Genomic DNA, 57113 nt, shown 5'->3' on the forward strand with positions numbered 1-57113 from the left:
ATGGGCCCGCTCCGCAGACGACGTCCTCTGGCGCCGCTCCAAGCTCGGCCTCCGCCTCACCCCAGACCAAACCGCCCGCGTCCAAAACGCGATGACCCACATCATCCCGGCACGGGAGCCTGTCGCTTGAGTTTGCAACTGAACACCATCAGCCTGAAACACGGCCAGGACATCATCATCGACGATGTCTCGCTGACCTTCGAGCGCGGGACGATGAACGTTCTGCTGGGCCCGACGCTTGCCGGCAAGACCACGCTGATGCGGCTGATGGCGGGCCTCGACCGCCCGACCACCGGCTCCGTGCTGATCGACGGGCGTGACGTGACGCACATGCCGGTGCGTCAGCGCAACGTCGCTATGGTCTACCAGCAATTCGTCAACTACCCGTCCCTCACGGTCTACGAGAACATCGCCTCCCCCTTGCGCGTCGCCGGGCTGCCGAAGGCCGAACTCGAAACCCGTGTGCGGGAGGCCGCGCGCGTGCTGCGGCTGGACCCCTTCCTCAACCGCCTGCCAGCACAGCTCTCCGGCGGCCAGCAGCAGCGCGTCGCCCTGGCGCGGGCGCTCGTCAAACACGCCGAACTCGTGCTGCTCGACGAGCCGCTCGCCAATCTCGACTACAAGCTGCGCGAAGAGCTGCGCGAGGAACTGCCGAAGCTTTTCGCCGCCACCGGCACCATCCTGGTCTATGCGACGACCGAGCCGACCGAAGCGCTTCTGCTCGGCGGCACCACCGCGACGCTGTGGCAGGGCCGGGTGACACAGGTGGGGCCGACCCCGCTCGTCTACCGCCGCCCCGCCAATATCGACGCGGCGCGCGTCTTCTCCGACCCGCCGCTGAACGAACTGACGGTCACGCGCGAGGCGAGCCAGGTGCGTCTGCCGGACGGGCGTATGATCCCAGCCGAGACGCTGCTTCCTGATCTTGCCGATGGCATCTACCGGATCGGCTTCCGGGTGGAGGATGCGACGATCGCGCCCGTCTCCGGCGCCCCCCTCGCCTTCCCGGGAACCGTCGCGGTCACCGAAATCAGCGGCTCCGAAAGCTTCGTGCATCTCACCCTCGGCTTCGCGACCTGGGTGAGCCTCGTCCTCGGCGTGCACGAATGGCAGCCGGGCCAAGCCGCCGAAATTCGCATCGATCCCGCCCATATCTTCGTCTTCGACGAGCATGGCGGGCTCGTGCGCGCCCCTGGCCGCGACGTCGCGGCAGCCCTGGTCTGAGGAGCGCAGCAATGGCCAGCATCACCCTCGACCATATCGCCCATGCCTATCCCGCGCCGCCGGGTGCGCCGAAGCATTACGCGCTCAAGCCGATCAAGCACGTCTGGAAGCAGGGGCGCGCCTACGCCCTCCTCGGCCCCTCCGGCTGCGGCAAGACCACCTTGCTCAACATCATCTCGGGGCTCGTCATCCCCTCCGAAGGCCGCCTGCTCTTCGATGATCGGGACGTGACGCGTCTGCCTACGGAAAAGCGCAACATCGCCCAGGTCTTCCAGTTCCCGGTGATCTACGACACCATGACCGTGGCGGAGAACCTGGCCTTTCCGCTGAAGAACCGCGGGATGGAACGTGGCGCCATCAACCGCCGAGTGGAGGAGATCGCGCATCTCCTCGACCTGACGCCCGACCTGCGGCGGCGGGCGCGCGGCCTGACCGCCGATGCCAAGCAGAAGATCTCCCTTGGCCGCGGCCTCGTGCGGTCGGACGTTTCCGCCGTGCTCTTCGACGAACCGCTGACGGTGATCGATCCCGCGCTGAAATGGGAGCTGCGCTCGAAGCTCAAATCCGTCCATCAGGCGCTCGACCTGCTGATGATCTATGTGACGCATGATCAGGTCGAGGCGCTGACCTTCGCGGACGAAGTCGTCGTCATGAAGGATGGTGCGGTGTTGCAGATCGGCACGCCGGCCGAACTCTTCGAGCGCCCGGCGCATAGCTTCGTGGGCTATTTCATCGGCTCACCCGGCATGAACTTTCTGCCGGCGACGATCGACGGCGCGACCGCCCATGTGGACGGCGCAGGCTTCGCGCTGGACGCGCGCTACGCGACGCCACCCGCCGGCGCCAAGGTCGAACTCGGCTTCCGCCCGGATTACGCGACCATCGCCCGCACGGGCGCCGTTCCGGTCCGCATCGACCGGATCGAGGATCTCGGCCGCCGCCGCCTCGCCCGTTTCACCCTTGCCGGCCGCGAAGCGGTCGCGACCCTCGCCGCCGATGCCGATCTGGCTGCGGGTGACAACGCGGCGCTGACCATCGCGCCAGGCCACGCCCATGTCTTCGTTGACGACTTCCGCACCGAAAGTGCCTCCGCATGATGGACAAACCCTGGAACAACCGGGCCTGGCTCTTCGTCGTGCCGGTTCTGGTGATCGTGCTCTTCTCGTCGCTGCTGCCGATGATGACGGTCGTCAACTACTCGGTGCAGGATACGATGGGGCAGAACAACTTCTTCTGGAACGGCGCCGCCTGGTTTCAGAATCTGCTCGATCCGACGACCGACATGGGCGGGCGCTTCGCCAATGCCCTGGTGCGCAACCTGATCTTCTCGATCGTCATCCTCTGCCTGGAAGTGCCGCTCGGCATCATCGTGGCACTCTGCATTCCGAAGCACGGCTGGCGCGTGGGTGCGGCGCTCGTCGCGATCGCCCTGCCGCTGCTCATCCCCTGGACCGTCGTCGGCACGATCTGGCAGATTTTCGCCCGCCAGGACATCGGCCTGTTCGGTGCAGCACTGAACGCCATCGGTCTGCACTACAACGATACGCAGGACCCGACCTCGGCCTGGGCCACCATCGTCATCATGGACGTCTGGCATTGGACGGGCATGATCGCACTGCTCTCCTATGCCGGGCTGAAGGCGATCCCCGATGCCTTCTATCAAGCGGCGCGGATCGATGGGGCGAGCCGCTGGTCGATCTTCCGCAACATCGAATTGCCGAAGCTGCAGAAGGTTCTGGTCATCGCCGTGCTGCTGCGTTTCATGGAAAGCTTCATGATCTACACGGAACCCTCCGTCGTCACCGGCGGCGGCCCGGGTGAAGCGACGAGCTTCCTGTCGCTCGATTTGGTGAAGATCGCGCTCGGCCAGGTCGATCTCGGCAATGCCGCCGCCATGTCCATCGTCTACTATCTCATTACGCTCACGATCTGCTATGCCTTCTTCACGATCATGACGCAGCTCGACCAGCGGAAGGGCAGCTGATGCGTATCCAGACCCGCAGCCTCGTCATCACCCTCTATCTCGTGCTCCTGTTCCTGCCGATCTACTGGCTGGTCAACATGAGCTTCAAGACCAATGCCGAGATCACCGGCCATCTGAGCTTCTGGCCGCATCACCCGACGCTCGGCAACTACGCCCACATCTTTCGTGATCCGGTATGGTACAACGGCTTCCTGCATTCGCTCACCTACGTGATCCTGAACACGATCATTTCGGTGACCCTCGCCTTGCCGGCCGCCTACGCCTTCAGCCGCTATCGCTTCATCGGCGACAAGCACCTCTTCTTCTGGCTGCTGTCGAACCTGATGGCGCCCCCTGCCGTCTTCGCCATGCCGTTCTTCAATCTCTATTACTCGATCGGTCTCTTCGACACGGTCTGGGCGGTCGCCCTCGCCCACTGCCTGTTCAACGTGCCGCTCGCGGTGTGGATCCTGGAAGGTTTCATCTCCGGCGTGCCGCGCGAGATCGACGAGACGGCGGCGCTGGACGGCTATTCCTTCCCGCGCTTCTTCGCCAAGATCTTCCTGCCGCTCATCGCCAACGGCATCGGTGTCGCCGCCTTCTTCTGCTTCATGTTCTCCTGGGTGGAGCAGCTGCTGGCGACCACGTTGACGACGATCCACGCCAAACCCATCGTCGCGGTGATGACGCAGGTTTATTCGGCTGCCGGCATGGATTGGGGCTTGCTCTCCGCCGTCGGCGTGCTGACGATGATCCCTGGCGCCATCGTCATCTGGTTCGTGCGCAACCACATCGCCAAGGGCTTCGCCCTCGGGCGGGTATGATCAAGGGAGACACGCATCATGCTCGCATGGATGGCTTGGACCTGGGCGACGGCCGGCTTCTTCGGCGCGATCCTGGTTTGCCTCATCATTCTCACTCTGCTCGCGGTGTTCCGGCCGGAGACGCCGCGGCGCGGCATCCTCGGTTTCCCGACAACGCGGGGAGACCGCTTCTTCGTATCGCTCATCGGTAGTGCGATCATCTTCGTGCTCTGGATTCGCCTCGCAGGCACGGACAATCTCTACTACCCGACGGGGGTCTCGCTGCTCTACGGGGTCGCGATGTTCCGCTACGCCTGACGCAACATAGGCCGGGACCGCCCGCATGATGGCATGCGGGGACCGGCCACTGGGGAGACGACAAGAATGAAAAGAAGAGACGTCCTCAAGAGCGGAGCTGCGGTCGCCGCAAGCGCCGCCATTCTGACCCATGCCGATCCCTCGCATGCCCAGCAGATGGATGCGGCGAAGAAATGGGTGGACGCCGAGTTCCAGCCCTCCACGCTCTCCAAGGACGAGCAGATGGCGGAGATGGAATGGTTCATCAACGCCGCGAAGCCCTTCAAGGGCATGCAGGTCAACACCGTTTCCGAAATCCTCAACATCCACGAATATGAGTCGAAGGTGCTGACCAAGGCCTTCGGCGAAATCACCGGCATCAAGGTCAACCACGACCTGATGGACGAAGGCCTGCTGGTCGACAAGATCGAAGTCGAGATGCAGTCCGGCCATCCGATCTACGATTTCTGGATGAACGATTCGGACTTCATCGGAACGCATCCGCGCTACCACGACATCGTCGACGGCTCGCTGACCGACTTCATGGCGAACAACGGCAAGGACGTGACCAACCCCGGTCTCGACCTGAAGGACTTCATCGGTCTCTCCTTCGGCACCTTCACCGACGGCAAGCTGTATCAGCTGCCCGACCAGCAGTTCGCGAACCTCTATTGGTTCCGGTATGACTGGTTCAAGCGCGAAGACCTGAAGAACCAGTTCAAGGCCAAGTATGGCTATGAACTCGGCGTGCCCGTGAACTGGTCGGCCTATGAAGACATCGCCAATTTCTTCACCAACGACGTGAAGACCATCGATGGCGTGCGCGTCTATGGCCACATGGATTACGGCAAGAAGGACCCGTCGCTCGGCTGGCGCTTCACCGATGCCTGGCTCTCCATGGCCGGCGCCGGCGACCGCGGCCTGCCGAACGGCCTGCCGGTGGACGAATGGGGTATCCGCAACGAAGGCGGGCGCCCGCGCGGCTCCTCCATCACCCGCGGTGGTGACGCGAACGGCCCGGCCGCCGTCTACGCGCTGACCAAATACGTCGAGTGGCTGAAGAAATACGCACCCCCGGAAGCGGCCGGCATGGACTTCCTGGAAGCAGGCCCAGTGCCGGGCCAGGGCCATATCGCGCAGCAGATCTTCTGGTACACCACCTTCTCCGCCACCATGAACCAGCCCGGCTCGCCGATGATGAATGCGGACGGCACGCCGAAATGGCGCATGGCGCCCTCCCCGCACGGACCGTACTGGAAAGAGGGCATGAAGCTCGGCTACCAGGATTGCGGCTGCTGGACGATGCTGAAATACGCGCCGATGGAGAAGATCAAGGCCGGCTGGCTCTATGCCCAGTTCTGCGTCTCCAAGACCGTCAGCCTCAAGAAGTCCCTGCTCACCCAGCACCTCATCCGTGAGAGCGACATCCAGAGCCAGGCGATGACCGATGCGGCGCCGAAGATGGGCGGCCTCGTCGAGTTCTATCGCAGCCCGGCCCGCAAGGAATGGACGCCGACCGGCGTGAACGTGCCGGACTACGGCAAGATGGCGCAGGTCTGGTGGCAGAACGTCTCCAACGCCATCGCGGGTTCGGTGACCCCGCAGCAGGCGATGGACGGGCTGGCGCGCGACCAGGATGCGATCATGACCCGCATCCAGCGTTCGGGCGTGCAAGGCGATCTCGGGCCGCTGATGAACAAGCCGCAGTCCGCGGAATACTGGTATCAGCAGGCCGAAAAGAACGGCACGCTGGCGCCGCAGCGTAAGCTCGCCAACGAGAAGCCGCCGGGACAGACGGTGGATTACGACGAGCTGATCAAGAGCTGGCAGGCACCTGCCACGAACAAGACCTGAGTGACGACCGGCCGGGGGGCGTTTCGCCCCCCGGTGCCTTTCGGAAGGATTGAGCGACCATGTCCGGCCATGTCCTGGTGATCGACCAAGGCACCACCTCCACCCGCGCCATCGTCTTCGATGCCGCCATGCGCCCCGTGGCGAGCGCGCAGGAGGAGTTCCCGCAGATCTTCCCGCATCCCGGCTGGGTGGAGCACAATCCCGAAACTCTGTGGGCGACGACGCTCGGCACCGCGCGCCAGGCGTTGGCGGAAGCCGGGATCGGCGCCACCGAAATTGCGGGCCTCGGCATCGCCAACCAGCGCGAGACGGCGTTGATCTGGGAACGCGAGACGGGCCGGCCCATCGCGAACGCCATCGTCTGGCAGGACCGGCGCACCGCCGATCTCTGCGAGCGGCTGGAGAGCGACGGCCACGGCCCGCTGATCGCGGAGCGCACTGGCCTGCGGCTCGATTCCTACTTTTCCGCTACCAAGATCGTCTGGCTGCTGGACCACGTGCCCGGCGCGCGGGCTGCCGCCGAAGCCGGGAAGCTCGCTTTCGGGACGGTGGATACCTTCCTGCTGTGGCGCCTGACCGACGGCCGGGTGCATGCGACCGATGCGACCAATGCCGCCCGCACCCTCCTGTGTGATATCCGCAGCGGCGAGTGGGACGAGGACTTGCTGCGGATCTTCGACATCCCCCGCAGCCTGCTGCCCGAGATTCGCGACTGCGCCGGAGATTTCGGCGCGACGCGGGCCGATCTCCTCGGTGGCGCCATTCCCATTCGCGGCATCGCCGGCGACCAGCAGGCGGCGCTGATCGGCCAGGGCTGCTTTACCCCCGGGACGGTGAAGGCGACCTATGGCACCGGCGGCTTCGTGCTGCTCAACATCGGCGATACGCCGAAACAATCCAGCCACCGGCTGCTGACGACCATCGCCTGGCAGCGCGGCGGCGTGCGGCGCTACGCCCTCGAGGGCTCCATCTTCTCCGCCGGCGCCAGCGTGCAATGGCTGCGCGACGGGCTCGGCCTGGTCGAGAATTCGGCCGAGACCGGCCGGCTCGCCGAAGCCTCGGACCCGGCGCAGCCGGTCTATCTCGTGCCTGCCTTCACCGGCCTCGGCGCGCCCTATTGGACGGCGCATGCCCGCGCCCTCGTCTGCGGCATCACCCGCGGCACGACGAAGAAGGAGCTGGCGCGCGCTGTTCTGGAGAGCGTCGGCTACCAGACGCGGGATCTGCTGCAGGCGATGCTCGCCGATTACGGCGAGCCGATCCAGGACCTCGTCGTGCGCGTCGATGGCGGCATGTCGGCCAGTGACTGGACCATGCAGTTCCTGGCGGACATGCTGGGCGAACAGGTCGAACGGCCGGCCTTCCACGAGACGACGGCCATGGGAGCGGCCTATCTCGCCGGGCTCGATGCCGGCCTCTACCCCGAGCCCGAGGAGTTCGCGCGCCTCTGGTCCCGCGACCGGGTGTTCACGCCGCAGCTCGACGAGGTGCGGCGGGCAGAAAAATACGCGGGCTGGCAGCACGCCGTGCGGCTGGCGACCACGCCCGAGGACTGAGCCGCCCGTGACGATCACCTTCCGCTGCGACCCGGCGCTGCTGGACAGCCTGCCGCGGCCGGTGCCGGCGCGGCAGGCTCTGCCCGACTGGCTGCGGGCCATGCCGCGGGAGGCATTCTCGGAGATGCATGGCGAGGCGCTGCGCACGGTGAAGCACTGCCCGCCCTTCGTGGATGCGATGAGCGCCGGCTTCGTCATCCCGCTGCCCTGCGATCTCATGGTCGCGGACGGCCGCATCACCTGGAATTGGACGCTACCGCCGTTGGCCGCGCGGCATCATCCGCGCGCGCCCATCAGCTTCCACAGCCCAGCCCAGGTCGAGGGCACGCCGCTGTGGTCGGCGGATCAGGTGGTCGTGAAGTTCAACAGCTTCTGGACGGTCGAACTGCCGGAGGGTTGGTCTCTTTTCGCGACCCATCCCGCCAATAGGCTGGACCTGCCCTTCCGCCTGCTGTCCGGGCTGGTCGATGCCGATCGGTTTCGCGACGTTCCGATCCTCTTCCCGGCGCTCTGGGTCGATCCGGATTTCAGCGGCGTGCTGCCGCGGGGCACGCCGGTCGCGCAATGCCTGGCTCTGCCGCGCGCCCAGCCTGACCTCGCCTATGCCGGCTTCACGGCCGAGGAGGCCGCGCGCTACGACGCGACGGCTGAGCGGCTGCTGGCGGAGACGGGTGTGTACAGGAAAGACTTCCGGGCGCCGCGCTCAGGCGGCGCGCGCCGTGAGGACGGCGGCGAGGTCTGACGGCCGGAGCCAGAGGGCCCCTGCGGGCGCCGAAACGAGAGCCTGGGCGATGCGCGCCAAGCTCTCGGGCTTGAGGCGGAAGGCTGCGGCATAGGCGTCCAGCGCCGCCTCGATCTCTCCCGCCTCCTGCAAGGCGACCCCCTGGTTGAAAGCCGCCTCGTGAAACTCCGGCCGCAGGGCGCTGGCCTGGGCGAAGGCCGACGCCGCCTGCTGCGCCCGGCCAGCATCCTGCAGCGTGAGGCCGAGGCTGTACCAGGCCGGCGCGAAGCCGACATCGGCGGCCAGCGCCGCGCGGAAGGCGAGCTCCGCCTCCCCCCTCGCACCCAGGGCCGCAAGCCCTTGGCCGGCGCGATGCAGCACGGCGGCCGGCCCCTGGCCCCGCCCCGCCCGGCGCAGCGCCATCAACGCCGCTGGCTGCTGCCCCTGCGCACGCAAGGCTTCACCAAGCGCGAGCCAGCCGGGGGCATAGGTAGGATGCGCCTCGAGCTGCGGCAGGAGCGCGGCGGCGCGCGCATCTCCGCCGGACAGCAGTTTCACGGCCTCATGAAACAAAAAGGCTGGGCTCTCGGGCGCGGTCGCTTGATCAGCCCCCATGCGCGGCACTCATCCTCGTGGCCGAATTATGATGACAACGCAATTCAATAGTCAAGTATCCGTGACGACACGTTCACATCGGGCGGTTCCAGCCAATCTGCCGGTCAGCCGGAACGCGCTGACGCGCAGGAGGGACGATGTTCATGTGCCACCTCTCGCACCATCCCCACAAGCGAAGCCTGCCATCCCGCCCCTCGCCCGCCGGCGACGCGCCATTCCACTCTGCCTGACACCATGCCTTCCCATCAACGACGATCCTCGCCGCGTGGGCGCTTTTCCCTGGGCCTGCACAGCATCTGCCTCTCTGCGCTGCTGCTGCTGCCGGGCTGCTCCTTCCATCGCGGCTTCTTCGCCCCGGGCGGGATCATTGCCCGCATGGAGCGGCACGAGTTCGTCATCGTCGGCATCGTCCTGCTCTTCGTCATCGCGCCGGTTCTGATCCTCACCCCTCTCATTGCCTGGCATTACCGCCTGTCGAATACGAAAAGCGCTTTCCGGCCAAACTGGGGGTTTTCCTGGATTCTCGAAGTCCTGATCTGGGTGCCGCCGACGCTGATCGTCATCGGCCTCTCCTTCATCCTGTGGCACAACACCGCGCGGCTCGACCCCTACCGGCCAGTGCCAGGCAGCGGCACGCCCATCGCGGTAGACGTCGTCGCGCTCGATTGGAAATGGCTGTTCATCTATCCCGAGCAGCAGATTGCGACGGTGAATACACTGGTTCTGCCTGTGGGGCGGCCCGTGCATTTCGCGCTGACGAGCGGCACGGTGATGCAGTCTCTGTTGATGCCGCAGCTCGCCGGACAGATCTACGCCATGGCTGGGATGCGGACAGAGCTGAACTTCCGTATCGATGCACCGGCGACGTATTGGGGCGAGAACACCCAGTTCAACGGCGAAGGCTTCCCGAACGAGAAATTTCCCATCTCGGCGGTGACGCCGGAGGATTTCGCGCGCTGGGTGCGGGAGACGCAGAAAAATCCGGACGAGTTGGACGATGCCGCCTACCAGCAGCTGTCCCGCCAATCGACGTTGGACCGGCCGAAAAGCTTCGGGTCCGTTGCCGCCGGCATCTTTCAGCGCATCGTTCACCAGCAGATCACGCCAGGCTACGTACAGCAGCATCAGGAAGACACTCCCCATGCATGACCACTCCATGCTCTGGCATGTTTTCCTCGGGCGCTTTGAATGGGACTCGCTGCCCTTCGTTGAGGCTTGGCACCACCCGACGGTGAGTGAGATCATCGCCGCTTTCGCCGGCGCCATGGTGATCGTCGGCGCCATCGCGGCGTTCGGTCTCATCACCTATCTGCGCGCCTGGCGCGTGCTTTGGACCGAGTGGTTCACCAGCCTCGATCACAAGAAGATCGGCATCATGTATGTGTGCCTCGCCATCATCATGATCGCGCGCGCCTTGATCGAGGCAGGACTGATGCGCCTGCAACAGGCGGTGGCCATCAACAATCCGGGGCTCCTTTCGCCGGATCATTTCTCCCAGCTCTTCACGACGCATGGCACGATCATGGTCTTCTTCGTGGCGATGCCGCTGCTGACGGGGCTGATCAACTTCGCCATGCCGTTGCAGATCGGTGCCCGGGACGTCGCCTTCCCCTTCATGAACAACGTCAGCCTCAGCCTCACCATCGGCGGCGCCATCCTGATGATGGTCTCTCTCGTCATCGGAAAGTTTTCCACCGGCGGCTGGAGTGGCTACCCGCCCTATACCGAGCTGACCTTCAATGCCGGCGTCGGACCCGACTACTGGATCTGGGCGCTGACGATGAGTTCGCTTGGCTCGATGATGACCGGCATCAACTTCGCCGTTACGATCTACAAGTTTCGGGCGCCCGGCATGCGGTGGATGAAGATGCCGCTCTTCTCCTGGACCGCCTTCTGCACCTCCATCATGATGATCTTCGCCATGACGCCGCTGACCCTGGCGACCCTGCTGCTCGCCGGGGACCGCTATCTGGGGATGCATTTCTTCACCAATGACGGCGGCGGCGACATGATGAACTTCGTCAACCTCTTCTGGCTCTTCGGCCATCCTGAGGTCTATATCCTCATCCTGCCCGCCTTCGGCGTCTATTCCGAGGTCGTCTCCACCTTCTCTTCAAAGGAACTCTACAGCTACGTCGGCCTCGTGCTCGCGACCATCGTGATCGCCGTGCTCTCCTTCACTGTCTGGCTGCACCACTTCTTCACCATGGGCCAGGACGCGCCCATCAACGCCTTCTTCGGCATCGCCACCATGGCGATCGGCATCCCGACGGGGGTAAAAATCTACAACTGGATCTGGACGATGTTCTGGGGCGAGGTACGTTTTACGGCGCCGATGCTCTTTTCCATCGCCTTCATGGTGACCTTCGTCATCGGTGGGGCCACGGGTATTCTGCTGGCGACGCCGCCGATCGACTACATGGTGCACAACACGCTCTTCCTCGTCGCGCATTTCCACAACATGCTCATCCCCGGCACGCTCTACGGCATGATTGCCGGGTGCCAATACTGGTTTCCCAAGGCCTTTGGTTTCCGGCTGGAGGAACGGTGGGGGCGCATCTCCGTCTTCTGCTGGTTCGTAGGCTTCTACCTCGCCTTCATGCCGCTCTACGCGATGGGCCTGTCCGGCGTCGCACGGCGCACGGCGGAGCTCTACGACCCGTCTCTGCGGCCTTGGGTGATCATCGCGCTGGTCGGCGCGGGTTTCGTGGGCGCCGGGCTTGCTGCCCTCTTCATTCAGGTCTGGGTCAGCGTGCGGCATCGCCACCGACTGCGCGTGCCGGTGGGCGACCCTTGGGACGGGCGCAACCTGGAATGGTCGGTCTCCGCCCCGCCGCCGGAATACAACTTCGCGACCATCCCGCATGTCAGCCGGCCGGATGCCTTCCACTGGCAGAAGGAGAACAACGGTGCCTATCACCCGGCGAACCACTATCGCGACATCACCCTGCCCAAGAACAGCGCTTGCGGACCCATTCTCGGGCTTGCCACCACCCTCTCCTTCTTTGGCCTCGTCTGGCACATCTGGTGGATGGCGGGCGTCTTCTTCCTGGTCGCGGTCGTCGCCGGCCTCGCACGCAGTTTCATGCGCAACCTGCACAAGGTGATCCCGGCGGCGGAAGTCGAGAAAGAGCATCGCCACTGGCTGGCGCAAGCGGCTGCCGCGCGCGCCGTTCCCCGCGCCCTCGAACAGTCGCCGCAGAACGAGGGGCTCGCGCAATGTCAGGGGTAAGCGAGCCGGAACTCACCCATGCCGGGCTCAACCTCGCGCACGAACCTGCGGAAGAGCGGGCGCAGATCAACAGCGACATCTTCGGCTTCTGGGTGTTCCTGATGACGGACGCGCTGCTCTTCGCCCTGCTCTTCGCGATCTACGGCACGATGCAGGGCCGCACCGCCGGCGGCCCCAGCCCTGCCGATGATTTCAAGTTCCATTCTGCCCTCTGGGAGACGGCGGCGCTGCTCACCAGCAGCATGACCTACGGCCTCGTCTCGATCGCGCTGAAACACCATGCCCGACGGCTCTGGATTGCCCTCTTCCTTGCCGTCACCTTCTGCCTGGGCGCCTATTTCCTGGGTATGGAAATTCATGACTTCATGGATACGGCCGAGCATGGCGCAACCCCGGAGTCCAGCGGCTGGGTCTCGGCCTATTTCGTGCTCGTCGGCATGCACGGCTTCCATGTCACCTGCGGCCTCATCTGGATCCTTCTGATGGGCGCGCAGATGTCGATCTTCGGGCTGGACCGCAGGCTCAAGGTCAATCTCGTGCGGCTCGGCCTGTTCTGGCATTTTCTCGACGTCGTCTGGGTCGTCATCTTCTCGGTCGTCTATCTGCAAGGATTGCTGCGATGAGCGGCGCGTCCGAAATCCGACGTGATCTCGCAACCTACGTGACCGGCTATCTGCTCGCCCTCATCCTGACGGGCTGCGCCTTCGCGACGGTCTACTTCCATCCGGTATCGAAGGCGGGGCAGTTCACCATCGTGCTCGTGCTCGCCTTCGTCCAGATCCTGGTCCATATGCGCTGCTTCCTGCACATCAGCCTCAAGCGCTCCGCGCGATCCGATCTTCAGCTCATCCTCTTCTCCACCCTCATCATCGCCCTGATGGTGGGCGGCACCCTCATCATCCTGTTCAACCTGCAGGCGCGCATGATGTAGCCTGCGGGCGCCATCGCGGGCGCCCCGATCTCAGGGGACGCCATGTCTAAACCGATTGAAGACTACGCCATGATCGGCGATGGCGAGACGATCGCGCTCGTCGATCGCACCGGCTCCATCGACTGGCTGTGCCTTCCACGTTTCGACAGTGATGCCTGCTTCGCGGCCCTTCTGGGCGAGGCGCAGCACGGCTGTTGGCGCCTCGCGCCCGCAGACGCGGTGCAGGAGACGAAGCGGCGCTATTGCGGTGACACCTTAGTGCTGGAGAGCGAGTACCGCACGGAAACCGGCCTGGTCTCCGTCTTGGATTTCATGCCGATCCGCCGTGGCAAGAACGCGGCCGTCATCCGCATCGTGAGCGGCCTCGAGGGCGCCGTCCCGATGGTGTCCGACCTCGCCCTCCGCTTCGACTATGGCACTCTCTCCCCCTGGTTCAACGCGGAGAAGGACGGCACGCTGATCGGCCGCGTCGGGCCCGATCTCGTCGCCCTTCGTGCCGGGGTGCCGCTGCGGCACGAGGAGGACAGGATTCTGGCGCAGTTCACGGTGAAGAGCGGTGACCGGCTCGCCTTCACCCTGCAGCATGACGGATCGACCGCGGCGCTGCCGGAGCCTCTCGACCCCGAGCGGCTACTGGGGGAGACGAAGGAATGGTGGCTGGCCTGGATCGGCCGCTTCACCCGGCAGACGGAGTGGCCGAGCCTCATCAAGCGCTCGCTGATCACGCTGAAGGCGCTGACCTATTTCCCCACGGGTGGCATCGTCGCGGCGGGCACGGCAGGACTGCCGGAGAAGCCGGGCGGTGGCATGAATTGGGACTACCGCTATTGCTGGCTGCGGGATTCCACCTTCACCCTCACCGCACTGCTCAATGCCGGCTACACGGAGGAAGCGCGCGCCTGGCTGCATTGGCTGCTGCGTGCCGTTGCCGGCAATCCGGACCGCATCCGCATCGCCTATCGCGTCGACGGCGGGCGCCACCTGCAGGAATGGGAGGCAGACTGGCTGCCCGGATGGGACGGTGCGACCCCTGTGCGCATCGGCAACGGCGCCGCGCGCCAGCGCCAGCTCGACATCTTCGGCGAGGTCATCGACTCCACGCATCTGGCAGAGCGCGCCGGGCTTGACCGCAGCCCCTGGGAGGTGGAAGTCGAACGCAGGCTTGTTCTGCACGTGGCGGAGACGTGGCGAGCGCCCGACCAGGGTTTGTGGGAAAGCCGCGGCTTTCCGCGCCACTACGTCTATTCCAAGGCGATGGCCTGGGTAGCGGTGGACCGCTTTCTGAAGATGGTTGCGGTGCGTTCCGACATCACGGCCGAGTTGCGCGTGCAACTGACCTGCCTGCGGGACGAGATGCATGCGGAAATCTGCGCCAAGGGCTGGTCGGAAAAGCGCGGCAGCTTCGTCTCCCACTACACCAGCCGGCGGCTGGACGGCAGCCTGCTGCTGCTGCCGCTGATCGGCTTCCTGCCGATCGACGATCCGCGCATCACCGCGACCATCGCTGCCTGCGAGTCCGAGTTGATGGAGGGCGGCTTCGTGCGGCGCCACAAGGCGCCCGCCTTCGGCACCGAGGAAGGCAGCTTCATCGCCTGTTCCTGCTGGCTCGCCAACTGCATGGTGATGCAGGGCCGGCACGAGGAAGCCCGCGCCCTCCTCGGCCGCATCGCCGGCATCGCCAACGACGTCGGCCTGCTGTCGGAGGAATATCACGTACGGCAGGGCCGATTGCTCGGCAACCTGCCGCAGGCGCTGTCGCACCTCGCCTTCGTCAATGCGGCGCTCTGCCTCTCTGGCCCCGTCCTGCAGCGGGGTGGCGGCTGAGGCATGAAACCTGCTTCGATGGGGGCAACGCGCGAACCGTTACGCGCGGGACCCCTGACCGAGGCAGCGACCGATGGATCTGACCGCCCTTCCCTTCGACGCCCATGAGATGCTGGCGCGCCTGAGGCCCTGGATTCTGTGCGAAAGCCCCACGCATGACGTGGCGGCCGTCAACCGCATGATGGACCTCGCGGCCTGGGAGGTCGCCGCCTCCGGTGCTGCGATCGAGCGAATCCCCGGGCGTATGGGTTTTGGCGATTGCCTGCGCGCCCGCTTTCCGCACCCCAAGGCCGGTGGGCCGGGCGTGCTCGTCATGGCGCATCTCGACACCGTTCATCCCATTGGCACGCTCGCCGACCTGCCCTTCCGCGAGAAAGACGGCCGCTGCTGGGGCCCGGGCATCTGGGACATGAAGGGCGGCACCTTCGCGGCGCTGGAGGCGATCCGCACCCTCGCCACTCTGGGGCTCGAAAGCCCCCTGCCTGTCACCCTGCTGCTGACCAGTGACGAAGAGGTGGGCAGCCCCTCCACCCGCGATCTGATCGAGGCAGAGGCGCGCCGCCACCGCTACGTCTTGGTGCCGGAGCCGGCAACGCCGGACCGCGGCGTCATCACCGGCCGCTACGCGATCGCGCGCTTCCGTCTGCTGGCCGAAGGCCGGCCCAGCCATGCCGGCGCCGCGCTCTCCGAAGGGCGCTCCGCGATTCGGGAAATGGCGAAGCAGATCGTGGCGATCGAGGAGATGACCACGCCTGACTGCACTTTCAGCGTCGGCATCGTGCACGGCGGGCAATGGGTGAACTGCGTCGCCACCACCTGCACCGGCGAAGCGCTGAGCATGGCCAAGCGCCAGGCCGATCTCGATGCCGGCGTCGCCCGCATGCTGGCGCTGCAGCCGACGACGCCGGAGACGCGCTTCACCGTCACGCGCAGCGTCACCCGACCCGTCTGGGAGCCCAATGGCGCCTGCCTCGGGCTCTACGAGACGGCACGGCAGATCGCCGGGCACCTCGGGCTCGACCTGCCTCATCACAGCGCAGGCGGCGGCTCGGATGCCAATTTTACCGGCGCACTAGGTATCGCAAGCCTGGATGGGCTCGGCCTCGTCGGCGGCTTCGGCCACACGCTGAACGAGCAGATCGAGATTGCGAGCCTCGCCGAGCGGGCGCGCCTGATGGCCGGCCTCCTGCTGGAACTTCGCTAAAAGACACGGATTGAGCGTCGAAACGTTTTGGCCCATGATTTGCATGGCACCCATGCGTCAACAGCGCCATTGAGGATCAGGTCATGAAACGTGCCTTCGGTTTCCTTCTCGCCGCCGCGACGGCTCTCTCCGGCCTCGCGCCGGCAGCCCGCGCCGCGGACCCCGGCGTCCTGCACATCTACAACTGGACGGACTACACATCGCCGGACCTGCTGAAGAAGTTCACCAAGGAAACCGGGATCAAGGTGACGCTCGACACCTATGATTCGAACGAGACGCTGCTGGCCAAGCTGAAGGCCGGTGCCACCGGGTATGACCTCGTCATCGTCTCGAACGACTTCGTGAAGATCTTCGTCGATCAGCATCTGATCCAGAAGATCGACGCGGCCTCGATGCCGAATTTCCACTACCTTGAGCCGCGCTGGCAGAAGCGCGATTGGGACCCGACCGCAGACTACACCGTGCCCTGGCAGTGGGGCACCACTTCCTTCATCTACGACACGGCCGTCTATTCCGGCCCGGTGGACAGCTTCGAAACCCTGTTCAAACCTCCTGCGGTCTTCAAAGGCAAAGTCGGCATGCTCGGCTCGCCGAGCGAGGTGATCAACCTCGCGCTCGTCTACGAAGGCGCCAAACCTTGCGATTCCGATCCGAAGTACATGAAAGAGACGGTGGAGTTGCTGAAGGCGCAGAAGCCCTTCGTCAAAGTCTACAATTCCGACGCGATCGACGACCGCATGATCTCCGGCGAGACGACCATGAGCATGGAGTGGTCGGGCGGCGCCGCGCGTGTGCGCGCCCGCAAGCCCACGGTCCGCTACGTCTATGCCAAGGAAGGCGGCATCGGATGGATGGACAACCTCGCCGTGCCCGTCGGCGCGCAGGACGTGGAGAACGCCAAGAAGTTCATGAACTTCATGATGGACCCTGAGAACGCCGCGCTCGAAACCCAGTTCGCCCAGTATCAGAACGCGGTGCCGGAATCGGCGAAGTTCCTGCCCGACAGCATCACCAAGGCGCCGGAGTTCAATCCGCCAGCCGATTACAAGATCTACTTCTCACCCGGCTGCGACGTGCAGGCGACCAAGAGCTTCGACCGCATCTGGACCATCCTGCGCCAGTAAGCGCGGGCTACTTCTTCGGCGTGGAGGCGGCGGGTTCCGTCGTCTCCATCTGCTCCGCCTCGCTCGTCTGCGGCGGCACGGGCGGTGCATGGAAGGCCGAGGAGGCATCGTAGTTTGGACCGGTCACCGGCTGCATCGTGGGCTCGGGCTGGCGCAGGCACCCGCGGAAGATCGGGTTGCAGACACCATCGTTGCCGATCGTCAGGTCATCCGCGCCGGTGTAGTGCACTTCGCTCACCTTGTTGTTCACCACGCGGACGTCCGCGGTGCAGCCATTTCCGCTGCCGCCGAGCGCGACCCCGCCGAGGTTGAGCGGCAGGCTGAGCGTGAAGCCGTTTCCGTTTGCCGGCGTGTAGGTATAGGTGTCAACGTGCGCGGCGGAATTGATCTTAGTTGATTTGACAGGTGGGCCGGCGCAGGCCAGCAAGTCTGCCGAACTCATGCCGATCATGCTGATCTGCGCTTCATGCGCTTGGCGGGATGCGCCATAGCCGCATCCGGCAAGGGAGAGGGTCGCAAGCATGAGGGCGGTCCGGCGCATGTCACCTCCGTCGATGGTTCTGCTCCCTCACTTGCTCATGATCACCGCGGGCGGAACCCATGGAATCGCTCTGGAGGCCTCTTCGCGCCTCAAATACCCGTGAAGCTGCTTGCGAATGTCTTCGCTCTGTAACCGGCAAAGGCGCAGAACCGTTGGACAAAACGGGGAGGTTCTGTACCAAACGGCACCGATCATCGCTCGCGCTGCCGTGAGAGATTCGGTGGCCGGCCGAGCCCGGAGTCTGAGCATGAGTCTTTCCCAGGCCGCCGCCCTCTTCTGTCTGGTGGCAACGGTCATCAACCTGGCGGGCCTCGCCATCGCGGGGCTTCGCCTGCGCCGCCCGCGCGGCGTGCTGCCTGCGCCTGCGGAAGCGCCCCGGGTCACCATCATCCGGCCGCTCTGCCGCATCAACAACTTCGAGCGCGAGACCCTCGCCTCCACCTTCCTGCTCGACTATCCCGATTACGAGATTCTCTTCTGCGTCGAAGATGCGGACGACCCGGTGGTCGGCCTCGTCCACGGTCTGATGGCGGCGCATCCGCATGTCCGCGCCGAACTGCTCATCGGCGCCAATCGCCGCACCGCCAATCCGAAGCTCAACAACTGCCTCAAGGCCTGGGACGTGGTGCGCACCCCTTGGGTGATCATGGCCGACAGCAACGTGCTGATGCCGCGGGACTACGTGCAGCGCATGCAGGCCGCGTGGCGCGCCGATAGCGGCCTCGTCTGCTCCATGCCCCAGGGCAGCCGGCCCGCGAACTTCTGGGCCGAATTGGAATGCGCCTTCCTCAACACCTTCCAGGCGCGGTGGCAGTATGTCGGGGAAAGCCTCGGCCAGGGCTTCGCCCAGGGCAAGAGCATGCTGATGCGGCGGGACCTCGTGGAAGCCGGCGGCGGCTTGCTGCGGGCACTTGGGGCGGAGCTCGCGGAAGACGCCGCCTTCACCAAGCTGGTGCGCGGCGCCGGGCTGCACGTTCACCTGGTGGACATGCCCTTCGAACAGCCGCTCGGCCAGCGCCGGCTCAGCGAAGTCTGGTCCCGTCAGGCACGATGGGCGATGCTGCGCCGCCTCACCTTCCCCATCATGTTCATCCCGGAACTGCTGACCGGCGCCTTCTTCCCGATCGTCGCGGGCGTCTATGCCGCCTGGGAGGCCGACCTCAACGTCGCCATGGTCGCGGTGGGCCTGGCCGCGCTCTGGTTCGGCGCCGAACTTGCCCTTGCGCGCCGTTGCGGGTGGCACGTCTCCTCCCGCCTGCTGCTGGCCTGCGCCCTGCGCGATTGCCTACTGCCCGGGCTCTGGCTGGTCGCATGGCTGCGCCAAGACTATGTATGGCGCGGCAATGCGGTGAAGGTGCAGCCAGTGATGGCCGAGGAGTTGGATTGAAGAGGATTACGACCGGGCTGGCCTTGCTGGCCGCCTCTCTGACCTGCGCCGCGCCGGCGCTGGCCCAGACCAAGATCGGCAGCGTTGATACGACCTTCCGCATTCTGGGCGCCAACGATCGGGTGGTGGTCGACCGCTACGACGACCCCGACGTCCCCAACGTCTCCTGCTACGTCTCCCACGCGGCGACAGGCGGCGTGTCCGGCAGCCTCGGCCTGGCGGAAGACCCGTCCCGCTTCTCCATCGCCTGCCGGGCAACCGGCCCCGTTTCCTGGTCCGACAAGCTGCCGGACAAGCAGCGCGTCTTCTCGCGCGGCCTTTCGGTCTTCTTCAAGAACCTCGAGGTCTACCGGATGCTGGACCGCGAGAAGAAGGTCATCCTCTACGTGGTGATCAGCACCCGCATCAAGGAAGGCAGCCCCTTCAACTCGATCAGCGCTGTCGCGACCGACGTCGCACCTTGACGGCCCACGCCCTGTTCAATTGGGCAGGGCGCGCGGATGCAGCGCGGGCAGGCAGCGGCCGTCAGCCGAAAAGAGATAGGCGAGTTCGCCGCGCAGGCCGAGTTGCATCTCCGAGGCACGGCCAAGCTCCCCATGGCCATGCGTCTTCACGTGCAGGGCCGTGCCGTCCGGCAGACGCACATGGGCCAGAACCTCTCCGCCCAAATGCTCCACCATCTCGGCGCGCGCCGGCAGGAAGGCCTCGCCCGGGCCGCCCACCGCCTCGCCGATGCCGATGTGTTCGGGCCGAAGGCCGAGGCTCACCGCCTGGCCCGCCGCAAGCCCCTCCGCGGCGACAGGCACGGCAAGCGTGCCACCGCCCGGCAAGGCCACCGTCACCCCCTCTGGCCCCACCGCCTGCACGGTGGTCTCCAGCACGTTCATCTTGGGCGAGCCGATGAAGCGCGCGACGAAGAGATTGCGCGGCTGGCGATAAAGTTCGAGCGGCGCGCCGATCTGCTCCACCTCGCCGCGGTTGAGGACGGCGATGCGGTCCGCCATCGTCATCGCCTCCACCTGATCATGCGTCACGTAGATCATCGTGGCGCCGAGCCGATCGTGCAGGCCCACGAGTTCGACGCGCATCTGCACGCGCAGCTCGGCATCGAGGTTGGACAGGGGCTCGTCGAAGAGAAAGGCCTTCGGCTGCTTGACGATGGAGCGTCCGATCGCGACGCGCTGGCGCTGACCGCCGGAGAGCGCGCGCGGCCGCCGGTCGAGCAGATGGTCGATCTGCAGAATGGCCGCCGCCTCGGCGACACGTTTCGCGATCTCCTCCTTCGGCATCTTGGCGACGGTCAGGCCGAAGGCGATGTTCTCGCGCACCGTCATGTGCGGATAGAGCGCGTAGGACTGGAAGACCATGGAGACCCCGCGCCGCGCCGGCGGCCAGCGGGTGACGTCTTCGTCCCCGATCAGGATGCGCCCCGCAGTCGGCTTTTCGAGCCCGGCGATGCTGCGCAGCAGCGTCGTCTTGCCGCAGCCCGAGGGGCCGACGAAGACCATGAATTCCCCGTGGCGGATCTGCATCGAGATGTCGCGCAGAACCTGGGTCTCGGCGAAGCTCTTGTGCAGACGTTCGATGCCGACTTCGGCCATTCCATCCCCTCCCGAGGCGCCTTACCGAAACGGTCCGGTTGACACCTTTCCTGCTGCTCCCTTACAGGATTGTGTTATGGATAACAAATAGCGGCCTGCCGGCGTGGCGTGAAAAATTCCGCGTCTTGCCGTCACCGCCACAACAACCAGCCGGACGCGATCAACGCGCCGGATCACACGAGGGAGGACTGCGCGTGAAAGGCTTGTCTCTGAGTCTCGCGGCCGCGGCGGCGCTGTGCGTCGGCGCCGGACACGCCCATGCTTGGTCGCTCAAGGATGCGTCGGAGCCCTACAAGGGCACGACGATCACGGTCGTCGGCCTCGACCGGCCGAGCTACAAGATTGCACAGCAGCTGACGCCCGAATTCGAGAAGGAGACGGGCATCCATGTCCACTGGAACATCTTCCCCTACGAAGACACGCTGAAGGAGGAGACGCTCAACTTCATCTCCAACAGCCAGCAGTTCGATGCGATCCTGGCCGACGTCGTCTGGCCGGTGAACTTCGCCGATCCGGGCTGGGTGGTGCCGCTGAGCAAGTTCACCGACAACGAAAAGCTCGCCGATCCCGATCTCGACATGAAGGATTTCTTCCCCGTCTGGCTCGCGAGCTTCACGGTGGACAACAAGCTCTACGGCCTGCCCTTCGATTCCTATGCCGGCCTGCTCTACTACAACAAGTCCATGCTGAAGGAGGCCGGCTTCGACAAGCCGCCCGCGACCTGGGACGAGCTTGCCAACACCTACCTGCCGAAGCTCACCGACAAGTCCAAGGGCACCTACGGCTACGCGCTGCAATCGGCCCGCGGCGAGACGCAGACGGCCGATGCCTTCGCGCGCTTCCTGTGGCCCTGGGGCGGGCGTTTCATCGACTATGACAACAAGGCGATTTCGGTGAACGCGCCGAACTCGGTTGCCGGCATCACCTTCCGTCAGAGCCTGCTGAAATACATGCCGGATGGCATCGTCTCCGACGATCACAGCCAGGTCGTGCAGCTCTTCGCGCAGAAGAAGGTCGCGATGATCACCGAATGGTCGGCCTTCTACCCGACGCTCGCCGCCTCCAACCTCGGCGACGATCTCGGCATCGCGCCCGAGCCCAAGGGACCCAAGGGCGGCTACTCCGCCTTCGGCGGCTTCGCCTACATGGTGAGTGCACAGGTCAACAAGAAGCATCAGGACGCCACCTATCTCTTCATCCAGTGGCTGACCTCGAAGGCGATGGCGAAGCCGCTGATCGAAGGCGGCGCCGTGGTCGCCCGGCAGAGCGCGGACGAAGATACGACGATCCAGGCCAAGTTCCCGAACCTCGCGCCGATGGTGGAGACCTGGCAGACCTCGACGGTGCCCGACTGGCGCCCGCAGCTCGGCTGCTATCCGCGCTTCTCGGATATCGTGTCCGACTGGGGTTCACGGATCGAACTCGGCCAGGTGGCGATCCAGGCAGGGCTCGACAGCATGGAGAAGGACCTCACCGGCTACATGAAGTCCTCTAACTGCTGGGGCAAGATCAACAACCCGGAAGCCGCGATGGCGCAGTATAAGTAACCATGACGGCGCGCGGAGGCTTGGTATGAGCGATCACCTGCACGACCGCGCGCCGCCCATGGCGGCGGCCACGCCCAGCCTGCGGGAGAAGATGGAGCCCTGGTTCTTCATTCTCCCCTCCGTCGTGCTGCTGCTCGCGATCGGCCTCTATCCGGTCTTCTACACGCTCGTCGCTTCCTTCCAGTCCTGGGTGATGGGCATGGGCCCGCCGAGCTTCGGCGGGCTTCAGAACTATGCCCATGCCTTCACCTCCAGCGACTTCGGCCATTCCGTGCTGCGCACGCTGGTGCTGATCGTCATCACCCTGCCGATCGAACTCGTCCTCGGCATGATGATCGCCCTCGCCCTGGACAGCCCGAACTTCGCGGCGCTGCGCCGGCTATTACAGATTTGCCTCGTCATCCCGATCGCCATCACGCCCTCCGTGGTCGGGCTGCTGACCCAGCTGATGTTCAACCAGCAGCTCGGCATCATCAATCACCTGCTGGGCCTCATCGGCATTCCAGCCCTCGATTGGCTGGGCCGCCCGCTCTCCGCCTATACCACCGTGCTCATCGTGCAGATTTGGGAATGGACGCCCTTCGTCGCCCTCGTGCTCTCGGCCGCCTTGTCCACCGTGCCGCAGGACATCGACGAGGCGGCGGTGCTGGAGACGGAGCGCTGGTGGCCACGCTTCCGCGCGATCCAACTGCCCTTCATGTGGCCTGGCATCACCGCCGCCCTCGTCTTCCAGACCGCCTTCGCGATCAAGGAATTCGACATGATCTATACGATCGAGAAAGGCGGCCCCGGCACGGCGACGGAAACCGCCGTCATGCAGATCGAGCGCATGGCCTTCCGCGGCTTCGATGTCGGGCTGGCCGCGGCGGAATCGATCCTGATGCTGGTGCTTTCGATCCTGCTCGCCCGCATCTACATCCGCGTCTTCTATCGGGAGATGGACTGATGGCCGGCCTTCGTGCGCCCCTGCTGCGCGGCCTGCAGGCGCTGGCCCTCATCGTCACGCTGCTGCTCATCCTCTTTCCGCTCTATTGGATGGTGACGGCCTCGCTGAAGACGGAGAACGACCTCTTCGCCATGCCGCCGCATTGGCTCTTCAAGCCCACCCTCACGGCCTATGCGGATGCCATCGAGAACACGGAGATTCTCGGCAATCTCGTCAATTCGGTGCTGGTCACGGCGGCGGCCGTGGCGCTCGGCCTCATCGTCGGCGCGCCCGCGGCGTACGGCATCGCGCGCTACCGCTTCCGCGGCCGGCGCGACGTATGGTTCTGGTACGTGACGAACTGGATGCTGGTGCCGGTGGTGGTGCTCATCCCCTTCTACCTCACCGCCTCCTGGCTCGGCCTGATCAACAACCCGGTGGTGCTGATCCTGGTCTATCAGGTCTTCATCGTGCCTCTGGTGGTCTGGCTTCTCGTCGACCAGTTCAGCGCCGTGCCGGTGGCGCTGGAGGAGGCCGCGCAGCTCGACGGGCTCAGCCGCGTGAAGATCTTCCTCAAGATCTCCCTGCCGCTGGTCAAACCCGGCATCGCCGTCGCCGCCATCCTCTCAGGCATATTCGCCTGGAACGACATGCTCTATGCCTTCATCCTGACACCCTCGCCGGACGCCCGCACAGCGCCGACGGTGGTGTTGAATTACCTCGGCGGCTACGTCATTCCCTGGCCGCAGGTCATGGCGGCCTCCACCATGGTCTGCGCCCCGGTCATCATCGGCGGCATCATCGTGCACAAATACATCGCCCGCGGGCTGACGATGGGCGCGGTGAAATAGCCCTCAGGCGTTGCCGAAGCGCCCCGCCGCGGCGATGAAGTCCTCGACGCCCTGCGGCCGAGTGGCGAAAGAGGTGACGAGGCGGATCACGGCCTGGTCGCCCCCCACGCGGCCAGTCCAGCGGTAGAAGCCGAAGCCCTCTGCCTCCAGCGCGGCCACCATGCCTTCCGGCATCACGGCGAAGACTTCGTTCGCCTGCACGGGATGGAGCATGGAGACGCCGGGCAGCGCACCCAGCCCTTCCGCCAGCCGCGCGGCCTGCCCATTGGCGTGGCGCGCATGACGTAGCCACAGATCATCCTCGAGATAGGCGACGAGTTGCGCACTCATGAAGCGCTGCTTCGACCAGAGATGCGCAGCCCGCTTCCGCCGCTCGGCGAAGCCCCAGGCGCGCGCGGGCTCGAAGAAGATCACCGCTTCCGCCGCCATCGCACCGTTCTTGGTGGCACCGAAGGAGAGCGCGGTGACACCGGCCTTCCAGGTCATCTCCGCCGGCGTGCAGCCGAGATGGACCAGGGCATTGGCGAAGCGCGCGCCATCCATATGGAGCGCAATGCCGTGCGCGTGCGCGGCCGCGCCCAGGGCGCGCAGCTCCTCCACCGAATAGACCGCGCCCCACTCGGTCGATTGCGTGATGCTGACGGCCTGGGGCTGCATGAAATGCACCCCGAGGGATCGCGCATGGGCGATGGGCTCGGCGATCTGAGCTGCCTGCAGCCGCCCATCCTCGGTGGGAAGACCGACGAGCTTGGCGCCACCCGTGAAAAATTCCGGCGCACCGCATTCATCGGTGTTGATGTGCGCAACCTCGGCGCAGAGCACGCTGCCGTAGGGTGGCACCAGGGTACTGAGGGCGAGCGCATTCGCGGCCGTGCCGGTCGCCACCGGAAAGACCACGAGATCGGTCTCGAAGATCGCCGCCAGCCGGTCCGTCAGCCGGGTGGTCCAGGGATCGGCGCCATAGGAGGAGACGTTCCCGGTATTGGCCGCCGCCATCGCCGCCATGATCTCGGGCGCGATCGGCGCCACGTTGTCACTGCAGAAGTTCCAAAGGCTCTTGGTGTCGGCGGCCACGGCAGATTCTCCTTCTCAACGGAGCCACCTTTGCCATGGGTGGAGACATTTCCCAAATGCGCATGACCGCAGAGCCGGACTGTGGCATTCTCGACCAAACGTTCCAAGGAACCATAAATATGAAACAACCGGTACGCATCGGCCTTGTCGGCTCGGGCTTCATGGGCCGGACCCATGCGCTCGGCTTCCGCGCGGTGGGCGGTGTCTTCGATCTGCCGCTGGAGCCGCGGCTCGAACTGCTCGCGGACGTCAACCAGGCCGCCGCCGAAACGGCCGCTGCCCGCTTCGGCTTTGCCCGCGCGACTGGTGACTGGCAGACGCTCGTCGCCGATCCCGCAGTAGACGTCGTCGACATCACCGCGCCCAACCTGCTGCATGCGCCGATCGCCTTGGCCGCCCTGGCCCGCGGCAAGCCGGTCTATTGCGAAAAACCCCTGGCCCCGACGGCGGAGGAGGCCTGCCAGATGGTACAGGCCGCGGAGGCAGCCGGCGTGGTGACGCAGGTGGGCTTCAACTACATCTGCAACCCCATGCTGGCGCTGGCGCGCGAGATGATCGAGGCCGGTGAACTGGGACAGATCTGGGGGTTCCGCGGCATCCATGCCGAGGATTTCATGATCGACCGGCGCACGCCTTGGAGCTGGCGACTCGATCCGGCCGGCGGCGCCGGCGCCATCGCCGATATCGGCAGCCACATCATCGGCATGGCGCGCTTCCTGCTCGGCCCCATCGACAGCCTCTGCGCCGATGTGGAGACGGTGATCGGCACGCGCCCCCTGCCCGGCCAGCCGCAGACCACACGGGCGGTGGAGGTGGATGACCAGGCAAGGCTGCTGGTGCGCTTCGCGCGCGGCTGCCGCGGCACGATCGAGACGAGCTGGCTGTCCTCTGGCCGGCAGATGCAGCTGGAGTTCGAGGTCATCGGCGAAAAGGGCGCGCTGGTCTTCAGCCAGGAGCGTTTCAACGAGCTGCGCTACTACAAGGTGGAAGCGGACCGCAGCCGCAACGGCTTCCGCACCATCCTCGCCGGGCCCGAGCATCCGCCCTATGGCGCTTTCTGCGTGGCCGGCGGCCACCAGATCGGCTTCAACGACCTCAAGGTCATCGAAATCCGCAATTTCCTGGCGGCGCTGGCTGGCGGGCCGAAGCCCTTCGCCGATTTCCGCGAAGCCTATGAGGTGCAGCGGGTGATCGACGCAGCGCTGCTCTCCGGCCGCGAGGCACGCTGGGTCAGGTTGTAGTCACAAAAATACCCCGGGCGTCACCGCCCGGGGCTTGTCGTCTCAGGCCGCGCCTTACTTCGTGGCGGCAGTCGGGTCCCAGCCCTTGTAGCTGGCGATGTTGTCGATGGTGATCAGCTCAGGCTTCAGCAGCACGACCTTGGAGGGCGGCGCCTTGCCGTTGGCGACGTCCACCGCATAGGCATAGGCCTGCGCTGCCATGCCGTACGGATCCTGCGCCGCCGTCGCCTTGATCAGCCCGTCCTTGTTCTTGATCTCGGGCACGATGTCCGGCGCGCCGTCCACCGAGGTGATGAAGAAGTCTTTACGGTTCTGCGACTTCGCTGCCAGCTCGAAGCCGATGGCGGTCGGGTCGTTGATGGTGAAGACGGCGTCGATCTTCGGATAGCGGGTCAGCATGCTCTGGCCGACCGCGAAGCCGCCGTCACGCGAGGCCTGGCCGTTCTGGTTGTCGGACAGGATCTTGATGCCCGGATTGGCCTTCAGAACTTCCTCGCAACCCTTCACGCGATCGATGACCGAGGAGACCTGCGGGCCGTTGACGATGACGACGTCGCCCGACTTGTTCGGCAGGTGATCGACGATGTACTGGCAGGCTTCCTTGCCGGCCATCACGTTGTCGGTCATCACGGTCACGTCCGCCCCGGTCGCCGCCACGTCGAAGGCGCCGATGGCGATGCCGGCGTTGTGCGCCTTCATCAGCGCGGGCGCGATCGCAACGGGGTCGGCCGCATTGATCATGATGACCTGCGCACCCGCCGCGATGAAGTTGTCGATCTGGGTGAACTGCTTGTTCAGGTCATAGTCGGAGGAGACCGCGGTGAGCTTCGCGGAGGGGGTGATTTCCTTCGCCTTCGCTTCGATACCCTTGTCGGTGGCGACGAAATAGGGGTTGCCGAGCGAGCCCACGGTGATCCCGACCGTGGTGATGTCCTTCGCCATGGCGGCGGTGGACAGGCCCGCCGCGACGACGGCGCCGAGCGCCACCGCGGACACTCCGTAACGTGCAAACTTCATTGTCGTTCCTCGTATGATTTGAAGCTTTGAGTCTTCAGCGGCCAGCGCCACCACCCTCATGCGACGACCATCGATCGCCGCATGAGCATTCCTTTGCCGCCCTGGCGATCAGGTACGGCCCTTATGGTCCAGGCGATACCGATCGAGCGCTACCGCACCGATGATCACCAGGCCCTTAACGATGAACTGCCAGATGTCGGACACCCCCGAGAGCACCAGGCCGTTGCTGAGGATCGCGATCATCAGCGCGCCGATCAACGTGCCCCAGATGGAGCCGATACCGCCGGTGAAGCTGGTGCCACCCAGGATGACGGCCGCGATCGCATCGAGTTCGTAGCTCTGGCCAAGCTGCAGACCGTTCGCGGCATAGAGGCGGGCAGCCGACATGACGCCGCCGAGGCCCGCGAGGAAGCCCGAAGTGGCATAGACGAAGAGCAGAATGCGTCCGACCTTGATGCCGGTCAGCCGCGCCGCGTCCGGATTGCCGCCGACCGCATAGATGCGCGTGCCGAGCACAGTGCGGCGCAGGATGAACCAGGAGAGCAGCACCACGATCATGGCGATGATCACGAGCCAGGACACGCCGAAGAGCGTGGCATTGCCGATGAAGGCAAAGGGCAGGCTCGGGTTGAAGATCGTCGTATCGCCACCCATCAGGCGCGCCATGCCGCGCACGGCGGTGAGCGAGCCGAGCGTCACGATGAAGGGCGGCAGCCGGATGACGGAGATCAGTAGACCGTTGAGCATGCCGAAGAGCAGGCCGATGCCGAGGCCCGCGGCGATGCCCAGCATGCCAAGGTCGGGAATCTTCGAGACGATCAGGGCGCCCATGGCGGAGGCCGCGAGGATCGAGCCCACCGACAAGTCGATGCCGGCGGTCAGGATGACGAAGGTCATGCCGGCGGCGAGGACGGTATTGATTGCCGCCTGCTGCAGGACGATCGAGGCATTGGTCAGGCTGAAGAAACGTTCGTTCTCCAGACCGAAGCCGATGCAGAGCAGGATGAGCACCGGCAGCATGCCGGCATATTGCAGCATGGCGCGCACGCGCTGCTGATGCGTCATCGTCGCCTTCGTGCCGGCGCCGGGCCCAGTCGCGACCTCAGCCATGGAACATCCTCGCAGTTTGCATCAATTCGACCACAAGCCGGTATCCTGCCCGAGAGCCCAAGGCAAGGCGATTTGAAACTTTTTTGTTCATCACAATGGTCATATCGAAATTATCGGCACGGTGGAGACAGATTCCCATTTCAAAATTACCCGCTGCCACGTCTCATGCGGGCGTCAGGCGGCCTTCGCGGCCGAGACGTCCGTCACCAGCTCCATGATCGCCTCTTGCGTGATCGGCGCGTCCGGCTGGCTCGTCACCTCGCCCACCAGATGCCCGTCCCGCATCACCACGACGCGATCGGACACGCCGATCACCTCGGGCAACTCGCTGGAGATGACGACGATGGCGGCGCCGGATCGCGCGAGCTGGTCGATGATCCGATAGATTTCGGATTTGGCGCCGATGTCGACGCCGCGCGTCGGCTCGTCCAGGATCAGCACGCGCGGATTGGTCTCCAACAGGCGGGACAGCAGCACCTTCTGCTGGTTGCCGCCCGACAGGCTGCCGACGTTGATCTCGGCATTCGGCGCGCGCACGCCGAGCTTCTTGATCGCCTCTGCCGCACGCCGCCGCGCGGCGCCAAGATCGAGGATGCCGCCAATCTTCGCATCGCGCTCGATGACGTTGATGTTGACGTTGCCGTTGATGCTCATGTCGAGGAACAGGCCGAGGATCTTGCGGTCCTCGGTGAGGTAGACGATGCCGGCGTCGATCGCCTGGCCGGGATTGGCGATGTGCTTTTCCTCGCCATTGACGAAGACCTGGCCGCGCTTCTTGGGATCCGCGCCATAGATGAGCCGGGCGAGCTCGGTGCGGCCGGAGCCGACGAGGCCGGCAATGCCCAGCACCTCACCCTCCGCCACCTGGAACGAACAGCCGTGCACGCGGTCGCCGTCATCCATGTCGCGCACGTCGAGCGCGATGCGGCGGCCCTCGACCGGTGCGCGATGCTCCTTCTTGTAGAAGGACGAGGAATCGCGCCCGACCATCATGCGCACGAGGGTCTGCGGGTTGAGTTCGTCCCGCATCAGGGTACCGACCATGGTGCCATCCCGCAGCACGCTCACGCGGTCGGACAGGTCGTACACCTCGGCCATGCGGTGGCTGATGTAGATGATGGCGATGCCTTCATTCCGCAGCGTGCGGATGATGGTGAAGAGCTTCTCTGCCTCACGCGCCGAAAGCGCCGTCGTCGGCTCGTCCATCACCAGGATATGCGGATGCCCTGCGAGCGCCCGGGCGATTTCCACGAGCTGGCGTTCGGCGATGGAGAGGCTCGCCACCTTGTCCGAAGGGCTGAACGGCGCGGCCAGGCGCTCCAGAAAGGGCGCTGCCGCCGCGTTCATCGCACCGCGGTCGATCATGCCGTGCCGCCGCATCTCCTCGCCGAGGAACATGTTCTCGGCAACCGTCAGATTCGGCGCGAGGGCCAGCTCCTGGTAGATCACCGCGATGCCGCTGCGGCGGCCGGCCAGCGGATTGCCGATCTGCAACGGCTTGCCGTCGATGCGGATCTCGCCCCCGGCGTCGGCGTGATAGGCGCCGGAGAGAATCTTCATGAGGGTGGACTTACCGGCGCCGTTTTCGCCCATGAGGGCATGGATTTCGCCGGCATAGGCGGTGAGCGACACGTCCTTCAGCGCCTGCACCGTGCCGAAGGTCTTGCTGATGCCGCGCATCTCAAGCGCAACCTGGCTCTTCGTGGCGAGGTGCTTGACGTCGGCGGTCGCCTTCGGCACATTTGTCGCAGGATCGCTCATAAATTCCTCCGCATCAGCGCATTTCGCTGATTAATGGTCGGCGGTCTGGTGAGGCAGGCATAGGCGGGTGTCAAGCCCGCCCTTGGGCGAGCGGAGCGTAGAGGCGGCGGCGGTTCGCTGCTAGCGCCCTGACCGCTGTGCCGCCGCGGGATCCTCCTCCGAAAACGCAGAACTCGAATCCGTGTGCGCCGCGGCAGAGCCTGGCGCGCCGCATGCGAAGCGGGGCGGCGGCATCGGCCGCCACCCCGCTTCAGACGATCAGCCGAGGGTCGGCATGATGAAGTCGGCGCCCGCGCGGATGCCTGTGGGCCAACGCGAGGTGACGGCCTTGTAGCGGGTGAAGAAGCGAATGCCTTCCGGCCCATGCATGTGATGATCCCCGAAGAGCGAGCGCTTCCAGCCGCCGAAGCTGTGGAAGGCCATCGGCACCGGGATCGGCACATTGATGCCGATCATGCCGGCCTGCACGCGGTGCGCGAAGGTGCGGGCGGAATCGCCGTCACGCGTGAAGATTGCCGTGCCGTTGCCGAACTCATGCTTGTTGACAAGGTCGATCGCGGTTTCGAAGTCATCCGCGCGCACCACGGATAGTACAGGGCCGAAGATCTCTTCCTTGTAGATCTTCATGTCCGGCTTCACCTCGTCGAACAGCGTGCCGCCGATGAAGTAGCCGTTCTCATAGCCCTGCAGCTTGAGTCCACGACCGTCGACGACGAGCTTGGCGCCTTCGGCGACGCCGGCATCGACGTAGCCCGAGACCTTTTCGAGATGCATCTTGGTGACGAGCGGGCCCATCTCGTTCGTATTGTCGGTGCCCGGCCCGATCTTCAGCGCGCGCACGCGGGGTGCCAGCGCATCGATCAGCTTGTCGCCCACGCCACCCACGGCCACCGCGACGGAGATCGCCATGCAGCGCTCACCGGCCGAGCCATAGGCCGCGCCCATCAGCGCATCCACCGTCTTGTCCAGATCGCAATCCGGCATGACGATGGCGTGGTTCTTGGCGCCGCCCAGCGCCTGCACGCGCTTTCCGTGCTTGATGCCGGTCGTGTAGATGTATTCGGCGATCGGCGTGGACCCCACGAAGCTCACGGCATGAATGCCGGGATGTTCGAGAATTGCGTCCACCACTTCCTTGTCCCCGTGCACCACACCGAAGACGCCATCCGGCAGGCCAGCCTGCTTGAGCAGATCGGCGATGAAGAGCGAGGCCGAGGGGTCACGCTCTGAGGGTTTGAGGATGAAGCAATTGCCGCAGGCGAGCGCCGTCGGCAGCATCCACAGCGGCACCATGGCGGGGAAGTTGAAGGGCGTGATGCCGGCGCAAACGCCGAGCGGCTGGCGCATGGAATAGGCGTCGATGTCGCGCCCCACCTGCTCGGTGAAATCACCCTTCAGCAGTTCCGGCACGCCGGTCGCGAATTCGATGACTTCCATGCCGCGCGTCACTTCGCCCAGCGCATCCGACAGCACCTTGCCGTGTTCGGAGGTGATGATGGCGGCCAACTCCTTGGCCTTCTGGTCGATGAGATCGCGGAAGCGGAACATTACGCGAGCGCGGGCCAGCGGCGGCGTCGCGGCCCATTTCGGGAAGGCTGCTTCCGCCGCCTTCACCGCCGTATCGACATCCTTCGGCGTGCCGAGCACGACCTGGCGGGCGACGGAGCCATCGGCCGGCTGATAGACATTTGCCGTCCGCGTGGAAGTGCCGGAAGTGCGTTCACCCCCGATGTAATGCTGAACGAGATCCATCATCGTCTCCGCGCCCGTTGTGGGCCGTTACCAGGTGAGAAAGGCGTGATCGGGGGACATGGTGAAGCGCCACTGCCGCACCGGTCCCGCCATCACGTTGAGATAGAAAAGATCGAAGCCGTGCGGTGCGCCGACCGGGTGATAGCCGCGCGGCACCAGCACCACGTCTCCATCACCCACCGCCATGGTCTCATCCAGAGACCGGTCGTCGGTATAGACACGCTGGAGCGCGAAGCCGGAGCCGCGCTTGAGCCGGTGGTAATAGGTCTCTTCGAGATAGGTCTCACGCGGCGGGTCATCCACGTCGTGCTTGTGCGGGGGATAGCTAGACCAGTTGCCCCCGGGCGTCACCACTTCCACCACCAGCAGGCTCTCGGCCACCGCGGTATCCGGCAGGATGTTGCGCACGTAGCGGGTATTGGTGCCCTTGCCGCGCACCTCCTCCCCCACCTCCTGCGGGCCGATGATGCGGGCCGGCAAGCGGCCTTCGGCAGGGGAAGCGCAGACCGCGACCTCCGCCTCCGTCTCGGCCTCCACCGTCCAATCCGACCGCGCGGGGATATAGACCGACCACGGCAGGCCATCGAAGACCGACTCCCGCTCGCCAAGCAGGCCGAAATCCTGGTCGCCGGCGGCAATGCGCACGCGGCCCGAGAGGATGACGAGGCAGACTTCGTTGCCCTCGGTCGGGCGCGCCACCACCTTGCCCGGCGGCAGCTTGAGCACGGAGAAGCCGACATAGCTCCAGCCGGCAGAAGCAGGCGTGAGGTGGTGGATGAAGCCGTCCGCGTCAGGCGCTTTCGGGTGCACCAGCAGCTTGGATGCCATCAGATCAGCCCTCCTTCGCGCAGATAGGTGCGGAGATTGGCATAGCCCATCGTCGCATAGTGCAGCGGATTGGCTTTCGCCGGGTCCTGCTCGGCCTCCAGCACCACCCAGCCGGAATAGCCGGGCAGCGCGCGGAAGATGGAGACGAAGTCGATCGTGCCGTCACCCGGCACCGTGTAGATGCCGTTGAGTACGCTTTTGAGGAAGCTCCAGTCCTCAGCTTCGGATTGCGCGCGCACGCTGGCGCGGATGTCTTTGGTGTGGACGTGGCCGATACGGTCCCGATAGCGCGTGGCGAGACGCACCGGGTCGTCCCCGCCCCACGCCGCATGGCCGGTGTCGAGCAGCAGTTCCACGGACGGGCCGGTATGGGCCATGAAGGCGTCGATGTCCTCCGGCGCCTGCACGACGCTGCCCATGTGGTGGTGATAGACGAGGCGCATGCCGGCGCCGCGCATCATGTCGCCGAGCTGCGTCATCCGCGCGCCGAAGTTCTTCCATTCGGCGTCGGTGAGCTTGGGCCGGCGGGAGAGCGGGGTCTCAATCTCGCCCTGGATGGTGTTCGAGGTTTCGCACACCACCATGACCTCGGAGCCCTGGGCCTTGAGCAGCGCCAGATGCTTCTGCATGGCGGCGAACTCGGCCTCGGCATCGCGCGCCAGAAGCTTCGCGGAATACCAGCCGGAGATGCAGGCGAGGCCGTAGGGTGCCAGCGCCGCCTTCAGCCCCTCCGGCGTGCGGGGGAACTTCTTGCCGAGTTCCATCCCCTCGAAGCCGACCTGCTTGGCTTCGCTCAGAATGGTCTCGAGCGTCGTGTCCCCGCCCAGCTCGGGCATGTCGTCGTTCGCCCAGCAGATGGGGTTCGCCCCGATGCGGATCGCCATGGCCGTCTCGTCTCCTCGTCCCGGGGCGGCAGCGCCGCCCCTGCTCTCTTCAATTGCCGATGAACTGGCGGCCGAGGGCCGCGACATAGCGCTCCCGCGCCGCCATCACTTCGGCGCGCTCGGAGACTTCGGGTACCGCCACGTCCCACCAGTGGCCGCCGGCATCCGTGGAGGGCAGCGGATCGGTATCGATGACGATGGCGTAGCTGCGATCGCTCGCGCGGGCCCGCTCCAGAGCCTGGGTGAGTTCAGCAAGGTTCGCGACCTTCTCCGACACCGCACCGAGGCTCCGCGCATGCAGCGCGAAATCCACCTCCGGCATCACCTCGTGCCGGGCATCCTTCAGCAGATTGTTGAAGCCTGCCCCGCCCGTCGCATGCTGCAGCCGGTTGATGCAGCCGAAGCCACGATTGTCGAGAATGACGAGGGTGAGCTTCAGGCCGAGCATCACACTGGTCGCCAGCTCCGAATTGAGCATGAGATAGGAGCCGTCGCCGATCATCACCACCACCTCGCGCTCCGGCTGAGCCATCTTCACGCCGAGGCCGCCCGCGATCTCGTAGCCCATGCAGGAGAAGCCGTATTCCATGTGGTAGCCGCCCGGCTGTTCCGCCTGCCACAGCTTGTGCAGCTCGCCTGGCAGGCCGCCGGCGGCGCAGAGCACCACGTCGGACGGGCGAGACTGGCGCTGCACCACGCCGATCACTTGGGCGTCGGAGGGCAGCGTATTGCCGGCAGGCTCCGGCGTCACGGTGTAGGAATTGGCGACGTTGAACCAGGCGGCTTTCAGCTCCGCAGCCTTGGCCGTCCAGGCGGCAGGCGCCGCCCAGCCGCCGAGAGCCGCCCCAAGCTCGACCAGGCCGGCGCGCGCATCCGCGACCAGCGGCAGCGCATGGTGCTTGCCGGCATCGAAGGTCTGGGTGTTGAGGCCGATGATGCGACGCCCCTCCCCCTGAAAGAGCGCCCAGGAGCCGGTCGTGAAATCCTGCAGCCGGGTGCCGACGGCCAGGATGACATCGGCATCCGCCGCCATCTCATTGGCTGCACCCGTGCCCGTCACGCCCACCGCGCCCATGTTCATCGGGTGGCTCGCCGGAAGCGAGGATTTGCCGGCCTGCGTCTCACCCACCGGAATGCCGTGGCTCTGCGCGAAGGCCGCGAGTTCGCCTTCGGCCTCGGAATAGAGCGTGCCGCCGCCGCACAGGATGAAGGGACTCTTGGCGCTCTTCAGCAGAGCGAGGGCGGCGCCGAGTTCCACGGCATCCGGCCGCGGGCGGCGCGGCTGCCAGATCCGCTCTTCGAAGAAGGAGAGCGGGAAATCAAAGGCCTCGGCCTGCACGTCCTGGCAGAGGCCCAGCGTGACCGGGCCGCATTCCGCCGGATCGGTCAGCACCTGCATGGTGCGGGCGAAGGCCGGAATGATCTGCTCCGGCCGGGTGATCCGGTCGAAATAGCGCGAGACCGGGCGAAAGGCGTCATTGGCGCTCACCGTGCCGTCGCCCCAATCCTCGATCTGCTGCAGCACCGGGTCAGGCCGGCGGCCGGCGAAGACATCGCCCGGCAACAGCAGCAGCGGCAGGCGGTTGACATGCGCGACGGCCGCAGCCGTGACGAGGTTGAGCGCACCGGGTCCGATGGAGGTGGTGCAGGCCATGGCACGCCGGCGGCGCAGCGCCTTGGCATAGGCAGTCGCGGCATGCGCCATGGCCTGTTCGTTATGGGCACGGAAGGTCGGCAGCTGCTCGCGGACGCCATACAGCGCCTCCCCTAGCCCCGCGACGTTGCCATGGCCGAAGATCGCCCAAACACCGCCGAAGAAGGGCAGCTGGCGGGTCTCTCCGCTGGCGGTTTCGACCACCGTCTTCTGGGCGGCCATGGCGCGAACCAGGGCCTGGGCCATGGTGAGGCGAAGTGTGCGCATCGTCCTGCGTTTCCCGTTTGTCGTTCTTCAGGCGGCGTGAACGCGGCGGCCGTCTTCCCAGGCCGTCACCAGCTCCTGGAAGCGGCGCGCCATCTGGTCCACCGCCTCGGCATCGCTGATCTGGCCCGAAAGCCAGGCGCGCGCCGGGTCGATGTGGATGGTGCGGCCGACGGCGAAGCCCTTCACCACCGGCACGCCGGCACAGGCGCGGAAGCTCTCCGCCAGGTCCTGCATCGGTGCTTCCAGACCCAGCACCAGCACGCCGCGGCAATAGCCGTCGTTGCGGATCACCGTCTCGTTGATCTGGCTCCAAGCGGCGGCGCTCTTCTGCGGTTCGAGCTTCCACCAGTCGGGCTTGATGCCGATGTCGTAGATGCGCTGCAGCACCTGCGGGATGGTATCGTCTGCAAGCGGGCCGTGCTTGCCGGCGATGATCTCGATCAGCAGGTCGCGCCCCTGGGTGCGGCACGCATCGTAGACGCGTTGCAATTCGCGCTCCTGCCGCAGCCGCAGCTCCTCCGGATCGTCCGGGCGGTAGAAGCAGAGGCATTTGACCACCTGCCCCATCGGCCATTCGGTGAGATGGGCGCCGAGACTGCCACCGGCCTCGAAATCAAGCGGGCGGGAGCCGGTGCGCTCCACCGGACGCGCCGTCCACAGAGCGTGGTCGGCAGCGCGGAACAGCGCCTCGCGGCCGTAACGACCGTCGATGAACATGCCGAAGCCGGGCCGGCCGGCGGCAACCCGCGCCGCGGCTTCCACGGCCAGCACCTTGAAATCGCTGATCCGCTCGAAGGGCGCGCCCACTTCCGTCGCTACCGCTTCCAACTGGATGCGGTGGTCGATGGCGAGCGCCATGACGCCGGGCGGGCTCGCCGGCCGGGTGGTCGCCCAATGGATGTGGTTGAGGTCCTGGTCGAAGCGCAGGGCCCGCTGCTTCGACCCATGAGCGAGGAAATATTCCAACTCTGGGAAGGTCGGGATTTCCGGCGAGCACAGCAGGCGGGAGACGGCGAAGGCACCGCAGGCATTGGCATAGGCGCAGCAGGTTTCGAGCGGCGCATCACGCAGCCAGCCGCGCAGGAAGCCGGACATGAAGCTGTCGCCGGCGCCGAGCACGTTATAGACCTCGACTGGGAAGCCCGGGCCGCGCACGCCTTCGTCCAGACTGCCCGGGATCTCGCCCGGAAAGACCACGCAGCCCATCGGCCCGCGCTTGCAGACGATGACGGCAGCCGACTGCGCGCGGATGGCGCGAATGGCCGTCAGCGTATCCTCGGAGCCGCCGGCGATGTGCAGCTCCTCTTCCGTGCCGACGATGAGATCGCAGAGCGGCAGCACGGGGGCGAGATGCGCCGTCACCGCATCGGACTTGATGTAGCGGCTCTCACCCGCGTCGTGGCCCGCAAGGCCCCAGAGGTTGGGCCGGTAGTCGACGTCGAAGATCACCCGGCGGCCATGCGCCTTGGCGATGCGCATCGCCTTGAACTGGGCAGCCGCCGTGTGCTCCTGAGCAAAGTGGGTGCCGGTGACGACGACAGCGGCAGCAGAGGCCACGAAATCCTCGTCGACGTCATCCTCGCACAGCGCCATGTCGGCGCAGTGGTCGCGATAGAAGATCAGCGGGAAGGTGTTGCTGTCGCGCACGCCGAGCAGCACCAGCGCGGTGAGGCGCTTCAGGTCGACCGTGACGCCGCGCGTCTCCACGCCTTCGCGCGCCAGCTGTTCCAGGATGAAGCGGCCGATCTGCTCGTCACCGACGCGGGTGAGAAGGGCCGACTTCAGGCCGAGCCGCGCCGTGCCCACCGCGATGTTGGCCGGGCAGCCGCCCACCGCCTTGCTGAAGGACCCCATGTCCTCCAGCCGACCGCCGATCTGCTGACCATAGAGGTCAAGCGAGCAGCGGCCGATCGTGATGAGGTCGAGCACGGGAGAGGCCATGGAGGTCCCTTTCTGGCGGATCGGTCGGACCCGCGCGTCTGGCCGACGCAGCCGGGTGGTGGTGACTGGTTGAGCGGCTTCGTGCCGTCTTCATTGCTTCAAAATAAAATCACTATTCCAAATTTTCGTCAATCCGGTCCGAATTTTCCTTTTTCACCTCGCGGCGCAGCGGCGGCAAATCGCCCGAGCGCTTGCTGACCAGGGCGATCGCGAGCGTCGTGGCAAGCGCGAAGGATGCGGAGAGAGAGCGGAATCCGCCGAAATCGGCCTCGGCCACCTCCAGCCAGACGGAGGAAACCTGAACCAGCGGCGAGAAGGGCGAATCGGTTATGCCGATCACCGGCACACCGCGTTGAAAGGCGCTGCGCGCGGTCGTCAGCGTCTCCGAGGCATAAGGCGTGAAGCTCAGAGCGAGCAGCGCGTCCTCCGGTTCGATCAGATCCGTCTGCCGTGCGCCGAGGCCGCCGAGCTGATCCACGAGATCGCAGCGAACGCCGAGCTTCTGCAGCGCATAGAGAAGATAGACGGCAACCGGAAAGGCGCGGCGAACGCCCACGATGTGGATGACGCGCGCCGCCGCCAGTCGCTCCACCGCCTGTTCCAGCGCATCCACGTCCACGCTCTGCCGGAAATCCCGTGCCGAAATGCAGGAGGCATCGACCAGCCCATCCAGAAGGCTCAGCACGTCACCGCTTTGATTGCCCTCGTGCAAGGCTTCCAGGCGTAGATTGTAGTCCGGCCAGCGATTGCGGGCATGGGACTGGAAGACGAGCTGCAGCTCCGAGAATCCGGAATAGCCCAGTGCCTGGGCGAAGCGGATCATCGTCGAGGGCTGTACATGCGCGAGCTTCGCGAGTTCGGCGACACGGCCGAAGGCAATTTCCTGCGGATGCTGAACGGCGAAATCCGCCACCTGCACCAGCCGCTTGGGCAGGCTGTCGCGCCGTTCGAGGATCAGCGCGCGCAGACCGCGGAAATCACGCGGGGCCGCCCCGTCCTGCGACAGGCCAAGGCCGGCGGTCTCCTCCGCCTCCTCCGTGCGCTGCGGCACGCCCCCGCCTCCGTGGTCCTCACCTGCCATGCCACTCGATCTCCCGTTGACAACCGATAGCCCAAATGGAATGTTTCTTCCATATATTCCATTCAGAAATAAAGACGCTCCACGCGCACGGGGAGACGCAGCCTAACAAGCCCGGCCCGCTTCGCGACCATCACCGGGCGCGGCCCATCGGCCTGGCCGCCCGAACGACCGTCCAACACGAAAGACACGACCGTCATGATCCGCTTTTCCGTCCTCGGCTGCGGCCGCATCGGCACCATGCATGCGCGCAATCTGGCGCGGCACCCCCAGGCCCGCCTGATCTCCGTCTTCGACGTCTTCACCAAGGCATCGGACGCCATGGCGGCGGAACTCGGCGTCAAAGCCGCGGAGTCGATCGACGCCGTGCTCGCCGATCCCGAGGTCGACGCCGTGCTCATCGCGACTTCGACCGACACCCATGTCGAGCTGATCACCCGCGCCGCAAAGGCCGGCAAGGCCATCCTCTGCGAGAAGCCGATTGCCCTCGACATGGCCAAGGTCGAGCAGTGCTGGAGCGAGATCCGCGATCTCGGCGCGACCATCATGCTCGGCTTCAACCGCCGCTTCGACCCCTCCTTCCGCGCGGTGCATGACCGGATGACCGCCGGCGAAATCGGCAAGCTGGAACAGATCGTCATCACCAGCCGCGACCCTGCCCCGCCGCCGGTCGCCTATATCAACGTGTCGGGCGGCATGTTCCGCGACATGACCATCCACGACTTCGACCTCGCGCGCTATTTCGCCGGGGACATCGTGGAAGTGCAGGCCTTCGGCGCCAATTTCGTCGATCCGGCGATCAAGGAGGCCGGCGACATCGATGCGGCGATGGTGACGATGCGGGCTGCGTCGGGCGTGCTTATCCACATCAATAACAGCCGCCGCGCCGCCTATGGCTACGACCAGCGTCTGGAAGTCTTCGGCGAACGCGGCATGCTCATCGCCGGCAACCGCATGGCGACGACGGTCCAGTCCTTCTCCGCCGCCGGCACCGGCCAGGGTGACGTCGTGCTGCCCTTCTTCATCGAGCGCTATGCCGAGGCCTATGCGGCAGAGGTCGCCCATTTCGTGGAGAGCGTGGCCGCCAAGCAGACGCCGCTGACGAGCTTCCGCGACGGCGTCGAGGCGCTCCGCCTGGCGGATGCCGCGCTCGAAAGCCTCAAGACCGGCCGGACGGTGAAGATCGGCTGACGGCTCTCTGCGGTAACGGAATCCAGCAACACTCGTCGTCCCCGGGCTAGACCCGGGGACTTACCCCGTAGGGCGCCCTGACGGCGTTTGGACGCCCCAACGGGTAGGCCCGCGGCATGAAGCCGCGGGTGACGGTGAACAGTACCGCGCCAAAGCCCGTCAGCTTGCCAAGGCCTGGGCCAGCCGGTCGGCGAGCTGGCCCAGCGCGGTGCTCATCGCCGCCACCTGATCGGTCACCGTCTGACCCACCACGGGCACCGTGAAGCGCCAGGCCTCCGTCACCGGCGGCCGTGTGCTGACCGCGAAGGTGACGGAGGCTTGCGCCACCAGCACCACCTGCCCGCCCTCGGTTTCGTCGAACCGCGTCACGTTGAGCGCGACGGTAGCCTGCGGGGTCGCCGAGACGGCGCCACCTTCCGTATAGACCGTGCAGCCCGGCAACCGCTGTTCGAGTTCGGCCGAAAGCACCCGGCCGAGCATGGCGCTGAAGGGCTCGCCCCACCAATCATTCTGAGAGACCGCGATGTGGTAGCCGCCCGAGGAGCGGACGATCGCCTTGCGGTCCAGATAAGGGGCGACCGCCACGTCCTGCAGCAGCACGAGGGCGGGCGCGCCGGGGCGCGTGCCGCCGGGCACCGCGTCCAGCGTATAGAGCACGGGACTCGGCGAGGCGCAGGCCGCAGGGAGCGCCGCGAGGCCGAGAAGACCCAGGGAAAAGCTGCGGCGTGTCGGCATCATGGCTCGGTTCCCGTCTGCGTGCGGCCCCGCACCAGCGCTTCTGGATGCGCAGCGAGCAGATCCGCCAGCGCCCGGAAGGATTGCGTCATGTCGTTCAATTGCGTCATCAGCCGGTCGAGCTGGCGGTTGAAGTGGCTGTCCGCGCCGTAGCCGGTATTGGCCGAGACCAGCACGGTGTTGAGATTGCCGACGGCGGTCTTCAACTGCCGGGTCAACTGCGGCAGGCTCTGCAGGGCCGGCCCCACGTCGGTGTTCAACTGCTTCACCAGCTGTTCGGATTCCACCATCGTCTTGGCGAGCGCATCCACCGCCTGCTTGGTGGCGGCACCGTTGGTGATGTTGTTCAATCCATCCAGCGTGGAGGTCAGGCTCGCCGAGATCTGGTCGAAGGGCATTGCGTTGATCTTGTTGAGCAGGCTACTGACTGACGAGCTGATGGAGTCGAAGGCGCCGGGCGCGGTCGGGAAGACGATGTCGGTGCCCTCGATCGTGACGTCCGCGGGCGGCGCATCCGGCACCTGGACGAGGGCGATTTCGCTCTGTCCGGTCAGGATGTTCGCCTTCTGGATCTGCGCCCGCGCACCGCGTGCGACGAGGGTGCGCAGATTAGCGAGCGGCCCCGCGGCCTGCACCTGGGCCGTGATGTTCTGAATGCGGTCAGGCTGAATCTGGAAATGCACCGGCGCCAGGATCTGATGCGTATCCTGATTGTAGACCATGCTGACGCTCGTCACCTCGCCGATCTTCAGACCGTGCAGAGTGACGGGCGAGCCGGGGCCGAGACCCGCGACGGAGCCCGAGAAGTAGGAGACGAAATCGACCTTGCGCTGATACAGCGCCTCGTCCGCTGCTTCCTTGTTGTCATAGAGCGGGAAGGCTTGGCCTGCGTCGGCTTCCGCCTCGCCCGTTTGCGTCGTGTCCGGCATGGAAAAGGCGACGCCGCCGAGCAGCAGGGCATTGAGCGATTCGATCTGCACCTGCACGCCCTGAGCGCCGAGATTGATCGAAAGGCCGGACGCGTTCCAGAAGCGGCTGTCGTCATGCACATAGGCGTCGTAGGGCGCACGGACGAAGACGTGGATGGTCACGTTCTCGGCCATGTTGCCGATGTCCCAGCCGAGCACCTGACCCACTTCGAGATCGCGGAAGAAAACCGGCGCGCCCAGCGTCACCGAGCCGATGCGCTTGGCCTTCAGCAGGAAGGTGCGGCCCGGCACGGCAGACTGCAGCACCGGTGGATCTTGCAGGCCCGTGAAATGCGTCTGCGGCTTGCCACCCGCAGCGGCCGGCAGCAGGTCGATATAGGGACCCGAAAGCAAGGTGCCGAGGCCGGACAGGCTACCCGCGAAGAAGCGCGGCCGCACGATCCAGAACTTCGTCTGGTCCGAAATCAGCGGCGTCGCATCCCGCGTCATCTGCACCGTGACGTTCACATGGTTCATGTCGGGCGTCAGCTTCACCGCCGTCACCGTGCCGAGCGTGACGTCCCGGTGTTTGACGACGGATTGCCCGGCCGTCAGCCCATCCCCCTGGTCGAAGGTGATGGTGATCTTCGGGCCCCGCTTCGCATAGGTATCCCACACCAGCCAGGCGCCGACGGCGAGGCTGATCACCGGGATCGCCCAGATGAGAGAGATGCGGCGCCGGCCGCGCGTGCGCACCGCTGCGGTTTCGAGGGAGGGTTCGGTCATCGGCTCCTGCCGGCTTTGGGTGCGTCCCACATCAGCCGGGGATCGAAGGCTTCCGCCGCGAAGATCGTGAGGATCACGACCCCGGCGAAGGCGACCGCACCCACACCGGGTTCGATCGTCACGATGGCGCCGAACTGGACGAGCGCCACGAGAATGGACTCCATGAAGATGTCGATCATCGACCAGCGGCCGATGACGGCGATGATGCGGTAGAGCCGCACCCGATCCACCAGCCGTTCGTGGCGTCGCAGCTGCGTCATGACCAACAGCAGCACCAAGCCGACGAGCTTCAGCATCGGCACCATGATGCTGGCGATGAAGACGATGGCCGCGAGCGGATACATCTTGGCGGCCACCAGCTCCTCGACGCCGCCGAGGATCGTCGTCGGCAGGCCGGAGCCCATCTGCACCACCGTCATCACCGGATAGACGTTGGCCGGGATGTAGAGCACGGCGGCGGCAATCACGAGCGCCCAGCAGCGGGCAACGCCATTCGGTTTGCGCCCATGCAGCAGGCTACCGCAGCGCCGGCACTCATGCGGCCCCTCCCCCACGGCCACTGCCACCTTCTCGCAAGTTTCGCAGGAAAGGACCGTGCCGTCGGTCGGCGGGCGGACGGCCGCCTCGGCCTGTGGCGTCTTGGGATGGCGCGTGATGCCACGCCGCTCGATCTCTTCCCATACGGCGTGGCGGTCGAGCGTCGCATCGGCGGCCACCATGGCGACCATCAGGGCGACGAGCGCGAAGACGGCGTAGCCCACGTCGATATGCACCATGTCGACGAGTTTGACGTAGGCGACGAAGACGCCGAGGAGATAGACCTCCACCATCGACCATGCGGCCAGGCGCTCCACCCAGCCGAAGATCAGGGGCAGATGACGCGGCGGCCGCGGCAGGCGCAGGCCGATGAGAACGTAGGCCGTGCCGAGCAGTTTCAGGAAGGGTGCGGCGACCGTGGTGAAGACGACGACGAGGGCGAGTTCCCAGATTCCCTGATTGCGCAGCCGCTCAGGCCCGCTGAAGAGATCGGCACCCAGCACGATGCCGGAAGTGCTGACGCGCATCAGCGGCATGGTGCAGGCAATGACGAAGCAGAACAGCGCAGTGAGCGTCAGGACGAGGCAGCGGCCGAGCGGATTTTTCTGGACGCGCCGCAGCGTCACGCCGCAGCGGGTGCAGCAGACGACGGCCGGGGCCTTCAAAGCCGGCACCTGCTGCAGCAGGCCACACTGGCGGCACAGAAGCGGATGCGGAACGATTTCCGTCTCTACGGTCGTGGCTGTTAGCGAGGAAGCCATCATCGGGACGGACGCGCGCGCTCCAGCTCCGACGTCTCCGGCTGGACGTTCCAGTTCCGGTTTTCACGTCGCAACCGACATGATAGCGTTTTCGTGAGACCGTCAAGCGACAAGACGGTTCTTCAAGATCGCAACCAGAATTCGTCGCGTCGTTTCGGATAGAAAGCGAAACCCGATGGTTTATTCATCGCATGATCCCCTGTGCCGCGCAACAGAACCGGGGAAGAGGCGGCGGCGCCATGGTTTTCTCGCGCTTCCGATCCTCGCTCTGCTCGCTGCCTGCAGCCAGGGCGGCAGCGGCACCCAGACGGCCGCGCCTGCCCAGACGCCGGACGGCAGCGTCACCATGCATCAGGTGCAGGCCGCCTTCATCGGCAGCGGCAATGGCGGCACCGGCACGCTCGTCTTCCAGGGGCGCAGCTACCCCTTCACCATCGGCGGCCTCGGCGTCGGCGGCATCGGCGCCTCGACGATCGATGCCACGGGCGAGGTCTACAACCTCAAATCGGTCAAGGATTTCGCCGGGCCCTACGTTCAGGGCCGCATGGGCTATGCCTTCGGCACGAAGAGCCACGGCGATCTCTGGCTAAAGAACAATGCCGGCGTGGTGCTGCATCTCGACGCACATCGCACCGGGCTCATGCTGAGCCTCGGCGGCGACGTCATCGTCATCACCCTGCAGTGAGGCGAACCGCCGGCGCGCTCAGCCGGGGCGGATCATCTCGAACAGGCGGTCGGCCGCCACGTAGTCCCCCCGGTAGCCACAGCGGCCCAGGGGCGCGGCGGCAGCCGTGTCGAAGATCCCGTTCTTGAGAAAGGACGGGTCGATATGCACGGCGACGATCTGCCCGATCACCATGTAGTTGGAAGACGGCGTGCCATCCAGCGCGCGCAGATGGGTGATGGAGAGCCGCTTGCATTCCAGGGCCGCCGCGGCGGCTGCCACGCGCGGCGGGCGCACCAGCCGGCAGGGTGCTTTCTCCAGGCCCGCGAGGGCCATCTCGTCGACATCATGCGGCACGGAGGCCGAGGTTTCGTTCATTGCGCGTGCGAGGGCCGCGCCGGCCAGATTGGCGACGAACTCGCCCGTCTCCTCCACATTGCGCACACTGTCCTTCCAACCGTTGGAGGAGAACATCACCATGGGCGGGCTGTCCGAGACCATGTTGAAGAAGCTGTAAGGGGCGAGGTTGACCCGCCCCTCGGCGTCCACTGTCGAAATCCAGCCGATGGGGCGCGGCGCAATGATGGCCTTCAGCGGATCATGCGGCAGGCCGTGCCCCGATGCCTGCTCGTAGAAGTAGCTCTCGCTCATCTCATCATCCCTGCTTGCCGGCTGCGATCGCGCATAGAAGTTCGAACATCATCGTGGCACCGGTCAGCGCCGTCAGCCCAGAGGGGTCGAAGGGCGGCGAGACTTCCACCACGTCCGCACCGACGATCCGAAGCCCCCCGAGCCGGCGCAGCATGAACTGCGCCTCCCGCGTGGTGAAGCCGCCGATCTCCGGCGTGCCGGTGCCCATCGCCATCGACGGGTCGATGCTGTCGATGTCGAAGGAGACATAGGTGGGGCCGCTGCCCGCGATCGCCCGCGCCTCCTCCATCACCGCTTCGACACCGCGGGCGGCAAATTCTTCGATATAGATCTGGCGGATGCCCTGGGCGCGCGCCCAGGCGTGATCCTCCGCGCTGTAGAGCGAGCCGCGCAGGCCGATCTGCACCATGCGCTTCGGGTCCAGCACGCCGTCCTCGATCGCGCGGCGGAAGGGTGAGCCATGGGTATAGGGGTTGTCGCCGAAATAGGTGTCGTTCGTGTCGGAATGCGCGTCGAAATGAATCAGCCCGACAGGGCCGCGGGCGCCCACGGCGCGCAGGATGGGATAGGTGATGAGATGGTCGCCGCCCGCGGCCAGCGGCACGGCGCCCGCCGCGACGACCTCGGCGAAGAAGCCTTCGATCCGCCGCAGCGCATCCCGCAAGTCGATCGGGTTCACCGGGCAATCGCCGAGATCGGCAACCTGCAGCACGTCATAGGGGGAGATCTGCGTCGCATGGTTGTAGCGGCGCATGAGGCTCGACTGGTTGCGGATTTCGCGCGGACCATGGCGGGTGCCGGGCCGGTTGGTGGTGCCACCGTCGAAGGGCACGCCGATCAGCGCGACGTCTAGACCCGTGGCCGTGTCCGCGGTCGGCAGCCGCATGAAGGTGGCATGGCCCGCGAAGCGCGGCACCAGGGCAGCATCCACGGGCTGGTTGAACGCGGTCATCGGCGGCACTCCTCTCAGAAACGGCGGTCTCACCGACAGAGCACGCGGCCCCGGCTTGATCAACCGGCCGCGCTGGTATCCTGTGGCGATGGATAGGCTTTCGAGGAAGACCATGGCCGGCGCGCTGTCGCATATTCGCGTTCTAGACCTCTCCCGCGTGCTCGCCGGCCCCTGGGCCAGCCAGCTGCTCGGCGATTTCGGCGCAGAGGTGATCAAGATCGAGCGGCCAGTGACGGGAGACGATACCCGCGCCTGGGGCCCGCCCTTCCTCAAGGATGCCGCAGGGCAGGATACGCGGGACGCCGCCTATTTCCTCTGCGCCAATCGCAACAAGCAGTCCGTCACCGTCGACATCACCCGGCCCGAGGGCCAGGCGCTGATCCGCGCGCTCGCCGCGCGTTCCGACGTGGTGCTGGAGAATTTCAAGCTCGGTGGCTTGAAGCAGTATGGGCTGGACTATGAGAGCCTCGCCGCCCTCAACCCGCGCCTCGTCTACTGTTCCATCACCGGCTTCGGCCAAACCGGGCCTTATGCCGAACGCGCGGGCTACGACTTCCTGATCCAGGGCATGGGCGGGCTGATGAGCATCACCGGGCGGCGCGATGGTGAGCCGGGCGCCGGGCCGCAGAAGGTGGGGGTCGCGCTGACCGACGTGCTGACGGGTCTCTACGCCTCCAACGCCATCCTGGCCGCCCTCGCCCATCGCGCCGTATCTGGCCGCGGACAATATATCGACCTCGCGCTGCTCGACGTGCAGGTGGCGAGCCTCGCCAACCAGACGATGAACTACCTGACGACCGGTGAGGCGCCGCGGCGGATGGGCAATGCTCATCCCAACATCGTGCCCTATCAGGATTTCCCGACCGCCGATGGCGCGATGATCCTCGCCGTCGGCAATGACGGGCAGTTCGCGAAACTCGCCCTCGTCGCCGGCCACGCGGAATGGGCGGCCGATCCGCGCTTCGCCACCAACCGTGCGCGGGTAGAGAATCGCGCGGCCTTCGTCGAGGCCTTCACCGCGGTCTCGCTTGGCCGGACGACGAAGGAATGGGTCGCGGCTTTGGAGGAAGCGGGCGTGCCGTGCGGCCCCATCAACACGCTGCGCGAGGTCTTCGAAGACCCGCAGGTGATTGCGCGCGGCACGAAGATCACCCTGCCGCATGCGGCCGGCGTGGACGTTCCGCTCGTCGCCAATCCCATCCGCCTGTCGGAGACGCCGGCGGAATACCGCTCCGCCCCGCCGACGCTCGGGCAGCATACGCAGCAGGTCCTGTCCGAAACGCTTGGTTTGAGCGACGCGGAGATCGCAAAGCTCGCAGAGGCCGGGGTCATCTAGCCGCGGCGCTTGCAATTCGGTCTTTTTTGTCCGAATTTGATCTCATGAAGAGCGACGAGCTCTTGCGAATCTTACGTCGTCGCGCAAGCCGCCTTGGACTGCGTCACGAAGAAGCTGCGGGCAGAGGAAGCCACCTGAAACTGTGGCATGGGGCGGCCAGAACGGTGGTTCCGATGCATCGGCAGGATTTGCCGATAGGAACCCTCAAGGCGATTCTCAAGCAACTCGGTTTGGAATCGTCGGATTTGGAGCACTGAATGATGCGCTACCTCTATCCCGCCGAGGTCACCCACTCCGAGGACGGGGTGACGGTATCCTTCCCAGATGTGCCCGAGGCAATCGCCACGGGGAATACCGTGCCCGAGGCTTTGTCCCAGGCGCGCGATGCACTGATCTCCGCCCTCTCCTTCTATGTCGAGGAAGGGCAGCCCCTGCCCCAGCCTTCGACGGCCGCAGGGCGACCACTAGTGGGTGTCGGCATCCTCGACGCCGCGAAGCTTGCCTTGCACGATGCCATGGTCTCTGGAGGCGTGACCAACGTCGAATTGGCACGGCGTCTCGATCTGGACGAGAAGGCGGTGCGCCGGCTACGCGATCCCCTGCATCGCAGCCATATCGGCCAGGTCGAGGCCGCCCTCGAAGTGCTGGGGCGCCGCCTCGACCTCGTCGTTGAAGATGCAGCCGCATGACAGTGATCGGTGTTTCGAAATGATATTTCTTTTTACAGATCAACACGCCGGATTGGACACCCCTCATTCATGACCACCCTCCCCATCATCGACCTCGCCGGCCTGCGGTCGGAGGATCTCGGCGCGCGGCGCGCGACCGCCGCTACACTTGGCGCCGCCTGCCGAGACGTCGGGTTCTTCTACGTGACAAACCACGGCATGCCGGAGGAGGTCGCCCGTGGCATCTTCACCGCCGCCCATACCTTCTTCGCCCTGCCGGCGGCAGAGAAGGAAAAGCTCTCTATCAAGCGCTCACCACACAATCGCGGCTATGTCGGCGTCGCGGGCGAACGGCTGGATACCAAGGCAAGCCCCGACCAGAAGGAAGCCTTCAACGTCGGCTTCGACTTGCCCGCCGATGATCCAGAGGTGCTGGCCGGCAAGCCCTTCCGGGGCGTCAATCTCTGGCCCAACCTGCCGGGCTGGCGCGCGCAGGTTCTCGCCTATTACGACGCCTGCATGGCCCTGCAATTGACCATTCACCGCGGCTTCGCCCTCGATCTCGGGCTGGCCGAGGACTTTTTCGCCGACAAGATGGATCGGCCGATCGCGACGCTGCGGCTGCTGCATTATCCCGAGGGCGAGGCCACCGAAGGGGCCGAGATCGGCGCGGGCCAGCACACCGATTACGGCAACGTCACCATCCTCGCCACCGATGGCGTGGCGGGTCTCGAAGTGCGCCGGCGCGACGGTGTCTGGCTCGACGCGCCGCATATCGACGGCGCCTTCGTCTGCAACATCGGCGACTGCCTCATGCGCTGGACCAACGACGTTTACGTGTCAACGCCCCATCGCGTGCGGCGGCCGAAGGCCGAGCGCTACTCGGTTGCCTTCTTCGCCGACGCCAACCCCGATGCCGTGGTCGAAGTGCTCCCGACCTGCCTGAAGCCGGGCGAAGTGCCGCGCTACCCGCCCATCACCTGCGCCGACTATCTGCGTGAACGCCTGACTGCCACCTACGATCACCTCAAGACGGGAAGCTGACCGTGACGCTCGATCTCATCATTCGGGGCGCGACGCTGCCCGACGGCCGCACCGGCCAGGACATCGGCATCGCCGCCGGCCGCATCGTGGCCGTGGAACCGGCACTTGCGGCGGAAGCGCGCGAGGAGATCGACGCCGGTGGGCACCTGCTCTCCCCGCCCTTCGTCGACCCGCATTTCCATATGGATGCCACCCTCTCCCTCGGCCTGCCGCGCATCAACCGCTCCGGCACGCTGTTGGAAGGCATCGCCCTTTGGGGTGAACTCAAGCCGCTGCTGACGCATGAAGCCGTGGTCGAACGCGCGCTGCGCTATTGCGATCTGGCCGTCTCCCAAGGACTGCTCGCCATCCGCAGCCATGTCGACATCAGCGACCCGCGGCTGCTCGCCGTCGATGCTCTGCTCGAGGTGCGGGAGCGGGTGAAGCCCTATATCGACCTGCAGCTCGTGGCCTTCCCGCAGGACGGCTATTATCGCTCCCCCGGCGCGGTGGCGTTGCTGAACCGCGCGCTCGACCGCGGCATCGAGATCGTCGGCGGCATTCCGCATCACGAGCGCACGATGGAAGACGGCCGACGCTCGGTCGAAGCCCTGTTCCGCATCGCGGCCGAGCGGGGATTACGCATCGACGTCCATTGCGACGAGACGGACGATCCAATGTCTCGTCACGTCGAGACGATGGCGGCGGAAGCGGTGCGCTACGGCCTGGGGGACCGCGCCACCGCCTCGCACACCACCTCGATGCATTCGATGGACAACTACTACGCCGCCAAGCTCATCGCGCTGATCGCCGAATCCCGCATGAACGTGGTGCCCAATCCGCTCATCAACATCACGCTGCAGGGCCGGATGGAGAGCTATCCGAAGCGTCGCGGCATGACGCGGGTGCCGGAGCTGCTGGCTGCTGGCGTCAACGTCGCCTTCGGGCAGGACTGCACCATGGACCCGTGGTACTCGCTCGGTTCGGGGGACATGCTGGAGGTTGCCCATATGGGCCTGCACGTCGCGCAGATGACGTCTCAAGACGCCCAGCGCACCTGTTTCGAGATGGTGACGACGCATGGCGCACGCGTGATGGGGCTGGACGGCTATGGCATCGCCCCTGGCAACCGGGCGGACCTCGTGCTGCTGCAGGCCAGAAGCCCGGCGGAAGCGATCCGCCTGCGGGCGACACGCCTCTTCGTGCTCAAGGCTGGCCGCGTCATCGCGCGCACCCCGCCGCGCGAAACGGCGCTCTTCCTCGACGGACGGCCGCCGTTGGTCGATGCCGCGGCCTATGCGCCGAAGCTTGGTTGAGAAGACATCCGATCTTGCATCTGGGATAGACTGAAATCGATCCGGCTATCACCGTCATCCCCGTGCTCGTCACCGGGATCACCCCGTTTCGGCGCCTCGACGGGTGGACCCGCGGCATAAAGCCGCGGGTGAAGATCAATGGAGCGCGTCGATCAAAAGCTGACCGATCCTACCGCCGCTCCTCGCGCAGGAAGGGCCGCGCGAGATCCTCGGGCTGGGCGCTGGCGCGCAGCCGGCCGAGACCGGCGGCGGAGAGCACCGCGATGGTCGCGAGATAGGGCAGCATCTGGATGAGGTAGATCGGCACATGAGCGCCGCTGGAGAGCACCAGTGGGATCAGGGCCTGTACCGCGCCGAAGAGCACGGCGGCGCCGATCGCGCGGATCGTGTTCCAGCGCGCGAAGGTGACGAGGGCGACGGCGATCCAGCCGCGCCCACTCACCATGCCGTTCACCCAGACCTGGCTGCCGACCAGGGTCAGATGCGTACCGGCGAGACCCAGCACGATGCCGCCGACGAGCACCGCGCCGAAGCGCATGCCCATGACATTGATGCCCGCGGCATCGGCCGCCGGGGCATTCTCGCCCACCGCCCGCAGGCGCAGGCCAAGTTCGGTCCGCTCCAGCACCCACCACACGAGGAAGGGCAGGACGAAGGCGAGGTAGGTTAGCGGGTCCTGGTCGAAGAAATGCTGCGCCCAGCGTGGAAGACCGGCGAAGAGGCTCGGGAAGACCGGGCCCAGCGCCTTGATCGGCTGGTTGGCGTAGCTGTCCCCGATGACGCCGGAGAGGCCGACGCCGAAGGCGAAGATGACGAGGCCGGACAGCACCTGCTCCAGTCGCAGCACCACCGTCAGCAGCGCGAAGAGCAGGGTCATACCGAGCGCCGCGGCGCAGCCGAGCAGGATCGCCATCGGCAGGCCGAGGCCTTCCAGCATGGCAATGACGGAGACGACGGCACCCATGGACATGATGCCCTCGGCGCCGAGGTTCATCACCCCTGCCCGCTCGTTGATGATGAGGCCGGTGGTCGCCAGCAGATAGGGCGCCGCGAAAACCGGGATGGCGCCGATCCAATCACCCAGGAAGCCGCTCATGCCGCGCGCTCCCCGGCGGCCGGCACCTTGGGCTTGGGGCGGACCTTGTGCAGCGTGATGCGGTAGCGGACGAAGACGTCGAAGGCGGCGACCGTCAGCAGCAGAAAGGCCTCCATCGTCACCACCATGGTGTTCGGCAACTGGTAGAAGGCCTTGAGGCTGTCCCCCGCCGTGTAGAGGCCGGCGACCGCGACCGCCGCGACGAAGACGCCGAGGGGATTGGCCCGCCCCAGATAGGCGATGGCGATCGATGGAAAGATGTAGTCGTTGCCGACGAACTGGGTAAGCCGGTGCTCTTCCCCCGCGGTGATCGAGAAGCCGGCGAGGCCCGAGACGGCGCCCGCCAGGCAGGCCGTCATCAGGGTGATGCGGGCCACCGGAATGCCCAGCGCGGTGGACGCCGTGCGGTTCTCCGCCACCGCCTTGGACAGCAGGCCGAAGCGGCTGTAGCGGCACAGCCACCAGCAGAAGACGGTGGCGATCAGGGCGATGAAGAGCCCGTAATGCAGGTGCCAGCCGGGGAAGTCGGGCAACTGCTCATAGGGTTTGAAGGGCGGGGAGACGGGAAAGCTGTCCGTCGGATTGCGCCAAGCGCCGTAGAGCAGATCCTGCGCCAGGAGATAGGCGACGTAGTTCAGCAGCAGGGTGGTGATCACCTCGTCGGCCCGCAGCCTCAGCTTGGCGACGGCGGCGATGCCGCACCACAGCGCGCCGCCGGCCGCAGCCGCCAGGATCATCAGCGGCATGCGCAGGAACCAGGGGCCGATGTGGTAGAAGGTCACGGCGGTGGCGCCCAGCGCCCCCATCCAGAGCTGCCCTTCGACGCCGATGTTCCAGAAGCGGATGCGCAGACAGAGGGCGACGGACATCGAGACGAGCACGAGGGAAATCGCCCGCGTGAAGGTCTGGTCCAGCCCCGCCTTGTTGCCGAAGACATAGAGGATGAATTCGTTGCCGAGGTCGCTCGCCGGCACGCCGAAGGCGATCAGCAGGATGGCACAGCAGATCAGCCCGAAGAGGATGCCGCCGATCAGTGTCGTCGCCGTCAGCCAGCGGGGAACCGCGAGCCGCGGCGAGAGAACGAGGCGATAGGGCAGCGCGGACACGTCAGGCACCTTCCAGGATCAGCCGGCCGAGTTCGCCGCGGTCCGTCTGTTCGATGGGCATGGCGGCCGACAGGCGGCCGTGGGAGAGGACGGCGATACGGCTGGAGAGCGCCAGCACCTCGTCCAGATCTTCCGAGATCATGAGCACGCCGACGCCGCGGGCCGCGGCTTCCAGCAGCCGGTTCTGCACGGCGGCGGCGGCGCGAACGTCGAGCCCGCGCACCGGCGAATGGACGACGAGGATGGAGAACTCACCCTCGAACTCGCGCGCCAGGATGAGCTTTTGGGCATTGCCGCCCGAGAGCAGCCGCGCCTGGGTGTCGGCGACACCGCCGGCAATTTCGTAGTCCCGGATCGAGCCTTCGGCCCGCCCGCGCATCCAGCCCTGCGTTACCCACCAGCGCTTGGCCGGCGGATGCGCGGCGAGCGGCGGCACGGCGAGGTTCTCGGCCAGCGTCAGGCTGCCGAAGAGGCCGAGATGGAACCGGTCTGCCGGCACGAAGCGCAGGCCCGCCGCCCGCCGATCAGCGGGCGCCAGCGGTGCGGTCTCCCCGTGCATGATGATGTCGCCGGCTGTCGGCACGCGCAGGCCGATGATGGTCTCCAAGAGCTCGGTCTGCCCGTTGCCGCCTAAGCCCGCGATGCCGAGGATTTCGCCCTTGTGCAGCCGCAGGGAAAGATCGCGCAGCGGCACGTCATGCTCGGCGGCTGGGGTCGCGAGATCCTTCAGCTCCAGCACCACCTGTCCGGAGGCCGAGGCCGTGCCGCGGCGGACGACGGCGGTCTCCCCGCCCACCATGGCGCGGGCGAGTTCGCCAGCCGACAGCCCTTGCGCCGGTGCGCCGTCGACCACCGTGCGGCCGGCGCGCATCACCGTCACACGGTCGGCGGTCGCCGAGACGTCGCGCAGCTTGTGGGTGATGAGGATGACGGCACGGCCGTCATCGGCAAGCCGGCGGGCGAGTTGCAGCATCCCAGCCGCTTCGCTCTCGGCCAGCACGGCCGTCGGCTCGTCCATGATCAGGATGCGGGCGCCGCCGAGCAGCACCTTGAGGATTTCGACCTTCTGCTGTTCGGAGACCGAGAGCTGGTCCACCCGGACATCGGGCTTGATGGGAAAGCCGAGGTCCCGCGCCATGCTTTCGACCGCGGCCAGCGCCTGTTCCCGCGTGCGCCAGCCGCAGCGCTTGGCGCAGGCCAGGCGCAGGTTCTCAAGAACGGTGAGCGGCCCGACCAGCTTGAAGTGCTGGTGGATCATGCCGATGCCGGCGGCCGAGGCCGCGCGCGGCTCGGCGAAGGCGGCGGGCTGGCCCGCCACCTCCACCAGCCCGTCATCGGCGCCATAGAAGCCGGCGAGGATGTTCATGAGGCTCGACTTGCCGGCCCCGTTCTCGCCGAGCAGCGCATGCACCTCGCCCCAGGTGACGGAGAGATCGGCCCCGGCAAGCGCCACGCGCTCGCCGAACGCCTTCGTCACCCCTCGCATACGCACTGCGACCGCCGATCCGGCCGCGTCTTTCGTCGCGGCCATCTCCGCGCGGTCGGTGATCGTAGCGGTCATGCCAGCCTTACTTGAACGAGCCCTGAACGTTGTCGATCAGATAGTTCATCGCGAAGAGCTGGTCGACCGTCATCACCTTGCCGGCCTCGACCTTGATCGAGCCATCCTGTGCCTTGATCGGGCCGGTGAAGGGCTCGAACTTGCCTGCGATCATCTCGGCCTTCATGGCGTCGATCTTCGCCTGCACTTCGGGCGTCACGTGATGCACGGGTTCGGTGATCTCGAGCAGGCCCTCATCCATGCCGTAGAGGCTGGTGCCGTTGCTGGTCCAGGTGCCGGCCTTCAGCGCCTTCACCATGGGCACCAGCATCTTGTCCCAGTGGAAGACGACGGAGGTCATGATCGTCTTGGGTGCCGCCGCCGACATGTCGTTTTCATAGCCGATGGAGAACTTGCCCGCCTTCTCCGCCTGCACGATGGCCGCGGGGCTGTCCATGTCGGTCGCGATCACATCCGCGCCCTGTTCGATCATGGCATTGGCGAGCTGGCCTTCCTTGACCGGATCGTCCCAGGAATTGGCGAAGGCGACCTTCGCGATGGTGCCGGGATTGGCGGCCTTGGCGCCCAGCGCGTAGGCGTTGATGTCCCACAGCACGGTCGGGATCGGGAAGCCCTCGATCATGCCGACGATCTTCGACTTGGTGACGGAGCCCGCGGCATAGCCGGCGAGGTACCAGCCCTGATAGGTCTTGGGATACGGGCTTTCCAGGTTCGGCGCCGTGGTGACGCCCGCGAAGTTCACGAAGGCCACGTTCGGATGCAGCTTCGCTTCCGCCTTGAAGGCATCGCCATAGCCGTACGTGCCGCCGATGATGACGTTGTAGCCGCGGTTGATGAAGAGCTCGACCGCCTGCTCCACCTTCTCGGTCTGCTCTGGGATGTTCTCCACATAGGGGATCTTCTGGCCGAATTCCTTCTGCAGGACGAGGCGCGCGCGGTTCTGCGCACCCGTCCAGCCGCCGTCGCTGATGGCGCCGAGATAGATGAAGGCGACCTTCGGAGGACCGTCGAGCTTGACCTGGGCATGCGCCTGGGAAGCGAGCACCGCGGAGCCGAACAGGCCGAAGACGGAAGCGAGCAGGGAAAGCCGTGTCACGAAGATCCTCCTAGGATTTTGGCGGCTTGGGAGAGAGACAGCCAGGCGAGCGGCGCGGGCCTCAGCCCGCAGACCCCGCCTCCTCCTGGCGATAGGCATAGGTCGCGTTCAGTCGGGCCTGCACGTAGTCGCCGGCGCGGACGGGCGGGTATTTCGCCGGCCGCTCTGCGGTCACCGTGCCGGGCAGCGCCTCGATCAGGGTGTCGACGTTGGAGCCCACGAAGCACGGGATGGAGTAGCGCGCCCGGCCCGAGGTGTTGACGGCGCGATGCAGGGTGGAAGCGAAGAGATCATTGGTCCAGCGCGCCATCTGGTCACCGATGTTGATGACGAAGGTGCCGCGGATCGGCGGCGCGTCGATCCACTCGCCCTGCTGGTTGCGCACCTGCAGTGCGGGCACCGTCTCCTGGCAGAGGATGGTGAAGCACTCGTAGTCGGAATGGGCGCCGATCCCGATCTGCTTCGGGTCGATCGGCCCGTCCTGGCTTGGATAGGAGATGATGCGCATGATGGCCGTCGGCTTGTCCGCCAGCGCTTTGAAATGGTCTTCCGGCAGGTCGAGGGCCAGCGCGAAGGCGCCGAAGAGCCGCTGCCCGAGGTCGAGCATGGCGGCATAATAGGCTTCGAGCTGCGTACGGAAGCCGGGCAGGCTCGCAGGCCAAAGGTTGGGCCCGAAATGGTTGGGATGCGCCGCCCGGTCGGGGTCGCCTTCCGGCAGTTCGTGCGCCATGTCGAAGGCCTCGTGCAGATCGCCCTTGGCCGTCGGGTCCGTGTTCTCTTCCAAAAGCGGCGTATAGCCGCTGTTGTTGCCCGAATGACGCACGTGGATCGCCATCTTTTCTTCCAGAGGCAGGCCGAAGAAGCGCGGGCATTCGGCGAAGGTGCCGTCGATCAGTTCCTGCGGCACGCCGTGGTTCTTGACGTAGAAGAAGCCGACCTCGGTACAGGCTGCGCGCAGCTCGGCCGCCAACCGTCGCTTCGCCGCCGGGTCCGATCCCAGCATGGGAGCGAAATCGATGATGGGGATTTCCTGGAAAGCCACGGTTTCTTCCTATTCAGGCGCGTCACGCGCCGTTCTTCACGCAAGTGTCATGCCATCGTGCGGGCGACTCGGCAGCCCGACTGCCGCGGACCTGATCATACTCACCGGGATTTGACGAGCCTGCCCTGAACCCAGACGCGGGCGATGTCCCCCCGGCCCGCCGTCATCACCGCCTTTTCGACCACGCGCTCAGCCGTCTCTGCCTGCGTGACGAGCAGATCGCCATCCGGAAGGCCGGATTCGAGGGCGATTGCATCGAAGGCGTGGCCGGGGCGGAAGAGGCCGATCGGCAGATCGAGCGCCTGTCCGCCACCCGCAGTCGCCAGATGGAAGGCGGTGAGCGCATCGATCCGGGTGCGCGGCTCCCCGCGCCCACTCGGCGCCAGGGTGGCATTCGTCCCGGTCTCCCGCATGCGGGACGCCACGACCGCCATCCGCGCCTGGGCAAACAGCGAGGCCGCGGGTCCTCCGGCCAGATCGCTGCCGAGGCCGACATGCAGCCCCTCCGCAAGAAGATCAGAAAGCGGCAGGACGGCGCCGGCGAAGAAGGCGTTGGAAAGCGGGCAATGGGCAATGGCCGCACCCGCGGCCCGGATCATGGCGCGGTCCGCGGCTTCGACGAAATTGCCATGGGCGAGCACGCTGCGCCGGCCGAGCAGCCCGGCGCGCGCCAGAGTGGCGGTGTCGGTGAGCCCGGTCCGCTCCAGCACATGCGCGTGCTCCCAATCGCTCTCCGAGCAATGGGTCTGCACGTGGCAGCCGCATTCCTGGGCGAGCGCGCCCAGGCCCTCCAGCAAGGCATCGGTGCAGGCGGGCACGAAGCGCGGCGTCACCACCGGCTGCACCAGCGCCCCCTCATTGCCCGGCATGGCGCGGA

The 57113-nt window shown here is 66.0% G+C and carries 53 protein-coding genes (1 of these 53 running past the window's edge); 28 read left to right on the forward strand and 25 right to left on the reverse strand.

The window, feature by feature from the left end; genetic code table 11:
- The first annotated feature begins 126 nt into the window (after nt 1–126).
- From ACYQ6W_RS00005 to ACYQ6W_RS00040, 8 genes are all read left to right on the forward strand, one after another.
- Nucleotides 127–1224 carry an ABC transporter ATP-binding protein gene (locus ACYQ6W_RS00005; protein ID WP_459672749.1) on the forward strand — a complete coding sequence of 366 codons (1098 nt, stop codon included), beginning with the start codon at nt 127–129 and terminating at the stop codon, nt 1222–1224.
- An 11-nt stretch (nt 1225–1235) separates the two neighbouring features.
- Nucleotides 1236–2321, forward strand: coding sequence for an ABC transporter ATP-binding protein (locus ACYQ6W_RS00010; RefSeq protein WP_459672750.1), 1086 nt, complete (start codon nt 1236–1238; stop codon nt 2319–2321).
- Nucleotides 2318–3208, forward strand: a complete 891-nt coding sequence (locus tag ACYQ6W_RS00015) for a carbohydrate ABC transporter permease (RefSeq protein WP_459672751.1) — start codon at nt 2318–2320, stop codon at nt 3206–3208. Before ACYQ6W_RS00010 ends, ACYQ6W_RS00015 begins: the two co-directional genes overlap by 4 nt.
- Nucleotides 3208–4011 (forward strand): carbohydrate ABC transporter permease, encoded by an 804-nt coding sequence (locus ACYQ6W_RS00020; protein ID WP_459672752.1) that lies wholly within the window; start codon nt 3208–3210, stop codon nt 4009–4011. Before ACYQ6W_RS00015 ends, ACYQ6W_RS00020 begins: the two co-directional genes overlap by 1 nt.
- A gap of 18 nt (nt 4012–4029) precedes the next feature.
- On the forward strand, nt 4030–4308 hold the full coding sequence (locus ACYQ6W_RS00025; RefSeq protein WP_459672753.1) for a DUF2160 domain-containing protein: 279 nt from the start codon (nt 4030–4032) through the stop codon (nt 4306–4308).
- A 66-nt stretch (nt 4309–4374) separates the two neighbouring features.
- Nucleotides 4375–6141: an ABC transporter substrate-binding protein gene (locus ACYQ6W_RS00030; RefSeq protein WP_459672754.1), complete on the forward strand. Its 1767-nt coding sequence runs from the start codon at nt 4375–4377 to the stop codon at nt 6139–6141.
- A gap of 59 nt (nt 6142–6200) precedes the next feature.
- A complete protein-coding gene (glpK, locus tag ACYQ6W_RS00035) occupies nt 6201–7697 on the forward strand; it encodes a glycerol kinase GlpK (RefSeq protein WP_459672755.1) in 1497 nt (498 codons plus the stop codon).
- Nucleotides 7698–7704: 7 nt separating this feature from the next.
- Nucleotides 7705–8439: a hypothetical protein gene (locus tag ACYQ6W_RS00040; protein WP_459672756.1), complete on the forward strand. Its 735-nt coding sequence runs from the start codon at nt 7705–7707 to the stop codon at nt 8437–8439.
- Here ACYQ6W_RS00040 and ACYQ6W_RS00045 read toward each other — a convergent pair.
- Nucleotides 8401–9033 carry a tetratricopeptide repeat protein gene (locus tag ACYQ6W_RS00045; protein WP_459672758.1) on the reverse strand — a complete coding sequence of 211 codons (633 nt, stop codon included), beginning with the start codon at nt 9031–9033 and terminating at the stop codon, nt 8401–8403. The two genes, ACYQ6W_RS00040 and ACYQ6W_RS00045, sit on opposite strands and share 39 nt — an antisense overlap.
- A gap of 234 nt (nt 9034–9267) precedes the next feature.
- Between ACYQ6W_RS00045 and ACYQ6W_RS00050 the strand changes: the two genes are divergently transcribed.
- The 7 genes from ACYQ6W_RS00050 (at nt 9268) to ACYQ6W_RS00080 (ending at nt 17348) form a co-directional block, all read left to right on the forward strand.
- Nucleotides 9268–10182, forward strand: coding sequence for a COX aromatic rich motif-containing protein (locus ACYQ6W_RS00050; RefSeq protein WP_459672759.1), 915 nt, complete (start codon nt 9268–9270; stop codon nt 10180–10182).
- Between the two features lie 7 nt (nt 10183–10189).
- The gene (locus tag ACYQ6W_RS00055) at nt 10190–12265 is read left to right on the forward strand and encodes a cbb3-type cytochrome c oxidase subunit I (protein WP_459672760.1); all 2076 of its coding nucleotides are present in this window, start codon (nt 10190–10192) and stop codon (nt 12263–12265) included.
- Nucleotides 12253–12888, forward strand: coding sequence for a cytochrome c oxidase subunit 3 (locus ACYQ6W_RS00060; RefSeq protein ID WP_459672761.1), 636 nt, complete (start codon nt 12253–12255; stop codon nt 12886–12888). Before ACYQ6W_RS00055 ends, ACYQ6W_RS00060 begins: the two co-directional genes overlap by 13 nt.
- On the forward strand, nt 12885–13196 hold the full coding sequence (locus ACYQ6W_RS00065) for a cytochrome o ubiquinol oxidase subunit IV (protein WP_459672762.1): 312 nt from the start codon (nt 12885–12887) through the stop codon (nt 13194–13196). Before ACYQ6W_RS00060 ends, ACYQ6W_RS00065 begins: the two co-directional genes overlap by 4 nt.
- 42 nt (nt 13197–13238) lie before the next feature.
- Complete coding sequence (locus tag ACYQ6W_RS00070; RefSeq protein ID WP_459672763.1) at nt 13239–15020, forward strand: glycoside hydrolase family 15 protein; 1782 nt, start codon at nt 13239–13241, stop codon at nt 15018–15020.
- A 73-nt stretch (nt 15021–15093) separates the two neighbouring features.
- Nucleotides 15094–16224 carry a M20/M25/M40 family metallo-hydrolase gene (locus tag ACYQ6W_RS00075; RefSeq protein ID WP_459672765.1) on the forward strand — a complete coding sequence of 377 codons (1131 nt, stop codon included), beginning with the start codon at nt 15094–15096 and terminating at the stop codon, nt 16222–16224.
- 83 nt (nt 16225–16307) lie between these two features.
- Nucleotides 16308–17348, forward strand: coding sequence for an extracellular solute-binding protein (locus ACYQ6W_RS00080; RefSeq protein ID WP_459672767.1), 1041 nt, complete (start codon nt 16308–16310; stop codon nt 17346–17348).
- A 7-nt stretch (nt 17349–17355) separates the two neighbouring features.
- Here the strand turns inward: ACYQ6W_RS00080 and ACYQ6W_RS00085 are convergent, their stop codons facing one another.
- The gene (locus ACYQ6W_RS00085; protein ID WP_459672768.1) at nt 17356–17889 is read right to left on the reverse strand and encodes a hypothetical protein; all 534 of its coding nucleotides are present in this window, start codon (nt 17887–17889) and stop codon (nt 17356–17358) included.
- 247 nt (nt 17890–18136) lie between these two features.
- Between ACYQ6W_RS00085 and ACYQ6W_RS00090 the strand changes: the two genes are divergently transcribed.
- Together ACYQ6W_RS00090 and ACYQ6W_RS00095 are read left to right on the forward strand one after the other, a co-directional pair.
- Nucleotides 18137–19276: a ceramide glucosyltransferase gene (locus ACYQ6W_RS00090; protein WP_459672769.1), complete on the forward strand. Its 1140-nt coding sequence runs from the start codon at nt 18137–18139 to the stop codon at nt 19274–19276.
- Nucleotides 19273–19740 carry a CreA family protein gene (locus ACYQ6W_RS00095; protein ID WP_459672770.1) on the forward strand — a complete coding sequence of 156 codons (468 nt, stop codon included), beginning with the start codon at nt 19273–19275 and terminating at the stop codon, nt 19738–19740. Before ACYQ6W_RS00090 ends, ACYQ6W_RS00095 begins: the two co-directional genes overlap by 4 nt.
- Before the next feature lie 15 nt (nt 19741–19755).
- Here the strand turns inward: ACYQ6W_RS00095 and ACYQ6W_RS00100 are convergent, their stop codons facing one another.
- Complete coding sequence (locus ACYQ6W_RS00100; RefSeq protein ID WP_459672771.1) at nt 19756–20877, reverse strand: ABC transporter ATP-binding protein; 1122 nt, start codon at nt 20875–20877, stop codon at nt 19756–19758.
- 194 nt (nt 20878–21071) lie between these two features.
- Here ACYQ6W_RS00100 and ACYQ6W_RS00105 point away from each other — a divergent pair, with 194 nt between their 5' ends.
- The 3 genes from ACYQ6W_RS00105 to ACYQ6W_RS00115 are packed head-to-tail and all read left to right on the forward strand — an operon-like array spanning nt 21072 to nt 24200.
- Nucleotides 21072–22424 (forward strand): ABC transporter substrate-binding protein, encoded by a 1353-nt coding sequence (locus tag ACYQ6W_RS00105; protein ID WP_459672773.1) that lies wholly within the window; start codon nt 21072–21074, stop codon nt 22422–22424.
- Between the two features lie 25 nt (nt 22425–22449).
- Nucleotides 22450–23370 (forward strand): carbohydrate ABC transporter permease, encoded by a 921-nt coding sequence (locus ACYQ6W_RS00110; protein WP_459672775.1) that lies wholly within the window; start codon nt 22450–22452, stop codon nt 23368–23370.
- Nucleotides 23370–24200 carry a carbohydrate ABC transporter permease gene (locus ACYQ6W_RS00115; protein WP_459672777.1) on the forward strand — a complete coding sequence of 277 codons (831 nt, stop codon included), beginning with the start codon at nt 23370–23372 and terminating at the stop codon, nt 24198–24200. The genes ACYQ6W_RS00110 and ACYQ6W_RS00115 overlap by 1 nt, the downstream gene beginning before the upstream one ends.
- Before the next feature lie 3 nt (nt 24201–24203).
- On the opposite strand, the gene ACYQ6W_RS00120 is transcribed toward ACYQ6W_RS00115, so the two are convergent.
- A complete protein-coding gene (locus ACYQ6W_RS00120) occupies nt 24204–25274 on the reverse strand; it encodes a threonine aldolase family protein (RefSeq protein WP_459672778.1) in 1071 nt (356 codons plus the stop codon).
- 119 nt (nt 25275–25393) lie between these two features.
- Here ACYQ6W_RS00120 and ACYQ6W_RS00125 point away from each other — a divergent pair, with 119 nt between their 5' ends.
- The gene (locus ACYQ6W_RS00125; protein WP_459672779.1) at nt 25394–26515 is read left to right on the forward strand and encodes a Gfo/Idh/MocA family protein; all 1122 of its coding nucleotides are present in this window, start codon (nt 25394–25396) and stop codon (nt 26513–26515) included.
- Nucleotides 26516–26569: 54 nt separating this feature from the next.
- Here ACYQ6W_RS00125 and ACYQ6W_RS00130 read toward each other — a convergent pair whose 3' ends face one another.
- From ACYQ6W_RS00130 to ACYQ6W_RS00175, 10 genes are all read right to left on the reverse strand, one after another.
- Nucleotides 26570–27532 (reverse strand): ABC transporter substrate-binding protein, encoded by a 963-nt coding sequence (locus tag ACYQ6W_RS00130; RefSeq protein ID WP_459672781.1) that lies wholly within the window; start codon nt 27530–27532, stop codon nt 26570–26572.
- A 108-nt stretch (nt 27533–27640) separates the two neighbouring features.
- Nucleotides 27641–28642, reverse strand: coding sequence for an ABC transporter permease subunit (locus ACYQ6W_RS00135; protein WP_459672782.1), 1002 nt, complete (start codon nt 28640–28642; stop codon nt 27641–27643).
- Between the two features lie 174 nt (nt 28643–28816).
- Nucleotides 28817–30403, reverse strand: a complete 1587-nt coding sequence (locus ACYQ6W_RS00140; RefSeq protein ID WP_459672783.1) for a sugar ABC transporter ATP-binding protein — start codon at nt 30401–30403, stop codon at nt 28817–28819.
- Between the two features lie 258 nt (nt 30404–30661).
- On the reverse strand, nt 30662–32155 hold the full coding sequence (locus ACYQ6W_RS00145; RefSeq protein ID WP_459672785.1) for a CoA-acylating methylmalonate-semialdehyde dehydrogenase: 1494 nt from the start codon (nt 32153–32155) through the stop codon (nt 30662–30664).
- 27 nt (nt 32156–32182) lie between these two features.
- Nucleotides 32183–32983, reverse strand: a complete 801-nt coding sequence (iolB, locus tag ACYQ6W_RS00150) for a 5-deoxy-glucuronate isomerase (RefSeq protein WP_459672786.1) — start codon at nt 32981–32983, stop codon at nt 32183–32185.
- Entirely contained in the window at nt 32983–33867 is an 885-nt protein-coding gene (gene iolE, locus ACYQ6W_RS00155; RefSeq protein ID WP_459672787.1) for a myo-inosose-2 dehydratase, read from the reverse strand. The genes iolB and iolE overlap by 1 nt, the downstream gene beginning before the upstream one ends.
- Nucleotides 33868–33916: 49 nt before the next feature.
- Nucleotides 33917–35788, reverse strand: coding sequence for a 3D-(3,5/4)-trihydroxycyclohexane-1,2-dione acylhydrolase (decyclizing) (iolD, locus tag ACYQ6W_RS00160; RefSeq protein ID WP_459672789.1), 1872 nt, complete (start codon nt 35786–35788; stop codon nt 33917–33919).
- Nucleotides 35789–35815: 27 nt separating this feature from the next.
- Entirely contained in the window at nt 35816–37729 is a 1914-nt protein-coding gene (locus ACYQ6W_RS00165) for a bifunctional 5-dehydro-2-deoxygluconokinase/5-dehydro-2-deoxyphosphogluconate aldolase (protein ID WP_459672790.1), read from the reverse strand.
- Nucleotides 37730–37841: 112 nt separating this feature from the next.
- The gene (locus ACYQ6W_RS00170; RefSeq protein ID WP_459672791.1) at nt 37842–38780 is read right to left on the reverse strand and encodes a MurR/RpiR family transcriptional regulator; all 939 of its coding nucleotides are present in this window, start codon (nt 38778–38780) and stop codon (nt 37842–37844) included.
- Nucleotides 38781–38872: 92 nt separating this feature from the next.
- On the reverse strand, nt 38873–39007 hold the full coding sequence (locus ACYQ6W_RS00175) for a hypothetical protein (RefSeq protein WP_459672792.1): 135 nt from the start codon (nt 39005–39007) through the stop codon (nt 38873–38875).
- Here ACYQ6W_RS00175 and iolG point away from each other — a divergent pair.
- The gene (gene iolG, locus ACYQ6W_RS00180) at nt 39006–39998 is read left to right on the forward strand and encodes an inositol 2-dehydrogenase (protein ID WP_459672793.1); all 993 of its coding nucleotides are present in this window, start codon (nt 39006–39008) and stop codon (nt 39996–39998) included. The two genes, ACYQ6W_RS00175 and iolG, sit on opposite strands and share 2 nt — an antisense overlap.
- Before the next feature lie 159 nt (nt 39999–40157).
- Here iolG and ACYQ6W_RS00185 read toward each other — a convergent pair whose 3' ends face one another.
- Genes ACYQ6W_RS00185 through ACYQ6W_RS00195 form a run of 3 tightly spaced genes read right to left on the reverse strand, consistent with a single transcriptional unit; the run spans nt 40158 to nt 43728 of the window.
- On the reverse strand, nt 40158–40736 hold the full coding sequence (locus ACYQ6W_RS00185; RefSeq protein ID WP_459672794.1) for a PqiC family protein: 579 nt from the start codon (nt 40734–40736) through the stop codon (nt 40158–40160).
- The gene (locus ACYQ6W_RS00190) at nt 40733–42427 is read right to left on the reverse strand and encodes a PqiB family protein (protein ID WP_459672796.1); all 1695 of its coding nucleotides are present in this window, start codon (nt 42425–42427) and stop codon (nt 40733–40735) included. Before ACYQ6W_RS00190 ends, ACYQ6W_RS00185 begins: the two co-directional genes overlap by 4 nt.
- Nucleotides 42424–43728 (reverse strand): paraquat-inducible protein A, encoded by a 1305-nt coding sequence (locus ACYQ6W_RS00195; protein ID WP_459672797.1) that lies wholly within the window; start codon nt 43726–43728, stop codon nt 42424–42426. The genes ACYQ6W_RS00190 and ACYQ6W_RS00195 overlap by 4 nt, the downstream gene beginning before the upstream one ends.
- Nucleotides 43729–43900: 172 nt before the next feature.
- Between ACYQ6W_RS00195 and ACYQ6W_RS00200 the strand changes: the two genes are divergently transcribed.
- Nucleotides 43901–44410, forward strand: a complete 510-nt coding sequence (locus ACYQ6W_RS00200; protein ID WP_459672798.1) for a hypothetical protein — start codon at nt 43901–43903, stop codon at nt 44408–44410.
- 18 nt (nt 44411–44428) lie between these two features.
- Here the strand turns inward: ACYQ6W_RS00200 and ACYQ6W_RS00205 are convergent, their stop codons facing one another.
- Entirely contained in the window at nt 44429–45040 is a 612-nt protein-coding gene (locus ACYQ6W_RS00205; RefSeq protein ID WP_459672800.1) for a flavin reductase family protein, read from the reverse strand.
- A gap of 4 nt (nt 45041–45044) precedes the next feature.
- Nucleotides 45045–45992, reverse strand: coding sequence for an agmatinase (gene speB, locus ACYQ6W_RS00210; protein ID WP_459672802.1), 948 nt, complete (start codon nt 45990–45992; stop codon nt 45045–45047).
- Nucleotides 45993–46104: 112 nt separating this feature from the next.
- Here speB and ACYQ6W_RS00215 point away from each other — a divergent pair, with 112 nt between their 5' ends.
- The 5 genes from ACYQ6W_RS00215 to ACYQ6W_RS00235 all read left to right on the forward strand — a co-directional run bounded on the left by ACYQ6W_RS00215 (nt 46105) and on the right by ACYQ6W_RS00235 (nt 50335).
- Entirely contained in the window at nt 46105–47328 is a 1224-nt protein-coding gene (locus ACYQ6W_RS00215) for a CaiB/BaiF CoA transferase family protein (RefSeq protein ID WP_459672804.1), read from the forward strand.
- A gap of 44 nt (nt 47329–47372) precedes the next feature.
- Nucleotides 47373–47585: a type II toxin-antitoxin system HicA family toxin gene (locus ACYQ6W_RS00220; RefSeq protein ID WP_459672805.1), complete on the forward strand. Its 213-nt coding sequence runs from the start codon at nt 47373–47375 to the stop codon at nt 47583–47585.
- Nucleotides 47586–48017, forward strand: a complete 432-nt coding sequence (locus tag ACYQ6W_RS00225) for a type II toxin-antitoxin system HicB family antitoxin (RefSeq protein WP_459672806.1) — start codon at nt 47586–47588, stop codon at nt 48015–48017.
- Nucleotides 48018–48086: 69 nt separating this feature from the next.
- Nucleotides 48087–49040, forward strand: coding sequence for an isopenicillin N synthase family dioxygenase (locus ACYQ6W_RS00230; protein WP_459672807.1), 954 nt, complete (start codon nt 48087–48089; stop codon nt 49038–49040).
- A 2-nt stretch (nt 49041–49042) separates the two neighbouring features.
- On the forward strand, nt 49043–50335 hold the full coding sequence (locus ACYQ6W_RS00235) for an amidohydrolase family protein (protein ID WP_459672808.1): 1293 nt from the start codon (nt 49043–49045) through the stop codon (nt 50333–50335).
- Between the two features lie 169 nt (nt 50336–50504).
- On the opposite strand, the gene ACYQ6W_RS00240 is transcribed toward ACYQ6W_RS00235, so the two are convergent.
- The 6 genes from ACYQ6W_RS00240 to ACYQ6W_RS00265 form a co-directional block, all read right to left on the reverse strand.
- On the reverse strand, nt 50505–51431 hold the full coding sequence (locus ACYQ6W_RS00240) for an ABC transporter permease (protein ID WP_459672809.1): 927 nt from the start codon (nt 51429–51431) through the stop codon (nt 50505–50507).
- Nucleotides 51428–52546 (reverse strand): ABC transporter permease, encoded by a 1119-nt coding sequence (locus ACYQ6W_RS00245; RefSeq protein WP_459672810.1) that lies wholly within the window; start codon nt 52544–52546, stop codon nt 51428–51430. Before ACYQ6W_RS00245 ends, ACYQ6W_RS00240 begins: the two co-directional genes overlap by 4 nt.
- Nucleotides 52539–54098, reverse strand: a complete 1560-nt coding sequence (locus ACYQ6W_RS00250; RefSeq protein WP_459672811.1) for an ABC transporter ATP-binding protein — start codon at nt 54096–54098, stop codon at nt 52539–52541. Before ACYQ6W_RS00250 ends, ACYQ6W_RS00245 begins: the two co-directional genes overlap by 8 nt.
- A 7-nt stretch (nt 54099–54105) precedes the next feature.
- The gene (locus ACYQ6W_RS00255) at nt 54106–55194 is read right to left on the reverse strand and encodes a BMP family ABC transporter substrate-binding protein (RefSeq protein WP_459672812.1); all 1089 of its coding nucleotides are present in this window, start codon (nt 55192–55194) and stop codon (nt 54106–54108) included.
- A 61-nt stretch (nt 55195–55255) separates the two neighbouring features.
- Nucleotides 55256–56236, reverse strand: coding sequence for an isopenicillin N synthase family dioxygenase (locus ACYQ6W_RS00260; RefSeq protein ID WP_459672814.1), 981 nt, complete (start codon nt 56234–56236; stop codon nt 55256–55258).
- Nucleotides 56237–56337: 101 nt separating this feature from the next.
- Nucleotides 56338–57113, reverse strand: partial view of an amidohydrolase family protein gene (locus ACYQ6W_RS00265; RefSeq protein ID WP_459672815.1) — the 3' portion only. It continues 580 nt past the right edge of the window; 776 of the gene's 1356 nt are visible here — the last part of the coding sequence; its start codon lies beyond the right edge, outside the window; the stop codon is at nt 56338–56340.

The organism is Acidisoma sp. 7E03, assembly GCF_054665075.1.

Coding starts and splice junctions, on each gene's coding strand:
- glpK (WP_459672755.1), top strand. CDS start 6,201: ATGTCCGGCCATGTCCTGGTGATCGACCAAGGCACCACCTCCACCCGC.
- ACYQ6W_RS00165 (WP_459672790.1), bottom strand. CDS start 37,729: ATGGCCTCTCCCGTGCTCGACCTCATCACGATCGGCCGCTGCTCGCTT.
- ACYQ6W_RS00010 (WP_459672750.1), top strand. CDS start 1,236: ATGGCCAGCATCACCCTCGACCATATCGCCCATGCCTATCCCGCGCCG.
- ACYQ6W_RS00240 (WP_459672809.1), bottom strand. CDS start 51,431: ATGAGCGGCTTCCTGGGTGATTGGATCGGCGCCATCCCGGTTTTCGCG.
- ACYQ6W_RS00060 (WP_459672761.1), top strand. CDS start 12,253: ATGTCAGGGGTAAGCGAGCCGGAACTCACCCATGCCGGGCTCAACCTC.
- ACYQ6W_RS00015 (WP_459672751.1), top strand. CDS start 2,318: ATGATGGACAAACCCTGGAACAACCGGGCCTGGCTCTTCGTCGTGCCG.
- ACYQ6W_RS00200 (WP_459672798.1), top strand. CDS start 43,901: ATGGTTTATTCATCGCATGATCCCCTGTGCCGCGCAACAGAACCGGGG.
- iolB (WP_459672786.1), bottom strand. CDS start 32,983: ATGGCATCCAAGCTGCTGGTGCACCCGAAAGCGCCTGACGCGGACGGC.
- ACYQ6W_RS00230 (WP_459672807.1), top strand. CDS start 48,087: ATGACCACCCTCCCCATCATCGACCTCGCCGGCCTGCGGTCGGAGGAT.
- ACYQ6W_RS00070 (WP_459672763.1), top strand. CDS start 13,239: ATGTCTAAACCGATTGAAGACTACGCCATGATCGGCGATGGCGAGACG.
- ACYQ6W_RS00140 (WP_459672783.1), bottom strand. CDS start 30,403: ATGAGCGATCCTGCGACAAATGTGCCGAAGGCGACCGCCGACGTCAAG.
- ACYQ6W_RS00125 (WP_459672779.1), top strand. CDS start 25,394: ATGAAACAACCGGTACGCATCGGCCTTGTCGGCTCGGGCTTCATGGGC.
- ACYQ6W_RS00045 (WP_459672758.1), bottom strand. CDS start 9,033: ATGGGGGCTGATCAAGCGACCGCGCCCGAGAGCCCAGCCTTTTTGTTT.
- ACYQ6W_RS00130 (WP_459672781.1), bottom strand. CDS start 27,532: ATGAAGTTTGCACGTTACGGAGTGTCCGCGGTGGCGCTCGGCGCCGTC.
- ACYQ6W_RS00050 (WP_459672759.1), top strand. CDS start 9,268: ATGCCTTCCCATCAACGACGATCCTCGCCGCGTGGGCGCTTTTCCCTG.
- ACYQ6W_RS00175 (WP_459672792.1), bottom strand. CDS start 39,007: ATGACGGTCGTGTCTTTCGTGTTGGACGGTCGTTCGGGCGGCCAGGCC.
- ACYQ6W_RS00205 (WP_459672800.1), bottom strand. CDS start 45,040: ATGAGCGAGAGCTACTTCTACGAGCAGGCATCGGGGCACGGCCTGCCG.
- ACYQ6W_RS00225 (WP_459672806.1), top strand. CDS start 47,586: ATGATGCGCTACCTCTATCCCGCCGAGGTCACCCACTCCGAGGACGGG.
- ACYQ6W_RS00135 (WP_459672782.1), bottom strand. CDS start 28,642: ATGGCTGAGGTCGCGACTGGGCCCGGCGCCGGCACGAAGGCGACGATG.
- ACYQ6W_RS00115 (WP_459672777.1), top strand. CDS start 23,370: ATGGCCGGCCTTCGTGCGCCCCTGCTGCGCGGCCTGCAGGCGCTGGCC.
- ACYQ6W_RS00145 (WP_459672785.1), bottom strand. CDS start 32,155: ATGGATCTCGTTCAGCATTACATCGGGGGTGAACGCACTTCCGGCACT.
- iolG (WP_459672793.1), top strand. CDS start 39,006: ATGATCCGCTTTTCCGTCCTCGGCTGCGGCCGCATCGGCACCATGCAT.
- ACYQ6W_RS00075 (WP_459672765.1), top strand. CDS start 15,094: ATGGATCTGACCGCCCTTCCCTTCGACGCCCATGAGATGCTGGCGCGC.
- ACYQ6W_RS00090 (WP_459672769.1), top strand. CDS start 18,137: ATGAGTCTTTCCCAGGCCGCCGCCCTCTTCTGTCTGGTGGCAACGGTC.
- ACYQ6W_RS00020 (WP_459672752.1), top strand. CDS start 3,208: ATGCGTATCCAGACCCGCAGCCTCGTCATCACCCTCTATCTCGTGCTC.
- ACYQ6W_RS00030 (WP_459672754.1), top strand. CDS start 4,375: ATGAAAAGAAGAGACGTCCTCAAGAGCGGAGCTGCGGTCGCCGCAAGC.
- speB (WP_459672802.1), bottom strand. CDS start 45,992: ATGACCGCGTTCAACCAGCCCGTGGATGCTGCCCTGGTGCCGCGCTTC.
- ACYQ6W_RS00080 (WP_459672767.1), top strand. CDS start 16,308: ATGAAACGTGCCTTCGGTTTCCTTCTCGCCGCCGCGACGGCTCTCTCC.
- ACYQ6W_RS00185 (WP_459672794.1), bottom strand. CDS start 40,736: ATGATGCCGACACGCCGCAGCTTTTCCCTGGGTCTTCTCGGCCTCGCG.
- ACYQ6W_RS00085 (WP_459672768.1), bottom strand. CDS start 17,889: ATGCGCCGGACCGCCCTCATGCTTGCGACCCTCTCCCTTGCCGGATGC.
- ACYQ6W_RS00065 (WP_459672762.1), top strand. CDS start 12,885: ATGAGCGGCGCGTCCGAAATCCGACGTGATCTCGCAACCTACGTGACC.
- iolE (WP_459672787.1), bottom strand. CDS start 33,867: ATGGCGATCCGCATCGGGGCGAACCCCATCTGCTGGGCGAACGACGAC.
- ACYQ6W_RS00250 (WP_459672811.1), bottom strand. CDS start 54,098: ATGACCGCTACGATCACCGACCGCGCGGAGATGGCCGCGACGAAAGAC.
- ACYQ6W_RS00220 (WP_459672805.1), top strand. CDS start 47,373: ATGAAGAGCGACGAGCTCTTGCGAATCTTACGTCGTCGCGCAAGCCGC.
- ACYQ6W_RS00215 (WP_459672804.1), top strand. CDS start 46,105: ATGGCCGGCGCGCTGTCGCATATTCGCGTTCTAGACCTCTCCCGCGTG.
- ACYQ6W_RS00195 (WP_459672797.1), bottom strand. CDS start 43,728: ATGATGGCTTCCTCGCTAACAGCCACGACCGTAGAGACGGAAATCGTT.
- ACYQ6W_RS00190 (WP_459672796.1), bottom strand. CDS start 42,427: ATGACCGAACCCTCCCTCGAAACCGCAGCGGTGCGCACGCGCGGCCGG.
- ACYQ6W_RS00055 (WP_459672760.1), top strand. CDS start 10,190: ATGCTCTGGCATGTTTTCCTCGGGCGCTTTGAATGGGACTCGCTGCCC.
- ACYQ6W_RS00025 (WP_459672753.1), top strand. CDS start 4,030: ATGCTCGCATGGATGGCTTGGACCTGGGCGACGGCCGGCTTCTTCGGC.
- ACYQ6W_RS00110 (WP_459672775.1), top strand. CDS start 22,450: ATGAGCGATCACCTGCACGACCGCGCGCCGCCCATGGCGGCGGCCACG.
- ACYQ6W_RS00100 (WP_459672771.1), bottom strand. CDS start 20,877: ATGGCCGAAGTCGGCATCGAACGTCTGCACAAGAGCTTCGCCGAGACC.
- iolD (WP_459672789.1), bottom strand. CDS start 35,788: ATGCGCACACTTCGCCTCACCATGGCCCAGGCCCTGGTTCGCGCCATG.